This is a genomic window from Saccharothrix carnea, assembly GCF_003014735.1.
Classification (GTDB): domain Bacteria; phylum Actinomycetota; class Actinomycetes; order Mycobacteriales; family Pseudonocardiaceae; genus Actinosynnema; species Actinosynnema carneum.
In genome coordinates, this window is the sequence record NZ_PYAX01000004.1 from 57,672 (window position 1) to 115,342 (window position 57,671).

At 71.2% G+C, this 57,671-nt stretch carries 44 protein-coding genes (2 of these 44 cut by a window edge); 27 read left to right on the forward strand and 17 right to left on the reverse strand.

Features of this window, described 5'->3' with window-relative positions:
• Positions 1–2,321 carry the 3' portion of an AAA family ATPase gene (locus B0I31_RS12215; protein WP_181320129.1) on the forward strand. 1,846 nt of this gene lie to the left of the window's left edge, so only the last 2,321 of its 4,167 coding nucleotides appear in the window; its start codon lies off the left edge, out of view; the stop codon is at positions 2,319–2,321.
• A 68-nt stretch (positions 2,322–2,389) separates the two neighbouring features.
• On the opposite strand, the gene B0I31_RS12220 is transcribed toward B0I31_RS12215, so the two are convergent.
• Positions 2,390–2,956: a hypothetical protein gene (locus B0I31_RS12220; protein ID WP_146173826.1), complete on the reverse strand. Its 567-nt coding sequence runs from the start codon at positions 2,954–2,956 to the stop codon at positions 2,390–2,392.
• A 309-nt stretch (positions 2,957–3,265) separates the two neighbouring features.
• Between B0I31_RS12220 and B0I31_RS12225 the strand changes: the two genes are divergently transcribed.
• The 4 genes from B0I31_RS12225 (at position 3,266) to B0I31_RS12235 (ending at position 6,439) form a co-directional block, all read left to right on the forward strand.
• Entirely contained in the window at positions 3,266–3,805 is a 540-nt protein-coding gene (locus tag B0I31_RS12225) for a pyridoxamine 5'-phosphate oxidase family protein (RefSeq protein WP_106615490.1), read from the forward strand.
• 122 nt (positions 3,806–3,927) lie between these two features.
• Positions 3,928–4,095: a hypothetical protein gene (locus B0I31_RS40560; RefSeq protein ID WP_181320130.1), complete on the forward strand. Its 168-nt coding sequence runs from the start codon at positions 3,928–3,930 to the stop codon at positions 4,093–4,095.
• 104 nt (positions 4,096–4,199) lie between these two features.
• A complete protein-coding gene (locus B0I31_RS12230) occupies positions 4,200–5,126 on the forward strand; it encodes an epimerase (protein WP_106615896.1) in 927 nt (308 codons plus the stop codon).
• Between the two features lie 206 nt (positions 5,127–5,332).
• Positions 5,333–6,439, forward strand: coding sequence for a sugar ABC transporter substrate-binding protein (locus tag B0I31_RS12235; protein WP_106615491.1), 1,107 nt, complete (start codon positions 5,333–5,335; stop codon positions 6,437–6,439).
• A 39-nt stretch (positions 6,440–6,478) separates the two neighbouring features.
• On the opposite strand, the gene B0I31_RS12240 is transcribed toward B0I31_RS12235, so the two are convergent.
• On the reverse strand, positions 6,479–7,477 hold the full coding sequence (locus tag B0I31_RS12240) for a hypothetical protein (RefSeq protein ID WP_146173827.1): 999 nt from the start codon (positions 7,475–7,477) through the stop codon (positions 6,479–6,481).
• 243 nt (positions 7,478–7,720) lie between these two features.
• Here B0I31_RS12240 and B0I31_RS12245 point away from each other — a divergent pair, with 243 nt between their 5' ends.
• From B0I31_RS12245 to B0I31_RS12265, 5 genes are all read left to right on the forward strand, one after another.
• Entirely contained in the window at positions 7,721–8,674 is a 954-nt protein-coding gene (locus tag B0I31_RS12245; RefSeq protein ID WP_106615897.1) for an AraC family transcriptional regulator, read from the forward strand.
• Between the two features lie 56 nt (positions 8,675–8,730).
• Positions 8,731–9,774: a histidinol-phosphate transaminase gene (locus B0I31_RS12250; RefSeq protein ID WP_219910676.1), complete on the forward strand. Its 1,044-nt coding sequence runs from the start codon at positions 8,731–8,733 to the stop codon at positions 9,772–9,774.
• A 28-nt stretch (positions 9,775–9,802) separates the two neighbouring features.
• Positions 9,803–10,738, forward strand: a complete 936-nt coding sequence (locus tag B0I31_RS12255) for an SDR family oxidoreductase (RefSeq protein WP_106615493.1) — start codon at positions 9,803–9,805, stop codon at positions 10,736–10,738.
• 35 nt (positions 10,739–10,773) lie between these two features.
• Positions 10,774–11,277: an ester cyclase gene (locus B0I31_RS12260; protein WP_106615494.1), complete on the forward strand. Its 504-nt coding sequence runs from the start codon at positions 10,774–10,776 to the stop codon at positions 11,275–11,277.
• Positions 11,278–11,352: 75 nt separating this feature from the next.
• Entirely contained in the window at positions 11,353–12,063 is a 711-nt protein-coding gene (locus B0I31_RS12265) for a hypothetical protein (RefSeq protein ID WP_106615495.1), read from the forward strand.
• Between the two features lie 175 nt (positions 12,064–12,238).
• Here B0I31_RS12265 and B0I31_RS12270 read toward each other — a convergent pair whose 3' ends face one another.
• The 3 genes from B0I31_RS12270 to B0I31_RS12280 all read right to left on the reverse strand — a co-directional run bounded on the left by B0I31_RS12270 (position 12,239) and on the right by B0I31_RS12280 (position 16,039).
• Complete coding sequence (locus B0I31_RS12270; RefSeq protein WP_106615496.1) at positions 12,239–14,032, reverse strand: thiamine pyrophosphate-binding protein; 1,794 nt, start codon at positions 14,030–14,032, stop codon at positions 12,239–12,241.
• A 9-nt stretch (positions 14,033–14,041) separates the two neighbouring features.
• Positions 14,042–15,040, reverse strand: coding sequence for a 3-oxoacyl-ACP synthase III family protein (locus tag B0I31_RS12275; RefSeq protein ID WP_219910677.1), 999 nt, complete (start codon positions 15,038–15,040; stop codon positions 14,042–14,044).
• A 297-nt stretch (positions 15,041–15,337) separates the two neighbouring features.
• Positions 15,338–16,039: a MerR family transcriptional regulator gene (locus tag B0I31_RS12280; RefSeq protein WP_106615497.1), complete on the reverse strand. Its 702-nt coding sequence runs from the start codon at positions 16,037–16,039 to the stop codon at positions 15,338–15,340.
• Positions 16,040–16,154: 115 nt separating this feature from the next.
• Between B0I31_RS12280 and B0I31_RS12285 the strand changes: the two genes are divergently transcribed.
• Positions 16,155–17,372, forward strand: a complete 1,218-nt coding sequence (locus B0I31_RS12285; RefSeq protein WP_106615498.1) for an erythromycin esterase family protein — start codon at positions 16,155–16,157, stop codon at positions 17,370–17,372.
• Between the two features lie 97 nt (positions 17,373–17,469).
• Positions 17,470–19,401 (forward strand): tetratricopeptide repeat protein, encoded by a 1,932-nt coding sequence (locus tag B0I31_RS12290; protein WP_106615499.1) that lies wholly within the window; start codon positions 17,470–17,472, stop codon positions 19,399–19,401.
• Here B0I31_RS12290 and B0I31_RS12295 read toward each other — a convergent pair.
• Together B0I31_RS12295 and B0I31_RS12300 are read right to left on the reverse strand one after the other, a co-directional pair.
• Complete coding sequence (locus tag B0I31_RS12295; RefSeq protein ID WP_106615500.1) at positions 19,398–20,171, reverse strand: hypothetical protein; 774 nt, start codon at positions 20,169–20,171, stop codon at positions 19,398–19,400. The two genes, B0I31_RS12290 and B0I31_RS12295, sit on opposite strands and share 4 nt — an antisense overlap.
• Positions 20,172–20,259: 88 nt before the next feature.
• Positions 20,260–21,486 (reverse strand): cytochrome P450, encoded by a 1,227-nt coding sequence (locus B0I31_RS12300; RefSeq protein WP_106615501.1) that lies wholly within the window; start codon positions 21,484–21,486, stop codon positions 20,260–20,262.
• A gap of 226 nt (positions 21,487–21,712) precedes the next feature.
• Here B0I31_RS12300 and B0I31_RS12305 point away from each other — a divergent pair, with 226 nt between their 5' ends.
• Genes B0I31_RS12305 through B0I31_RS12325 form a run of 5 tightly spaced genes read left to right on the forward strand, consistent with a single transcriptional unit; the run spans position 21,713 to position 26,756 of the window.
• Positions 21,713–23,293, forward strand: coding sequence for an ABC transporter substrate-binding protein (locus B0I31_RS12305; RefSeq protein ID WP_106615502.1), 1,581 nt, complete (start codon positions 21,713–21,715; stop codon positions 23,291–23,293).
• Positions 23,257–24,285 carry an ABC transporter permease gene (locus B0I31_RS12310; RefSeq protein WP_245949837.1) on the forward strand — a complete coding sequence of 343 codons (1,029 nt, stop codon included), beginning with the start codon at positions 23,257–23,259 and terminating at the stop codon, positions 24,283–24,285. Before B0I31_RS12305 ends, B0I31_RS12310 begins: the two co-directional genes overlap by 37 nt.
• Positions 24,278–25,165 (forward strand): ABC transporter permease, encoded by an 888-nt coding sequence (locus B0I31_RS12315; RefSeq protein WP_106615503.1) that lies wholly within the window; start codon positions 24,278–24,280, stop codon positions 25,163–25,165. The genes B0I31_RS12310 and B0I31_RS12315 overlap by 8 nt, the downstream gene beginning before the upstream one ends.
• Positions 25,162–26,097, forward strand: coding sequence for an ABC transporter ATP-binding protein (locus B0I31_RS12320; protein WP_219910678.1), 936 nt, complete (start codon positions 25,162–25,164; stop codon positions 26,095–26,097). Before B0I31_RS12315 ends, B0I31_RS12320 begins: the two co-directional genes overlap by 4 nt.
• Positions 26,079–26,756, forward strand: a complete 678-nt coding sequence (locus B0I31_RS12325; RefSeq protein ID WP_245949838.1) for an ABC transporter ATP-binding protein — start codon at positions 26,079–26,081, stop codon at positions 26,754–26,756. The genes B0I31_RS12320 and B0I31_RS12325 overlap by 19 nt, the downstream gene beginning before the upstream one ends.
• Before the next feature lie 13 nt (positions 26,757–26,769).
• Here the strand turns inward: B0I31_RS12325 and B0I31_RS12330 are convergent, their stop codons facing one another.
• The 4 genes from B0I31_RS12330 to B0I31_RS12345 all read right to left on the reverse strand — a co-directional run bounded on the left by B0I31_RS12330 (position 26,770) and on the right by B0I31_RS12345 (position 31,861).
• Positions 26,770–28,749 carry an amino acid transporter gene (locus B0I31_RS12330; protein WP_106615505.1) on the reverse strand — a complete coding sequence of 660 codons (1,980 nt, stop codon included), beginning with the start codon at positions 28,747–28,749 and terminating at the stop codon, positions 26,770–26,772.
• A 245-nt stretch (positions 28,750–28,994) separates the two neighbouring features.
• Entirely contained in the window at positions 28,995–29,768 is a 774-nt protein-coding gene (locus B0I31_RS12335; RefSeq protein WP_106615506.1) for an ATP-binding cassette domain-containing protein, read from the reverse strand.
• Entirely contained in the window at positions 29,765–30,805 is a 1,041-nt protein-coding gene (locus tag B0I31_RS12340) for an ABC transporter permease (RefSeq protein ID WP_106615507.1), read from the reverse strand. The genes B0I31_RS12335 and B0I31_RS12340 overlap by 4 nt, the downstream gene beginning before the upstream one ends.
• Before the next feature lie 3 nt (positions 30,806–30,808).
• Positions 30,809–31,861 carry a substrate-binding domain-containing protein gene (locus B0I31_RS12345; protein WP_106615508.1) on the reverse strand — a complete coding sequence of 351 codons (1,053 nt, stop codon included), beginning with the start codon at positions 31,859–31,861 and terminating at the stop codon, positions 30,809–30,811.
• A 227-nt stretch (positions 31,862–32,088) separates the two neighbouring features.
• On the opposite strand from B0I31_RS12345, the gene B0I31_RS12350 reads away from it, so the two are divergent.
• The 6 genes from B0I31_RS12350 (at position 32,089) to B0I31_RS12375 (ending at position 38,980) form a co-directional block, all read left to right on the forward strand.
• Complete coding sequence (locus B0I31_RS12350) at positions 32,089–33,135, forward strand: LacI family DNA-binding transcriptional regulator (protein WP_219910679.1); 1,047 nt, start codon at positions 32,089–32,091, stop codon at positions 33,133–33,135.
• A gap of 74 nt (positions 33,136–33,209) precedes the next feature.
• Complete coding sequence (locus B0I31_RS12355) at positions 33,210–34,241, forward strand: LacI family DNA-binding transcriptional regulator (RefSeq protein WP_106615510.1); 1,032 nt, start codon at positions 33,210–33,212, stop codon at positions 34,239–34,241.
• An 85-nt stretch (positions 34,242–34,326) separates the two neighbouring features.
• The gene (locus B0I31_RS12360; RefSeq protein WP_106615511.1) at positions 34,327–35,628 is read left to right on the forward strand and encodes an ABC transporter substrate-binding protein; all 1,302 of its coding nucleotides are present in this window, start codon (positions 34,327–34,329) and stop codon (positions 35,626–35,628) included.
• A 184-nt stretch (positions 35,629–35,812) separates the two neighbouring features.
• Complete coding sequence (locus B0I31_RS12365) at positions 35,813–36,652, forward strand: carbohydrate ABC transporter permease (protein ID WP_181320131.1); 840 nt, start codon at positions 35,813–35,815, stop codon at positions 36,650–36,652.
• A 1-nt stretch (position 36,653) separates the two neighbouring features.
• On the forward strand, positions 36,654–37,541 hold the full coding sequence (locus B0I31_RS12370; RefSeq protein ID WP_106615513.1) for a carbohydrate ABC transporter permease: 888 nt from the start codon (positions 36,654–36,656) through the stop codon (positions 37,539–37,541).
• A gap of 23 nt (positions 37,542–37,564) precedes the next feature.
• On the forward strand, positions 37,565–38,980 hold the full coding sequence (locus B0I31_RS12375; protein WP_106615514.1) for a glycoside hydrolase family 32 protein: 1,416 nt from the start codon (positions 37,565–37,567) through the stop codon (positions 38,978–38,980).
• 41 nt (positions 38,981–39,021) lie between these two features.
• Here the strand turns inward: B0I31_RS12375 and B0I31_RS12380 are convergent, their stop codons facing one another.
• Both B0I31_RS12380 and B0I31_RS12385 read right to left on the reverse strand, forming a co-directional pair.
• A complete protein-coding gene (locus B0I31_RS12380) occupies positions 39,022–40,056 on the reverse strand; it encodes a LacI family DNA-binding transcriptional regulator (RefSeq protein WP_219910680.1) in 1,035 nt (344 codons plus the stop codon).
• A 121-nt stretch (positions 40,057–40,177) separates the two neighbouring features.
• A complete protein-coding gene (locus tag B0I31_RS12385; protein ID WP_181320132.1) occupies positions 40,178–43,501 on the reverse strand; it encodes a GH32 C-terminal domain-containing protein in 3,324 nt (1,107 codons plus the stop codon).
• A 269-nt stretch (positions 43,502–43,770) separates the two neighbouring features.
• On the opposite strand from B0I31_RS12385, the gene B0I31_RS42560 reads away from it, so the two are divergent.
• From B0I31_RS42560 to B0I31_RS12405, 4 genes are all read left to right on the forward strand, one after another.
• Complete coding sequence (locus B0I31_RS42560; RefSeq protein WP_281262293.1) at positions 43,771–46,260, forward strand: GH32 C-terminal domain-containing protein; 2,490 nt, start codon at positions 43,771–43,773, stop codon at positions 46,258–46,260.
• Positions 46,261–46,318: 58 nt separating this feature from the next.
• Complete coding sequence (locus B0I31_RS12395) at positions 46,319–47,263, forward strand: carbohydrate kinase family protein (protein ID WP_106615518.1); 945 nt, start codon at positions 46,319–46,321, stop codon at positions 47,261–47,263.
• 147 nt (positions 47,264–47,410) lie between these two features.
• Entirely contained in the window at positions 47,411–48,076 is a 666-nt protein-coding gene (locus B0I31_RS12400; RefSeq protein WP_106615519.1) for a DUF4097 family beta strand repeat-containing protein, read from the forward strand.
• A 47-nt stretch (positions 48,077–48,123) separates the two neighbouring features.
• On the forward strand, positions 48,124–49,362 hold the full coding sequence (locus tag B0I31_RS12405; protein WP_106615520.1) for a serine hydrolase domain-containing protein: 1,239 nt from the start codon (positions 48,124–48,126) through the stop codon (positions 49,360–49,362).
• 85 nt (positions 49,363–49,447) lie between these two features.
• Here B0I31_RS12405 and B0I31_RS12410 read toward each other — a convergent pair whose 3' ends face one another.
• The 4 genes from B0I31_RS12410 to B0I31_RS12425 form a co-directional block, all read right to left on the reverse strand.
• On the reverse strand, positions 49,448–50,173 hold the full coding sequence (locus B0I31_RS12410; RefSeq protein ID WP_219910681.1) for a thioesterase II family protein: 726 nt from the start codon (positions 50,171–50,173) through the stop codon (positions 49,448–49,450).
• 142 nt (positions 50,174–50,315) lie between these two features.
• Positions 50,316–51,044 carry an ABC transporter permease gene (locus B0I31_RS12415; protein WP_106615521.1) on the reverse strand — a complete coding sequence of 243 codons (729 nt, stop codon included), beginning with the start codon at positions 51,042–51,044 and terminating at the stop codon, positions 50,316–50,318.
• Positions 51,034–51,984: an ABC transporter ATP-binding protein gene (locus B0I31_RS12420; RefSeq protein WP_106615522.1), complete on the reverse strand. Its 951-nt coding sequence runs from the start codon at positions 51,982–51,984 to the stop codon at positions 51,034–51,036. The genes B0I31_RS12415 and B0I31_RS12420 overlap by 11 nt, the downstream gene beginning before the upstream one ends.
• 27 nt (positions 51,985–52,011) lie before the next feature.
• On the reverse strand, positions 52,012–57,671 hold the 3' portion of the coding sequence (locus tag B0I31_RS12425) for a type I polyketide synthase (protein WP_106615523.1). The gene runs 256 nt beyond the window's last position; 5,660 of the gene's 5,916 nt are visible here — the last part of the coding sequence; its start codon lies beyond the right edge, outside the window — the gene reads right to left on this strand; it ends in the stop codon at positions 52,012–52,014.

The window sequence follows — 57,671 nt, forward strand, 5'->3', positions numbered from 1 at the left end:
CCGACCCCGCGCTGCTGCTGGCGCTGCTCGCCGACGCCGAGCGGACGTGGCATCGCACGTCCACGCGGACGGAGGACTTCTTCAAGACCGGGCAAACCCATGCCGCGACGGCGGGTTACCTCGAAGTGCTGCAGGAGTGGACCCGAGGCGTCATCGGATCCCTGCCGGACGACGCGGTCTCACTGTTCACCGTGCTGTGTCTGCTTGAGGACGGCGACCAGCTCCACCCTGTGGTGGAGGGCGTCTGGGATCTCTTGGACGACACTGCGGGCAGGCCGTGGGACTCAGCGTTGAGTACGTTGCTGACCACCGCTTTGGTGACCATCTCCCTGACGGCCGAAGGCGATGTCCCGATCTATCGGGTGCACCCCGCGATCGCCGCGGTCGGGCGTGGCCTCGCCGAGCCCGGGTTCCGCTCGCGCGTGGACCGGGCGGCCGCCGACGTCTGGATGGCCGGCATGGCTCTTGCCAGTCGGCACGAGCACGAGGACAGGCTGGACTGGTGGGTCCGCAGCGGCTGGTTGGCGCGCCGGGCGGGCCGCAGCGCGGCGCCCTACCTCCTGCGTCTCGGCGACGGGCCGACCGCCGCGGCGATGCTGGCGCGGTCGTTGGTGCGCGACCGCTCTCCCGACAGCCTCCGTGCCGCGTTGCCCGTCCTCCGCGCAGTGGCGGACCTGACCGACGGCACCGACGTGGCGGGGTCGGTCGACGCGCTGCTCGCAACCGTGCTGCTCGACGTCGATCCTGCCGCCGGGGACCGGATGACCTCGGACCTGCTGGCCCGACCGCAGCCGCGGTCGTCGTCAGCTGTCGTCGCCGCGACCTATGGCCTCGGCCAGTCCTACTTGAAGCGCGGCCGGTTGACGGACGCGCTGGCGATCACCGAAGAGCTGTTGAGCCGCGAAGGCCGTCCCTGGACGCGGCTCAGCTACCTCGCCGACCGGGTGCTGCGCCGGGTGGAACTGCGGGAGGACGTGGATGCCGCAGGGGAAATGCGGCTCCTCCGGGAGCGCTTGGACGCCCTGTCGCACTCCGGCCGAGTCTCCGACGACTCCTACGACTCCGACGACGAGGCGTTCTTCCGCTGGCAGGTCCGTGAGCACATCTACCACGTGTCCTCGATCGTGGCGCTGCGCACCGGGGACTGGAGCGGGTCGCTCCACTTCAACGACGTGGTCAGCGAGTCGGAACGGCGCCGGGACGCGCCGGCGGGCCACCAGGCCGTCACCCAGCTCACCCGCTGCGGTCCGCTGTTGCAGCTCGGCCGGACCGCGGAAGCCCGCGACCTCCTGCTCGGCTGCCGCGACGTGTTCGAAGAACTCGGCGACGCAGTCCACCTCGGCAAGACCTACGGCACACTGGCCCAGATCGAGGACGACCGGGGGCACGGCGACGTCGCGATCGACCACGCGCGGACCGCGCTGCGGTACCTCTACACGGCAGGCCATCCGGCCGATGTCGCCGCAGGACACGACAACCTGGCCCAACTGCTGTGCGGGAGGAAAGTCCAGGACTTCGCCGGTGGCTACACCCACGGACTGGCCGGCGCACTGCTCGACATCCTGATCGGACGTGCACCGAGGTCCGGTTCGCTGCACCTGACCGCGCTCGCCCTCCGGTTCGTGGAGAGGGTGCCCGCAACGCTGGACTCGGCGCTGGAGGAGATGGACCGGGTCGACGGGCCTCGATTCGGCGAGTTGTTGTCCCTGTGGTCACCTCAGACCGTCCACCGGGCTTTCGACCAGGCGCTGGAGACGGTCCTCGCCGCCGCCACCGCGGCGGATCCCGACCTCTTCCGGTTTCTCGTGGCATGGGAGCCCGCCACCTCGGCGCTGGTCAGCGCGGCACACGGCGACGAACAGGCCGGTGCCGTGGTCGACGAGTACCTCCGGAACTCCCGGTCCATGACCGCGACTTGGCAAGTGCTCGTCGACGCCTTCAGCCGGCTCCGATCCGGTGACCGCGACCCGAACCTCGCCCAAGGCGACCGGTTCGACGTCGCGATCACCCGCCGGGCCCTCGCCGCACTGGGCGATCACAGCCTGGTGGCGCCGATGCTGTGGCCGCTGGTATCGGTCGGTCACTCGCTGGGACTGTTGGCCGGTGCACTCCGAGACGGCGACAGGAGTACGGCGAAGCCCCTCGCCGCAGCGATCGCCGGGATGGCGACGGTGCGTGAACTCGGCCTGTCCGACGTGCTTCGGCTCATCGCGGAGGTCGGTCCGGACAAGGTCCCGATCAACGGCGACGACCCGGTGGCGGAGTCGTTGGTCGCCACCTTCCGGCACTACCTGGCGCAGGTCGGCCCGACACCCGGCTGATCCACGACAAGGCGTCGGCACTCAAGCCGGCGACTACGGCCCGCTACCGGGCTCGTGCGTCGAGGGGTCTAGCAGTTCACGCCGACAGGAGGCGTCTCGGTCCTGAACGAGATCGAGGGCGGTGAGTACCCGGGCGGTGCGAAGAAGGTGTGCCGCCCGACTGCCACCCAGTACGCCAGACGACCCTGGCAGATGTCGTAGGCGGTCGACGGCATGGGGCCCGGGGTGTTGAAGCCGACTGCGAGCGAGCCGATGCCGGTTTGGACGTAGCCGTAGCCTTCCAGGTATCGCCACAGCTCGGCTTGCGCGCGGATCTGGGTGACGGGCGCGGTGCAGGAACTGCGGGACTTGCCCGTGACGGCGCTCGGGGTGCCGCTGGAGTTGTGCGGGTAGTCCGTGGCACCGGTGCAGGTGATGACGTCCATGGTGCCCAGGCCGTTGGGCTTGCTGAACACGATCGGGTCGTTGCCGTTCCCGACCCGGCCCGCGTCGGGCAGTCCCACGCGGGTGTTGGCGGCCTCCGCCAAGGTAGTGGGCGCGGCGGCTGCGGTCGGTGCCATCGTGAGCGTGGCGATGGCCACCGTGGTCAGCGCTGTCGCCAGTGCCGCCGCCAGTCGTCGGTGTCGAACCCTCATGTGGGATACCTCCGGTGGGATCGGTTGCGAACAGAGCGCACGCTCCCCCGGTCGACTGGACGCCGATTGGACGCCGACTGGAATCCAGCCGCGTCACCGGATCCGACCGTTGCCGCGGTCGATCGGCCCTGCCGGCACGGCTGTAACGTGGAGGGGCAATTGCGTGTCCTGAGGTGGCTACAACCCTGTGCCGCAGCGCACCGCCGCCGAACTCGCCGAGTTGCAGACCACCGCCGACCGGCATCAGACGCCCGGTCGGCGACTGCGCACTGAGCCGACACTGTCGGTGGGAGCTGATTGACTGGCCGGATGTTCGAAACTCCCGACGAGCTCCACAGCCTCCAAGTCCTGCTCGACACGTCTCTGGCCGGCTCCACCAGCCACCTCAAATCGATCATCCGGCCAGGTGAGAGCACCTTGGGCGCCGAGCAGGTCGTCCGAGTCTGCCAAGGCATGTGCACCCTGGCCATCGCCACGGTCACCCGGCGCGGTGAGCCACGCATCAGCGGCGCCGACGGGCACTTCCTGCACGGCCGCTGGATCGTCGGCACCCACCGCCAGGCCGCCAAAGCCCGCCATCTCGCGGCGCGCCCCGGCATCAGCGCGACCTACATGCGCGGCGAGCAGCTCGGCATCTTCACGCACGGACACGCCGTTCCGCTGAACCCCGAGGGGACGAGCAGCGACCCGACCTGGCCGGCGATCCGCGACTACCTCGTCAACCACTACCACGGCGACAGCGACGACCCGTTCTGGGACGAGAACATCTGGTATCGCATCGACCCCACCTGGATGGTCGCCTACAGCACCGACCCCACCGGGCTGCTCGACCGACAACCGCCAGTCTGAAGAGAGCTCGCGCGGGACCGGTCACCGGTCGATGACACGTTCCTGCCGGCCCGGCTATGTGACGGACAGTCCGCCGCAGCTCGGACGACGGCGACGGTGGTCCCGCCGCGGCCGGTGGACGGGTGCCGGAAGTGGCGTCGCTGGACGAGATGGTGGCCGGCGGCACGGTGGTGATCACCGCGATCCAGGGCACCGCCGGCATCGGCAAGACCGCGCTCGCCCTGAAGTGGGCGCGGCGGGTCCGCGGCGAGTTCCCGGACGGCCGCCCAGGCGCCGTCAGCAGCCGGTAGTGCGCACTCGGACCGGCTCGATCAGCATCACCCCGGCCAGGGTCGTGCTGCCGGACGCACCGCGTCAGGTAGTCGCGGGCTACGCTCGGGTTCTGGAGGGTGACATGAAGGTCGTGGTTCCGGGGGGAACCGGTCAGGTCGGTGGCGTGCTGCGGCGGGCGCTGACCGCGGCGGGTCACGACGTGGTGATCGTGAGCCGCAGCAGCGGCGTGCGCTGGGACGGCCGCACGCTCGGACCGTGGGCGGCGGAGGTGGACGGCTGCGACGCGGTCGTCAACCTGGCGGGCCGCAGCGTGAGCTGCCGTTACACGCGGGAGAACCTGGACGAGATGATGCGCTCGCGCGTCGACTCGACGCGGGTCGTCGGTGAGGCGATCGCCGCAGCGGCGAGGCCTCCGCGGGTCTGGTTGCAGATGAGCACCGCCACCGTCTACGCGCACCGGTTCGACGCGCCGAACGACGAGGCGACCGGCGTGATCGGTGGCGACGAGCCCGACGTGCCGGACTACTGGGCGTTCAGCGTGGACATCGCGAAGAACTGGGAGTCCGAGCTGTTCGCCGCGGACACCCCGCACACGCGCAAGGTCGCGTTGCGCAGCGCCATGGTGATGAGCCCCGACCGCGGCGGCGTGTTCGACGTGCTGTCGTGGCTGGCCAGGCTCGGGCTCGGCGGGCCGGTCGCGGGTGGTCGGCAGTACGTGTCGTGGATCCACGACGACGACTTCGTGCGCGCCGTCGAGCTGCTGCTGGACTCCGACCTGGCCGGCCCGGTCAACGTGGCCTCACCGAACCCGGTGCCGCACCGCGAGTTGATGCGCGTGCTGCGATCGGAGTGGCGGATGCCGGTCGGGCTCCCCGCGACCGGCTGGATGGCGGAGGTGGGCGCGTTCCTGTTCCGCAGCGATACCGAGCTGCTGCTGAAGAGCCGTCGCGTCGTGCCGGGTCGTCTGCTCGCCGCCGGATTCCGGTTCCACCACCCGGGCTGGGCCTCGGCGGCGAGCGACCTGGTGCAGCGTCGGAAGAAGAGTTGACGGCGGTCGGTTCCACCAGGCCGTCCACCGCGGACCGGGATTCCCGGTTTGGTACGGCAATTCACGTCGGTCACGAGACGACCGCGCATCCCGGGACCCCGTAACGTCACGCACCACTCGCCGCACGTGTTTTCCCTTGACGTCAGGCGGGCGGAAGGAATGTGATTTCGTCCATTCCGCTTTCGCCGCCACATCAGGGAGCTTTCATGCTCATTCGGAGAGCGCTCTCCGGACTGTTCGTCGTGCTGGTCGCCGCAGCGTGCGGTGACCACTCGGGAGGGGACGTCCGCACCACGGCCACGCCCAGACCCGTCGTCGGTGTCATCCTGCCCGACGACGAGACGTCCTCCCGCTGGACCGAGCAGGACAGCCCCAAGCTGGCCCAGGCCCTGCGCTTCGCCGGGGTGGAACCGCTGATCCAGGACGCCGACAACGACGAGGCCACGTTCACGCGCATCGCCGACGACATGATCGGCCGACAGGTCGACGTGCTGATGACCACTCCCCTGAGCCCGGCCGGCGGTGCCGCCGTCGAGGCGAAGGCCGAGGCCGCCGGCATCCCGGTCATCAACTACGACCGGCTGAGCCTGGGCGGCCACGCCGACTACCTCGTCACGTTCGACAACGTCGACGTCGGCGAACTGCAGGCCGAGGGTCTGCTCAACTGCCTCGGCGACGCCCCGGGCGCCCGGATCATCGAGCTCCAGGGCTCACCGACGGACAACAACGCGACCCTGTTCCGGGACGGCCAGCGCCGCCGGCTCGGTCCGCTGTACGACAACGGCACGTTGACTCTGGTGGAGAGCCACGCGGTCGCCGGGTGGGCCGTCGAGGAGGCGAAGGCCGCGTTCACCCGCATCCTGGACGCGCACGGCGGCCGGGTGGACGGCGTGGTCGCCGCCAACGACGGCTTGGCGGGCGCGGCGATCGAGGTGCTCCGGGACCGGGGCCTGGCCGGTGGGCGGGTTCCGGTCACCGGTCAGGACGCCACCCTCGACGGCCTGCGCGCGATCCTGCGCGGCGACCAGTGCATGACCGTGTTCAAGCCGATCCGCGACGAAGCCGAGGCGGCCGCCCGCCTCGCCGCCGCCCTGGCCAAGGGCGACGTCAGCGGCGCGGACGACCTCGCCACCGGCAACACCCACGACGTCGCGTCGGACCGGGACGTCAAGTCGGTGCTGCTGGGCGCCGACCTGGTCACCCGCGACACCGTGCGCCGGCTCGTCACGTCGGAGAACGCGGTCAAGGCCGAGGACCTGTGCACGGACGACATCGCGCCGGTGTGCGCCGAGCTGGGCATCCTGGTCAACTGACCACCGGGTCGGGCGGGCGGTGGCCGGGCAGCGGACGGATCAGCCGAGGTGGATGACGGTGACCTTGGTCCCGTCGGTCACGGCGAACCGCGAGCCCGCCTCGTCCACCGCGATCCGCGCCGGCCCGGAGAACGGTTCGCCCCACACGATGGAACTCGTCGCGGTGCCCGTCGACAGGTCTGGCCATTCCGCGAGGAGCTCACCGGAGGAGCCGTCGAACAATCGGGGGTGTTCGTACAGCGCGAGGAAATCACCGCCCAGGGAAACGAGATCGCCCGCGGTCCGGTCGAGCCGCCTGCGCCAGGTGAACGACTCGGTGGCGGTCGACCACCGGGCCACCGCGTTCGACGCGAGTTCCTCGGGGCCTTCCGGGTCGTGCTCCTCCGGTGACGTGCTCAGCACGACGTCGTCGTCGATGAAGCACGCGCCGCTGATCTCCGCACCCACCTGGTGGGGCATGTCGAACGTGCCGTGCCACGAGTCGAGCGTGGTGGCGTCGGCGAGCGCCCGGTGCAGGTCGTAGATCGCCACGCAGTCCCACGGGTGCCACACCCAGCCCGCGCTGAGCAGGTAGCGGCCACCGCGCGACACGGCGAGGCGGGAGTGGAAGACGTCGGTGGTGTCCCGGTCCGCCGCGGTGAGCCGCTCGCCGGTGGCCGCGACCTCGATCTCCAGCCGGTTGTACGCCTCGGGGCAGTGCGCCAGGCCGGTGCGGCCGTCCGGCAGCGTGAACAGCGCCAGCGGGTACCGGTAGGCCTGCGCCTTGTAGTAGCTGCGGTCGACCTCGCGGATCAGCTCGCCGTCCGAGGTGAAGAGCAGGGCTTTCGTGCCGGTGCTCGCCATCAGAGCCACGACGTCGCCGAGGGGCGACGTGGTGGCGGCGTCGAACTGCGGGCCGTAGGACCCGAAGCGCTGGGACGACGGTGCCCCGTCGAGGGGAACGGACCGCCAGCCGGCGGCGACGTCGAACAGCCGCCCGCCGACCCAGACCAGCGCCTCGGCTTCGGTGACGACCTGCTCTCGGTGGATCTCTCGCACCACACCAGTGTGCGGACCGGCGCCAGCGGTTTTCCGGTCCGCCGGTGGGTGGCCGGTCGATCATCGGACGTTTCCAGACCCGACAACGTTCACTCGAATTGATGAACAAGCCCTTTACTCGCGAGATGAAGTCATGTTTCAGAAAATGGACGATATTCGCCGGTCCTGTAGACTTCCCGGCGGGGACCACGGGGGTGCGCGGAGTCGTACCGCTCGTGGATTGTTTTGCACGGGGGGATGACCATGAACGGTGACAGTGATCTGATCAGCGAACTGCTCAGACCGGTCCGACTCACCGGTGTGTTCCAGAGCAGGTGGCAGGCCCGCGCGCCGTGGGCGGTCACGGGGGGCACGTCCGAGCAGTGCGCGGTCCTGCACTACGTGTGCGAGGGGTCGTGCTGGATCACCTCGCGGGACCGCGACGTCGACCCGATCCGGTTGTCCGCGGGTGACGTGGCGATGTTCCTGCCCAGCGCGCCGCACCAGCTCTCGGACGAACCGGGCCGCCAGGCGGTGCCGCTGCAGGGCGTGCTGCCGTCCCGGGACGCGGGCACCTCGCACACCGTCGAGCTGGGCGGCACGGGGCAGGTGACCCGCATCCTGTGCGCCGGGCTGCACTTCGACCCGCAGCCGTCGTCCGCGCTGTACCAGGTGCTGCCCTGGGTGCTGGTGCTCGACGCCGCGCGGGTGGACCGCGAGCCGCTGCTGCGGCAGACGCTGGAACTGCTCGCCGGCCCGGGCCAGGAGCACGCGCCGGGCGCCGAGCTGGTCACGCTGCGGGCGTTCGAGCTGGCGCTGGTGCTGACCCTGCGCCCGATGCTGCGCGAGCTGTCGGAGTCGCCGCACGCGCTCAAGGCCATGCGCCACCCCGGCATCAGCCGCGCCCTGGTGATCATCTACACCCGGTACCAGGAGCCGTGGACCATCGACACCCTGGCCCGTGAGGCGGGGATGTCGCGGTCGGCGTTCACGTCGGTGTTCGGCGACCTGGTGGGCGAGGGACCGGCCCGGCACCTGGCGGGCAGGCGGATGGCGGAGGCGGCGCGGCTGCTCACCGAGACCCGCATCCCGCAGAACGCCATCGCCGAGCGCGTCGGCTACCAGAGCGCGGTCGGCTTCCACCTGGCGTTCCGCCGCTGGCTGGGCATCACGCCGGGCACGTACCGGCAGAACGCGTGGGCCGTGGCGGGATCTTAAGCGACCCGCGCCGGAGCTTTAATGATCCCCGGGACAGCGGCGTGGATCGTGGCCGTGTGCACACCACCAGAGCCGACCTGGCGTCGGACGCGCCCGCGACGACGGTCCGGCTGGCCGGCAACGAGATGCCGTTCGGGCCGCTGCCCGGCGTGGTCGAGGCCATCGCCGGTGCGGCGGCCGACGCGCACCGGTACCCGGACCCGGCCTCGGTCGGGCTGCGCGAGGCGCTGGCCCGCAGGTGCGGCGTCACGGCGGACCGGATCGTGACCGGGTGCGGTTCGGCGGCGCTGTTCGCGCACCTGGTGGCGTCGGTGGGCGGCGAGGTCGTCCACTCGTGGCGCTCGTTCGAGGCGTACCCGATGCTCGCCGCGGCGGCGGGCGGGACGAGCGTGCCGGTGCCGGTCACGCCGGAGCACCGGCACGACCTGCCCGCGATGGCGGCCGCCATCGGCCCGCGCACCCGCCTGGTCGTGGTGTGCAACCCGGACAACCCGACCGGCACCGCGTCCGGCCGGGCCGAGCTGGACCGGTTCGTCGCCCGGGTGCCTTCGGACGTCCTGGTCGTCGTCGACGAGGCGTACCGCGAGTTCGTCACCGACCCGGACGTGCCCGACGCGCTCGCCGCCTACGGTGACCGGCCCAACGTGGTGGTGCTGCGCACCCTGTCCAAGGCGTGGGGCCTGGCCGGGCTGCGCCTGGGCTACCTGATCGCGCACCCGGAGGTCGCGGCGGCGGTCGGGAAGGTCGTCATCCCGTTCTCCACCAACGCGGTCGCGCAGGCCGCCGGGCTGGCCGCGCTCGACGCCGAGGTCGAGATGGCCCGCCGGGTCGCGGTCGTGGTCGCCGAACGCGAGCGCGTCGCCGGCGAACTGGCCGACCTGGTCCCCGACGTGCCGCCCAGCCAGGGCAACTTCCTGTGGCTGCCGGTGGGCGAGGCCGCCGAGCACGTCGGCCGCGCGTGCGCGGCGGAGGGCGTGCTGGTGCGCGCGTACGCCGGGGAGGGCGTGCGGATGACCATCGGCACCCCGGCGCAGAACGACCGCTTCCTGGCGGCCCTCCGGCACGCGCTGCGCACCGGTCGCCGACCTCTTCCAGCTTGAACCGTGTAGTGAGAAAGGGCAGATCAGCGTGACGCAGAACGACGCGCGCAAGTTCCTCGTGTTCGGTGCCACCGGTTTCCAGGGCGGTGCGATCGCGCGGCGGCTGCTGGCGGAGGGCCGTCCGGTTCGGGGTTTCTCGCGGACCGCGGGCGGCTCACCGGCGAGCCCGCCGCCGGTCGAAGGGCTGGAGCACGTCTTCGGCGACCTGGGTGACCGCGATGCCGTCAAGCGGGCCTTCGAGGGCGTCACCCACGCGGCGGTGGTGCTGCCGCAGGTGTACGACCACGAAACCGTGCTGGCGCACGCGACCAACGTCGCCGAGGCGGCTCGCGAGGCCGGGGTGACCAGGCTCGTGTTCAACGGCAACACCCGCATCCCGGCCGCGAAGACGACGTTCTCCGGGTTCGAGACCCGGCGCGCCGCCGAAGCCGTGCTCGCCGAGTCGGGCGTGCCCACGGTGTTCGTCCGGCCGCCGGTCTACCTGGACAACCTGTTCAGCCCGTTCAGCGGGCCCGCGCTGGTGCGTGACGGCGTGCTGGCCTTCCCGCTGCCGCCGCACGTCCGGGTGGCGTGGCTGCCGCACGTCGACCTGGCCGACGCCACCGCGGCGGCGCTGACCACCGGGGCCGACGTGGCGGGCCGGGTGTTCGACCTGGGCGGCAAGGAGGTCGTCACCGGTCCCGAACTCGCCGAGGCGTTCGGCGCGGCGTTCGGCCGGCCGGTCCAGTACGTGCCGCTGGAGCCCGCGCAGTTCGAGGGCGGGCTGGCGCAGGTGTTCGGGCCGGAGACGGCGGCGGGCATCGCCGGCACCTACAAGTGGGCCGCGACCGAGGAGGGCGCCGACTCGCTGGTCGGCGACCCGGACGGGCTCGAACGGGCGCTCGGGGTGTCGCTCACCCCGCTCGCCGAGTGGATTTCCGCGCAGCCGTGGCACATCTGGGCGGAGGCCCCGGCACGGACCTGAGCGCGGTCACCAGGGGGAAGGGATCAACGAGAACCATGAGGATCTTCAAGGGGGTGCTGGCGGCGGTGGTGGCGGGTGTCCTCGTCACCACCGCGGCGCCGGCGGCGACCGCCGACACCGCACCCGCGGCGGTCGACCAGTACGTGCCCGGCGCGGTGGCGATCGGCCTGTTCTACGGGGCGTTCAACACCGGGCGGGACGAGTTGATGTACGGGGCGGTCACCGAGGACTGGGTGGACGACCCGGCCTGGCCCGGGCTCGGCACCGGGTACGAGGCGGCCCGTCAGGTGGTCCGCCAGGTGCGCACCGTCTTCCCGGACCTGCGCACCGACATCCTCGACTACCACGTCGAGGGCGACCGGGTCACGTTGTCCGTGCGGCACTCCGGGACGCACTCGGCCGAGTTCGCGGGCGTGCCCGCGACCTACCGGTACGTGTCGTTCGGGGCGGTGGAGACGCACCGGATCCGCGACCACCGGATCGCCTACACGTGGCACTGGGAGGACATCGACGAGTTCCTGGCACAGGTCCGGGGATAACGAACACGCACGCGGGCCGGCACACCGGTGGTACCGGTGCGCCGGCCCGCGTCACCACTGGGTGCGGAGGAATGCATGACGGCAACGCTGTTCACCGGCGGCTCGCGACGGGCCGACGACTCCGGTGACCTGAAGAACTTCCTGCTCGACAGCTCGGACCTGCCGAAGGTCGACGGCCTGGTGCGCAGCGAGACGGTGAGCCAGGAGGAGTGCCACCGGCTCATGGTCGAGGGGACCAAGGAGACGTACAGCCACGAGGAGATCTTCGGGCAGTACTGCTCGCTCGGCGAGTACATCGACGTGCCGTACGACGTCGTGTTCGAGTACGCGGCGAACGTGCACTCGATGGAGGAGTGGACGTTCAGCGTGCGCGACCTGCGGCACGTCGGCGGCGGGCTCTACCGCGGCACGGAGGCGATCCAGCCCAACACGGAGATCTTCATCCGGGCCGACGTGATGAAGGGACCCGAGCACGGGCTCGTGTTCTACCCGTGCGCCTGGGACCAGGGGCACGACCTGTGGATGCGGTACTACTTCACGTTCATCGACGCCCGCAAGACCCTGGGCAGGCCGGGGACGGTGGTGCTGTGGACCAACTGCAAGCACCCGTACTACGACCGGTCGGTGACCAACGTGCCGGACTACATCGCCGAGGGGCGCGACCGCACCGACCGCTACTGGGTCGGTGACATCTGGCCGAACTTCGACGCGATCCACAAGATCGAGATCGGCAACCTGAAGCGCATCCTGGAGCACCGCTTCGCCTCGGGCCACAGCCCCGGCTGACCCGCGGCCCAAGGGGGGTCCGCAGCGTGAACCGCTCCCCGGAGGTCGGACTGGACATCCAGTTCCGACTCTCCGGGGAGCGGTTCGGTGCGTCCGGGCAGTTCGCGCGAACGGGGACACCGCGCCAGGCTGGAGGCCCGGCGCGGTGTCGTGAGGCCAGGAGACGCAGGCCCGCCTAGGAGGCCGCGCCTGCCCACTCGGTCGTCGTCGCCTCGTCCGCCGGCAGGAACGGCGTGAACGGCGGCACCTCCTCGGCCGGGAGCCGCAGTTCCAGCAGACCGGGCCGGTCACCGTGCCGCTCGTGGTAGTCGGCCAGCCGGTCGCGCAGCTCGGCCAGGGTGCCGGCGGACCCGACCCACAGCCGTTCCGGCTCGCCGAGACCGCGGGCGACCGCCGCGATGTCGACCGGCGTGTAGCTCACGCACTCGATCCGGCCGTCGAAGAACGTCTGCTGCCGCGTCACGCACATGCCGTGCATGCCGTTGTTGAAGATCACGTACAGCGTGGGCAGGCCGAGGTCGACCGCGGTGTGCACCTCCAGCCCGTTCATCAGGAACGCGCCGTCGCCGCAGAACACCACCGTCCGGGCGCCCTCGGGCGAGCCGAGCTGCGCGCCGACCGCCGCACCGAGGCTGTAGCCCATGCCGCCCGCACCGAGCGCGATCGTCGACGACGTACCCGGCGGCACGTCGCTGAGGTGGATGACCGCCGACGCGCAGTTGCCCGCGTCCAGCACGATGTGCCCGTTGGTCGGCAGCCACGCGGACAGCGCGGTGATCGCCTCGCTCTGGGTCAGGTCGTCGCCGTCGTCACGCGGGTGCGGCGCGCGGTCGACCGGATCGGCGGGCCGCGGCACGAACCGGCTCAGCTCGTAGCGCGGGAACGGGCTCTTCGCGAACGGCTCCGCGGCCAGGTGCTCCAGCAGCAGCCGGGCCACCGCACCGACGTCACCGGCCACCACGATCGCGGGGTCCACCGCGCGCCGCGGGTCGTCCGGGTCGATGTTGACCACCGCCACCCGCGCCGGGTCGAGCGCGCCCAACGGGCCGCGGGTCATCACGTTGAGCCCCGCGCCCGCCACCACGACCAGGTCGGCGTCACCGATGACGGCGTGCGCCGACGGGTGGCCGGTGACACCGACGACGCCGAGGAACAGCGGGTCGTCGTTGGGGAACTCGGCACGGGCCGACATGGTCGTGGCGACCGGGACACCGGCCCTCCGGGCGAAGTCGACCACCGACGCGCCGTCCGGGCTGCGCCGCACGCCGTGCCCGAGCACCAGCACGGGCTTGCTCGCCGCACGCACGGCGTCGAACAGCTGCCGCACCGCCACCGGGTCCGGCGGCGCGCTGACCACCACGTCGGCCAGGTCTTCGGGCCAGTCCGCCGGGCGCGGCCCCACCGGCTGGTCGTAGACGTCACGCGGCAGCAGCAGCGCGACCGGTCCGGGCCGGCCGGACAGCGCGGTGTCGACCGCGTCGCGCAGCTGCTCCCAGAACCGCGCCGGGTCGACCTTGACGGTCTTCTTGGTGATCGCCGCCAGCATCGCCCGCGCGTCCACCGCCCGGCCGATGCCCGAGCCGTCCTGGAACGCGCCGCGCCCCTCCAGCGCGGCCGGCGGCTGCCCGACCAGGGCCAGCACCGGCACCGACTCGGCATAGGACTCGGCGAGCCCCACGGCGAGGTTCATCATGCCGCCACCGGACGTGGCGCAGCAGACGCCGAGGGTGCGGTGCACCCGGGCCCGGCCGTCCGCCATGAACGCGGCGCCGTCCTCACGGCGGGCCATGACCGAGGTCAGCCTGCCGTCGCCGAGCCGGTGCACGGCGTCGTGGACGTGCTCGACGTTCGCCCCGCTGACGCCGAAGACGTACCGCACGTCCCAGTCGCGCAGTGCACCCACCAGTGCGTCGGCCAGCGTTGACGTCAACCGGTCGTCGTCCTTCATGTTCTCCCCCATGGTTGTCATGTCCCCCGGTCAGCCGCCCTGCCGGAAGCGCGAGTGCGTGCCCGACCAGCGCAGCGCCATCGCGCTCACCAGGTCCCCACCGTTGGCGAACGTGCCGAGCGCCAGCACGTCACCGGGCTTCACCAGGCCCTCGTCCAGCGCGTCGGCCACCGTGACCGGGATCGAGCCGGCGAACAGGTTGCCGTACTTGGCGAGCGTGTCGTGGGCGCGCGGTTCCCCTATCCCGGTGCGCTCACGCCACTCCCGCAGGTAGGACTCGTTCGGTTGGTGGGTGACCAGCAACGCCACCTCGTCGGCGGTCAGCCCGGCCCGCGACAGGGCCTCGGCGACCGCGTCGGGGACCAGCGACATCGCGTTGTCGCGAATGCGCTCCAGCCGGTCCTGGGTGAAGTTGACCGTGATCGGCCCGCAGCCGCGTTCCCAGTAGTTCTTGAAAACACCCTCGACGACGTCGGGCTCGAAGCGCAGCAGCCCGTAGTTCTCGCCGTGCGAGACCTCGTAGGCCGACAGCACGCTGCGCTCGCCCGGTGCCACCAGAGTCGCGGTCGCGCCGTCGCCGAGCACCCAGGAACGCCGGGACTTCTGGAACTCCGGCAACCGCGAGACGAAGTTGGTCACCGTGAGCACCACGACGTTGCGGTGGATGCCGGACTCGATGAACGCGCGCGCGGTCTGCAGGCCCGACAGCCAGGAGCAGCAGCTCGTGTCCACCTGCAGCACGGCCGCCTGCGACGCGCCGATCGCCGACTGCACGGCCGGGCCGATCCCCGGCCAGAACGTGTCGTTGAACATGCAGTGGTAAATGATGAGATCGATGTCCTCGGCCGCGACACCGGTGCGGTCGAACAACTTCCGGCACGCCTCGGCACCGAGTTCGGCCGAGGTGAAGTCGGGCGAGGCGAAGCGCCTTTCAGCCACGCCGCGGAAGAATGAATTCCCACTTAGTTCGTCATCCGAACCGGCGGCGTCGGCGTTCGACACCACGCGGTCCGGCATGAAGTTGACCACGTCGACTACCTGCGCATCAGGCACTACGGTCCCCCCAGGGAAATTACTGAAAACTTTTACACGTTCGCCGGGCAGCGGTCATCGCTGCGATCGATGCTCTGGCACGGTCTACGCCCCCTTCAATCGAGTGTGTGTCAGGTCACAGCACCGAAGGGGATTACTGGATGATTGTTAAACGGAACGGACGAACATTTAACACCGGCCGCTGATCCACGGCCCACCGGCGGCCGGACGGCAACCTTCCCACCGCGGCCGATCCCCTGTCCATTCCGCGCCGATCCATCCGGGCGTCCGGGATCAGGGCTTCACCCGGTCGAGCAGGGAGAGGTAGGCGTCGAGCCGGGCGGCGCCGGCGAGCAGGTGGCGGCTGCGCGTGGTCAGCCGGTCCTGCCACGAGTCGAGGAAGGCGCTCAACGCGTCCGCGCCGCCCGCCTCGCGCAGCGCGTCGAGGAACCGCGCGACCTGGTGCAGCCGGTAGCCACCGTGGCGCAGCTGACGGGCGATCCCGGCGTCACGCACGGCCTCCGGCCCGTACTCGCGGTAACCCGTCGCCCGGTCGCGCTCGGGGCGCAGGATGCCGGTGGCCTCCCAGGTGCGCAGCGTCGCCGGGTGCACGCCGAGCCGACGTGCGAGTTCGCCCACGGTCAGCGGTCGTCCCCGCAGTTGGGCCGGTGCCGCGGTGGACAGTGCGCCGAGAGCCGCCGCGACCTCGGTGCGGGTGTCGCGTTCGGCGACCAGCGCGACGTGCGCGGCGTCGATGAGCCGGTAGGCGGACTCGGTGTCGCCCCGGTTGGTCGCCCGCATGATCTCGACCGCCCGCTGGTGCCCGTGCCCCGCGCGCAACGCCAGGAAGGCGTGCAGCGCCTGCGCGTGCAGGGGCGTGTAGCGCCGGTAGCCGGTCTCGCTGCGCTCGCTCGGCGGGAGGATGCCGGCGTCGTCGTAGTTGCGGACCGCCTGGGCGGACAACCCGTGCTCCCGGGCGAGGTCGATGGGTCGCAGGGTGCACCTCCGATTGAGGCTTGAGCATCAAAAGCCCAGGTGAATCTCGTGGAAGTCTCACGCGAACCTTCAACGATACGGTCAAGTGCAGTGTTCTCCTCCGAAGGGGTTGTCCATGTCCACTGCCGCCGCACCGCGTGCCCTCGGCCGCCCGCTCGACCACCCGGCCGACCTGGGCCGTGCCCTCGACGAGCTGCTCGCCACGCGGGCCGAGCCGCCGACCGTGTTCGCCCTCGGCGAGCCCACCCACGGGATCGAGGCGTTCCCGTTGCTGCGCAACGACGTCCTCGGCCACCTGGTCGAGCGCGGGTACCGGTCGATCGTGCTGGAGACCGACGTGTTCGCCGCGTCCGTGGTGGACGACTACGTGGCGGGCGGGCCCGCGGAGATCGACACCGTGCTCGCGACCGGGTTCAGCCACGGGTTCGGCGCCGTGCCGGGCAACCGCGAACTGGTCGAGTGGCTCCGCGAGCACAACGCCGGGCGCCCGCCCTCGGACCGGGTTCGCTTCCACGGCTGCGACGCGCCCGTGGAGTACTCCGGTGCGCCGAGCCCGCGACGCGCGCTGACCTCGGTCGTCGACTACCTGCCGCCGGCGCTGCGGCCCTCGTCGGCCGGCGACCTCGACGGGCTGCTCGGCGAGGACGCGGACTGGACGGACGAGGCGGCCATGTACGACCCGGCGGCGTCCATCGGCGACTCCGACCGCGCCCGTGCCCTGCGCGTCGTCGCCGACGATCTCGCGAGCGCGCTGCGCCGGGCGGCACCCGTCCTGCGTCCCGCCGATCCGACCGGCTACGACCACGCCGTCACGCACGCCCGCACGGCCCTGGGCCTGCTGCGCTATCACGCGGCCATGGCCGGTCCCGCGCCTGATCGCATGGCGGCGCTGATGAGCGTGCGCGCCGAGATGATGGCCGACAACCTGCTCGCGATCGTGGCGCGGGAGCGGCGACGTGGGCCGACCCTGGTGTTCACGCACAACTCGCACCTCCAGCCCGCGCGCTCGCACGTGTCGGATGATCACGGTGAGCTGAGCTGGGCGAGCGCCGGTGCGCTCGTCGCGCTGACCCTCGGCGAGCGGTACCTGTTCGTGGCCACCGACGCGAACCCCGACAGCGTTGCGGGGACGTTGCAGGGTGTGTTGGCCGAGGCGACCACCCGGCGTGCGCTGTTCCCGGCACCGGCCCTGCGCGCCGCGCTACCCCCGTCGACCGGCGCGGGCGAACCGATCGTGCCCGGCCACATCCCGCTCACCCCGGCGGACCTGGAGGGCGCCGACGCGGTCGTCTTCGTCGCCGACACCGACGGGAAGCGGCACCGGTACTGGTAGCCGCACTCGCTGCGGTGGAAGCGGCCCGCGTGGGAGGATGGCGGGCCAGTGCGGGGAGCCGGTCAACGCCGTGGGGTCGCAGGAGGTAGTTCGCCGGATGGTGAACGAGTTCTCGGGTACCGCGCACGGTCCTGTCGTGCAGGCCGGGCGCATCGACCACCTCGAGGTGCACTACCGGCCGCCCGCCACCCACCTCCGGCAGCTGCCGCCCGTGGCCGAGCTGATCGGCCGCGACACCGAGCTCGCGCAACTGCGCTCGCTGGCCGACACCGCACCCGCCGCGATCGGTGTCGGCGGGCCGCGGTGGGCCGGCAAGAGCGCGCTGGCCGTCGCGTTCGCGCACGAGATCGCGGACCGCTACCCGGACGGCCAGCTCTACCTGGACCTCCGGGGCAACCGCCACAACCCCCTGTCGCAGGAGGAGGCGCTGCGGTGGGCGTTGCGCTCGTCGGGACTGGCCGCGGAGGACGTCCCGGACGATCCGTCGCACCTGGTGTCCGCCTACCGCAGCGCGCTCGCCGACCGGCGGGTGCTCGTCGTGCTCGACAACGTCGTCGACGAGACCACGGTCGACGTGTTCACCAGGCCCGCCGGGCTGGTGCTGGCCACCGGCCGGGGCGCGCCGCTGTTCCCGCGCGGTGTCGCCAAGCTGCACGTGCGACCGCTCGACCTGCCGGACGCGATCGCCCTGCTGCGCCGTGAGGCGGACTCCGACGTCCACTGGCACGGGGACGACGCCGAGCGGCTCGCCCGGTTGTGCGGCGGCCTGCCGCTGCCGCTGATCGCCGTGGCCGATCACCTCCGCCGCACCGCTTACTCGCCGCGCGGGCTCGCGGACCTGGTGGCGGACGGCCGCGTGCCGCTGTCGTCGTTGTCCGCCAACGGGACGGCGCTGGGCGACTCGCTGGCAGTGTCCTACCGCCGGTTGCCGGAGGAAGCACGGCAGGCGTTCCGGAGGCTCGGCGTCTTCCCCGGTGCGACGGTGAGCGACCGGGCCGTCCAAGCCGTCATCGGTACCGGAGCACCCGACGACGTCAAGCGGGCGATGATCGCCGAAGGCCTGCTGGTCGAGCACTGGCGCGGCGGCACCACCGAACTGCCGGCGCCGTTCCGGTCACCGGCGCGGGAGTGGCTCACCGACGTCGACGGCTCGGCCGATCAGGTCCTCGACCGGATCCTGGACCACTACGTCGACGCCGCCGAGTCGGCCCTGACGGCGTGGCTGGGCGCGCACCCACCGGGCACGGACGGCCGGGTGTCCGAGGTGGTCCGGCGGACCGGTCGCGGTTTCTTCCTCGGTGAAGCGGAGAACCTGCGGTCCCTGCTGGAGAGCGCGGCGACCCGTCGCCTGGACGCCGCCATGGGCCTGGCCCTGCCGCTGCTCGAGTACCTGACCAGGCAGGACGAGGACGACCTGCGGGCCGTGCACGAGCCGCTCTTACGTGCCGTCACCGATCTTTCGGGTGGCCACCGGGAGGCGTTCGCACTCCTGGTGACGCTGAACGAGACGTACGCGCGGATGTCCCGGCCGGCGGAAGCCGCGGACTGCCTGATCGAAGCACAGCGCCTCGCCCGGGCCGCTCACGACGACGAGCTCGCGACCCGGGCCACCCGACTGCTGCTGGCCGCGTTCGACCGCAAGCTCGCCCTGGCCCGGGAGTCCGGGGACCCGGAGCGGATCGCGAACAGCCTCGTGCTGGTCGCCGGCGAGCACCACGACCTGGGCAACCCGCGGTTCGCGCGTCGGTTGCTGTTGGAGGCCCTGGAGTTCTACCGGACGACCGACGACGTGCCGGAGATCGCCGATGTCCTGGCCGAGCTGGGCGAGGTGAGCCGCGAGGCAGGCCACCTCGCGGAGTCCGTGCAGTTCCTGCGGGAGAGCGTGCGCCTGTTCGAGCAGGTCGAGGACGCGGAAGGGCTGGCGCTCGCGCTGGCGAGCCTGTCCGACGCGTTGACCGACCTGGGCCTGCACGACGAGGCCGCCGCCGCGCTGGCACGCTCCGACGAGCTGATCGACCTCGACGACTAGTCGACCGCCGACCGCCGTTCCGGTGGTAGCGCCCGGAGCGTGACGCCTTGGCCACCGGCCAGCTTGATCTCCCACAGGGCCAGCGCGATCACCAGGGGCGGAGAGCCGAAGGTGAGCAGGACCGCCAGGGGACCGGGGATGCGGGCGCTCAGGTCGCCGCGGGCCAGCTGGTAGGTGTTGACACCCAGGATGCCGACGCTGAACACGATCGAGCACAGCGCCGGGAGCAACGGGTGGCCGTCCGCGGCGTTGAACCAGTAGCGGTAGCCCCAGTAGGCGGCCCAGAGGATCGACGGCATCACGTACAGCAGCAGGGCGAGGATGACGACGACGGCGAGGATGGTCGCCAACCCCGGCAGCCGCACGCTCTTGTAGGAGCCCAGCACGAAGTCGAACGCCAGCCCCACCGCCAGGCACGCCAGCACCGTGACCGCGGGACGGCGCACCGCCCGCAGCAGCCGCGACCGGTCCGCCGGGGCGATGGTGCCGAACAGGATGGCGATACCCACGACGACCGCCGGGAGGGCCACCGCGGCGTTGATCATCACGGTGCTCAGCGACCCCATGACCGAGTCGTAGCCGACCTGCTCGTAGGCCACCCAGACGGCGAGGGTGACCACGATGCCACCGACCGACCGCGCCAACTCCAACCGCTCTACGCGCACATCGCCCGAGCCGTACCTGAACCGCGGGGTCAGCCACTCCTTGATCCTGCCGAACAGGAAGCCGAGCGAGGCGAAGTACGTCTGCACCACGGAACCGAACCCCACCCCGCGCCCCACCACAACGCACAACTGCGGACAACATCGAGCCGGCGGCCACCATCGGGGTCGACGAGTTCCCGACCGACCGCCGGCCTCACTCGGCCGTCGAGGTCCAGGTGACCGGCAGTTCGTGGACGCCGTAGATGTTCATGTCGGACTTGAGCCGCACCTCGGCCGCCGGGATGGCGAGGGCCAGGGTCGGGAAGCGGCGCAGCAGGGCCCCGAAACCGGCGCGCATCTCGATCCGGGCCAGCTGCTGGCCGAGGCACTGGTGGATGCCGTGGCCGAAGGCCAGGTGACCGCGGGCCTTGCGGTGCAGGTCCAGGGTGTCCGGGTGCTCGAAGCGCCTGGGGTCGTGGTTGGCGGCCAGCAGGGAGACGACGACGGTCGACCCCTTGGTGATCGTCTCGCCGCCCAGCTCGATGTCCTCCGTGGCGTAGCGGTAGAAGATGTCGGCGATGGACAGGTAGCGCATCAGCTCCTCGACGGCGTCGGGCAGCAGGTCGGGGTCGGCACTCAGCTCGGCCCGCTGCTCGGGGTGCTCCAGGAGCGCGAACGTGCCCAGCGCCAGCATGTTCGCGGTGGTCTCGTGGCCCGCGAGCAGCAGCAGGAAGGCGATGCCGGTCAGCTCCTCGATGCTGAGCTCGTCGTGGCGGGCCAGGTCGGACAGCAGGTCCTCGCCCGGCTCGGCGCGCTTGCGGGTGACCAGCTCGCCCAGGAACGCGGCCATCGCGCCGAACGCGGCCATCTTGTCGTCCAGCGTCACGTCCTTCTCGAGGAACTTGGCCGAGTTGACCTGGAAGGTGTCCCGGTCCTCGTAGGGCACGCCGAGCAGCTCGCAGATCACCAGCGAGGGCACCGGCAGCGCGAACTCCTGGACCAGGTCGACCGGCGGGGTCAGCCGCGCCAGCTCGTCCAGCTGCCGTTCGACGACCTCGGTGATGTGCTCTTCGAGCAGCTTCATGCGCTTCACGGTGAAGGCGCCGGTGAGCATCCTGCGGAACCGGGTGTGGTCCGGCGGGTCCATGCTGATGAACAGGCCCGGCATCTGCGGCGACGGTTCGGTGGCGGGCGGCATGCCGGGGGTCTCGAACGGCACGTGCAGGACGCCGAGGTCCTGGCGCGAGCTGAACCGGGTGTCGGCCATGAGTCGGCGGACCTCGTCGTAGCCGGTGACGAGCCACCCCTCGTGACCGTCGGGGAAGACCAGGGGGCTGACCGGGCGGGCCTCGCGCAGCCGGCTGATCGCGCCGGGCGGGTCGAACGGGCTGACGTCGCGCTCCACGGGCAGGCCGTGCGGTACGGGAACCGGCTGGGTCATCGGAGTCTCCTCGTGGCGGTTGGTACGACCAAGATCGCCGACCGGACTGACACGGGCCTGTCACGGCCCTGACACCGACCGAGCCGCGGACGTGGTCGGCCGCGTCCTCAGGCCCAGCCCGCGGGTCCTGGGTGACGTGCGCCACGAAGATCGTCCTTGCTTGTTGCAAAAGACTTGCTGTTAGCTGCCACTGGCAATAGTGGACCTTCCCCGCAGAGGTGATCCGGTGCGTCGTCGTCGGCTGGTCAGCGTCGTGGTCGCGGTCGGGTTGGTGGCCGCGTGCACGTCACCCGGTGGTGACGTCACCGTCGACACCGGCACGTCGATCGTGATCGGCGCCGGGAGCGAGCCGGAGAACCTCAACCCGATCCTGGGTTACGCACCGGACGGGGCGGCGAAGGTCTTCGACGGGCTGGTGTCCCGGGACGCGTCCCTCGACCTCGTGCCGGCGCTGGCGGCGGAGGTGCCGACCGCGTCGGCGGACGGGCTCACGTGGACGGCGACGCTGCGCGACGGCGTCCGGTTCTCCGACGGCACGCCGCTGTCCGCGCAGGACGTCGTGTTCACCTACCGGTCCGTGCTGGACGACCGGACGAACACCACCATCGCGTCACGCTTCGACGCGGTGGCCGAGGTGACCGCGCCGGACGAGCGGACGGTGGAGTTCCGGCTGTCCTACCCGTACGCACCGTTCGCGCAGCAGCTGACGCTGGGCATCGTGCCGCGCAAGGCGTTCGACGGCGTGGACGTCAACAGCGCGCCCTTCAACACCGCCCCGGTCGGCACGGGCCCGTACACGGTGGCGGAGTGGCGCAAGGGCGACCGGCTGGTGCTCCGGGCCAACGAGGACCACTGGAACGACGCCCCCGCGATCAAGACCGTGACCGTCGTCTTCGTGCCCGACGACAACGCCCGCGCCACGCGGATGGCGGCCGGCGAGTTCGACGGCACCGTCCTGCCGCCGAAGCTCGCGCACTCCTACACCGGCAAGGCGGGCTACCGGATCGTGCGCAACCCGTCCGCCGACTACCGCGGCCTGGGCCTGCCGTCCGAGCTGCCGCTCACCTCCGACCCGAGGGTCCGGCGGGCGATCAACCTCGGGCTGAACCGCCAGGCCGTGATCGACGCGGTGCTGGCGGGCGCGGGCACCCCGGCCGCGACACCGATCTCACCGCACCTGGACGACTGGTACGACCCGAAGGCGTCCTTCGCCCACGACACCGCCGAAGCCGAACGGCTGCTGGACGAGGCGGGCTGGCGCGAGGGACCGGACGGGACGCGGTCGCGGGACGGGCAGCCCGCGCGGTTGCCGGTGCTCTACCCGGCGCCGGACGTGCTGCGCAAGGAACTCGCCCTGGCCGCGGCCAGCGACATCGCGAAGCTGGGCATCGACGCGCCGGTAGAGGCGACCACGTTCGACGTCATGCTGCAACGGCGCGACGAGGCCGCGAACGTCTGGGGCGGCGGCGACCCGTACGACCCGGACACCGCGGCCTACACGCTGCTGCACTCCCGCTACGCCGGTCAGCCCGGCTACGTCAACATGACGAACTACCGCAACGCGCGGGTCGACGCCGCGCTGGACACCGCCCGCCGCAGCCTCGACCCGGCCGCGCGCCGGCAGGCCTACGCCGACTTCCAGCAGGCCTACGTCGCCGACCCGGGCTGGGCGTTCCTGGTGTTCCTCGACCACACCTACGTGCTGCGGGACAAGTGGGACGGCCAGGTGCCGCAGGTCGAGCCGCACGACCACGGCCTGGTGCACGCGGTGTGGTGGAACATCGAGCGCTGGACGCCCAAGTCGTGACCGCGCCGACCCGCCGGCGCGGCCGGGCCCTCGGGCTGCTCGTGCTGCGCCGCCTGGCGTTCGCGGTCCCGGTGCTGCTGCTGGTCAGCTTCGCGCTGTTCGTGCTGGCCAAGGCCTCGCCCTTCGACCCCGTCGAACGCTACTTCGGGGCGCGCATCATCGGCGCCTCACCCGAGCGGGTGGCGCAGATCCGGGCGAACTGGGGCGTCGACGAACCCGTGGTCGGGCAGTACCTGGCGTGGCTGCGGCACGCGGTCGCAGGCGACTTCGGCGACTCGCTGTCCCTGCGCCAACCCGTGGCCCAGGTGATCGGCGAGCGGCTCGGCTGGTCGGTCCTGCTCGCCGCCACCGGGTTCGCCCTCGCCCTGCTGCTCGGGTTGGTGCTGGGCACCGCGGCGGCGTGGCGGCAGGGCGGCCGGCTGGACCGGACGATCACCACCGTCGCGTACGCGCTGGAGGCGGCACCGGTGTTCTGGCTCGGGCTGGCCGCGCTCTACGTGTTCGCGCTGGAACTGCGGTGGCTGCCCGGTGGCGGGCTCACCGACCCCGGCGCGGCGGTGGACGTCGGCCAGGTCGCCCGGCACCTGGCGCTGCCGGTGGCGGTGCTCGCGATCTCCCACGCGCCCTGGTACGTGCTGTTCGTCCGGCAGGGCCTGCTGGAGTCGTTCACCTCCGACCACGTGGTCGGCGCCCGGTCGCGCGGTCTGCCGGACCACCTCGTGGTGTCCGGGCACGCGCTGCGGACGTCGCTGCTGCCGTTCCTGTCGCTGCTCGGCGCACGCCTGCCGGAGCTGATCACGGGCGCGCTGCTGGTGGAGACGGTGTTCTCGTGGCCCGGTATCGCCAGGGCGACCGTCGACGCCGCGCTCAACGTCGACTTCGCGCTGCTGGGCGCGCTCACCGTGCTCGCCACCGCCGTGGTGCTGCTGGGCAACCTGCTCGCCGACGTGCTGTACGCGGCGGCCGATCCGAGGGTGGGTCTCGATGGTTGACGCTCCGGTGTGGCGGCCCGTGCCGAGGTCGCGGCTCGCCGCCGCGAGCCCGCGCCGGTCACCGCGGTGGCGGCTGGTCCCGGCCGCGGTCGTCCTGGGCGTGTTCGTCACCGCCGCCTTGGTCGTACCGCTGCTGGTGGACCTCAACCAGCAGCACGTCGACCTGCCCTCGGCCAACCGGCCGCCATCGGTGACGCACCCGTTCGGCACCGACGAACTCGGCCGCGACGTGCTGCTGCGCTGCGTCTACGCGTTGCGCGTCTCGCTGGCGGTCGGCTTGGTCGCCGCCCTGATCTCCGCCGTGGTGGGCACGGCGGTCGGCGCGCTCGCGGGCACCGTCGGCGGCTGGCTGGACCGCCTGTCGATGCGCCTGGTGGACGCGGTGGCGTCGGTGCCGCACCTGTTGCTGGGCATCGTGATCGTGGCGATCATGCGGCCCAGCCTGACCGCCGTGGTGGTCTCCATCGGCCTGACCCACTGGCTGACCTCGGCGCGGATCGTGCGGTCGGAGATCCTCGCGCTGCGCGAACGCCCGTTCGTCGACGCCGCGATCGTCGGCGGTTCGTCCCGCGCCCGGATCCTGGTGCGGCACCTGCTGCCCAACATCGCGCCCCAGGTGCTGCTCGCCACCACGCTGATGGTGCCGCACGCGGTGTGGCACGAGACCGCGCTGTCGTTCCTGGGCCTGGGCCTGCCGCCGCACGCCGCCAGCATCGGCAACATGATCAACGACGCCCAGCGGTCGCTGCTGACCGGCGGCTGGTGGATGTCCCTGGCACCCGGTGCCGTGCTGATCGCCGCCACGCTCGCCGTCTCCGGGCTCAGCGGCGTGTGGCGGGACCGGCTCAACCCCCGGCGGAGGTCGGAGCTGTCGTGGTGACCGAACTCGTGCTCGACCACGTCTCGGTGCGGTTCACCGTGCCGGGCGCCACCGTGTCGGCGGTCAACGACGTGTCCTTGCGGGTCCGGCCCGGCGAGTGCGTGGCGCTCGTCGGCGAGAGCGGCTGCGGCAAGAGCGTCCTGGCCCACGCGCTGCTCGGGTTCCTGCCCGGCAACGCCCAGACCTCCGGTACCGCGACCCTGACCGGCGACGGACCGCCCCTGGACCTGCTGAGCACGTCCGACCGGGTGCTCGCCACGACCGTCCGCGGTCGTCGCATCGGCCTGATCCCGCAGAGCCCGGCCGCGCACCTGACCCCCGTGCGCACCGCCCGCGCGCAGCTGGAGGAGGCCGTGCGCGTGCACCACCCCGCCGACAACGCACCCCGTGAGCACGCCTACCGCGTCGCCGCCCGTGCCGGGCTGTCCCCCGCCGACCTCGACCGCTACCCGCACGAGCTGTCCGGCGGCATGGCGCAGCGCGTCGCCAACGCGCTGGCCCTGGTCGGCGACCCGTGGCTGCTCATCGCCGACGAACCCACCACCGGCCTGGACCCGCACCTGGTCGACGGGCTGATCGAGGAGTTCCGCCGCATGGTCGACGACGACCGCGCCGTCCTGCTCATCACCCACGACCTGGCCGCCGCCCAGCGCGTCGCGGACCGGATCGCCGTCATGTACGCCGGTCGGGTCGTCGAGGTCGGCCCGGCGGGCCGGGTGCTCGACACCCCGCGCCACCACTACAGCCGAGGTCTGGTCGACGCCTTGCCCGACCGCGCGTTCACCCCGGTCCCCGGCCAACCGCCCCTGCTCACCGACCTGCCGCCCGGCTGCTCGTTCGCGCCGCGGTGCGGCCACGCGGCTGCCGTGTGCGCGGTGACCCCGGCCCTCACCGACGACACCCACGCCGTCGCGTGCCACGTGCCGTGCTGACCGGACTGCGCGCCGACGCGATCACCGCCGGCTACCACCCCCGCCACCCCGTGGTCACCGACTACAGCCTCACCGTCCACCCGGGACAGACCGCGGGTCTCGCCGGTCCCAGTGGCAGCGGCAAGTCCACAGTGGCCCGTGTGCTCGCCCTGCTGCACAAGCCTTTCGCGGGCACCGTCCACCTCGACGACGTGCCGGTGACCCGTTACCGCGGGCGTGCGCCACGCGAGCAGCGCACCCGCATCGGCATCCTCTTCCAGCAGCCACGCCTGTCGGTCGACCCGCGGATGACGCTGCGCACCGCGATCGCCGAACCCCTGCGCGCCAACGGCCGACCGGTCGACCGCGTGGACGAGCTGGCCGACCTGGTGATGCTCACCCCGGAACTGCTCGGCCGCAGGCCGCACGAGGTCAGCGACGGCCAGCTCCAACGCGCCTGCCTGGCCCGCGCCCTCGCGCTGCGCCCCGCCTACCTGATCTGCGACGAGATGACCACCATGCTCGACGCCTCCACCACCGCCGCCCTCGTCGCCGTCATCCGCGACTACCAGCGGCGGACCGGCGCGGGCGTGCTGGCCATCTCGCACGACACCGCGCTGCTCGACCGCTGGGCCGACCGGGTCGTGCGCCTCGACCACCGCGCGACCCGGCCCGGCTGACCAGCGCCGCGGTTCAGCCGACGTGGATGGCCGGGCGGCTCTCGCGGTCCGGCTCGTTGCTGCGGATGATCTCGCGGACGACCGGCGCGGTGTCGCCGCGGCCCAGCAGCAGGTAGCGGAACAGGTGGCCGAGCGGGTTGCCCTCGCTCCACTCGAAGTGGCAGTGCGGGCGCACCCCGGTGGCGTCGCGCAGCGCGAGCAGGATGGCCGCGATCGCGTTGGGCACCGCCGGGCTGTCGGCCCGCAGCACGCGGTGACCGCCCACGTCGACCCCGCGCACGCGCAGCACGTCGCTGAACCCGGAGGGGTCGACCACGTCGATCTCCAGGAACAGCACGTCGGCCGCGCCCGGCACCGGGTTCAGGCCGCGCTGCTCGACCTCCTTGGCCCGGTACTCGTCGGCGGTGCCGGCCTGGCGGCGGTTGGCGATCAGCGTCAGCGCGCCGTCGTGCGCGATGGACTCGGCGACGAACCGGCGCGCGTCGTCGTCGAACTCGATGTGCTCGACCCGCAGCTCCGTGGTCCGGGTGACCCGCGAGACCAGCGAGACGGCGATGATGCCGAGGATGAAGAAGAACGAGATGGTGATGCCGTCCGGCTTCTCGATCACGTTCTCCACCAGCGCGTAGAGCAGGATCGCGGTGAGCACCGTGAAACCGGTCGCCTGGCGGCGCTGCCGGCGGCGCACGGCGGACAGCGCCACCGCGACCGAGGCGGAGACCATCATGGCCAGGATGCCGGTGGCGTAGGCGCCCGCCTGGGCGTTGACGTCGGCGTTGAAGATGATCGTGACCAGCACGCAGACGGCGGTGTAGAGCAGCACGACCGGGCGCACGGCCCTGGTCCAGTCCGGCGCCATGCCGTAGGCGGGCAGGTAGCGCGGCACGATGTTGACCAGGCCCGCCATGGCCGAGGCGCCCGCGAACCACAGGATCAGGATGCTGCTGATGTCGTAGGCCGTGCCGACCCACTCCCCCAGCAGCCGGTGCGCCAGGTAGGCCAGCGCACGCCCGTTGGCCTCACCGCCCGGCTGGAACGCCTCGGCGGGCACCAGGACGGTGGTGACGAAGCTGGTGGCGACCAGGTAACCCGACATGATCACGGCCGCCGCGGTGAGCAGCTTGCGGGTGTTGCGGACGCGGTTCTCCAACCGCCGCTGCGCGGTCTCGCCGTCCGCGGCCACCAGGGGCATCATGCTGACCCCGGTCTCGAACCCGGACAGCCCGAGCACGAGCAGCGGGAACGCGAGGACCGCCGGGCCGATCGCGCCGAAGATGCCGCCGCCACCCGAGGTCAGCGCGTCCAGCCACCGGTCGAGCGCGGCGGGCTCGGCCAGCACCTCCACCACGCCGGCGCCCACGACCACGGCGTTGAGCAACAGGAACACCGCCACCAGCGGAACCGCCACACCGACCGCCTCGCTGAACCCGAGCAGGAACACCCCGCCCAGGACCAGCAGCAGCACGACCGTGACCAGCAGCTCGTGGCCGTGCAGGAAGTCCGGGCTGATCGGGTTCTCGATCAGGTGCACGGTCGCGTCCGCCGACGACAGGGTGATCGTGATGATCCACGAGGTGGCCACGAACCCGAGCAGGACCAGCACGAACAGCTTGCCCCGCCAGAACGGCAGCAGCTTCTCCAGCATCGCCACCGAGCCCTGCCCGTGCGGGCTCTCCCGCGCCACCCGCCGGTACATCGGCAGCATGCCGAGCAACGTCAACGCCACGATCAGCAACGTCGCCAGCGGCGAGATCGCACCGGCGGCCAGCGCGGCGATCCCGGGCAGGTAGGACAACGTGGAGAAGTAGTCCACGCCGGTCAGGCACATCACCTTCCACCACGCGTGCGGCTCGGCGTGGCTCTCGGCGCTGGCCGGCCCCTCCGGCGCGACCTGGTGGCGCAGCAACCACCGCCCCAGCCCGGTCGACGGCGCGGCCGGCCGCACCGGGCTCTCCATCCGCGCCGGGACAGCCGGTGGTGGCGTGCCGGTCATGCGTTCTCTCCCGTTCGATCGTGCCTGCCCTCAGCATGCGGGGTCGGTCCGTGTCGCGCGCCGCGACACCGATCGGGCGGTGGGTGGCGGGGTGACGTCCGCGGCAGGTCGATTCCGCGACACACTCGCACAGGCCGAGGCCTGATCGACTCCCTCCGGCGCCACTTTTACGCACCCTTAGCGCCTGGACGGGTGAACCGCGCCCACGGCGACGCCGCCGCGCGGACGCGGCGGCGTCGAGGACGTCACGCGAATTGTCCGGGCGGCTCCATGGCCCCGGTCATGATGGCGACGGCGTCGGACATGGAGACGGTCTTCGGGTCGACGACGGCCTTGCGGCGGCCGAGGCGTTGGATGTGGATGCGGTCGGCGACCTCGAACACGTGGGGCATGTTGTGACTGATCAGGATCACCGGCAGGCCCCGTTCCCGCACCTGGAGCACCAGGTCGAGCACGGCGCGCGATTCCCGCACGCCCAGGGCCGCGGTGGGTTCGTCCATGATCACGACGCGGCTGCCGAACGCGGCGGCGCGGGCCACCGCGACGGCCTGGCGCTGTCCGCCGGAGAGGGTCTCCACGGCCTGGCCGGGGTTCTGGATGGTCATGATGCCCAGGGCGTCGAGTTGGCGTCGTGCTTCGTCGCGCATGCCGTTGCGGTCGAGCATCCGGAACACCGAGCCCAGCACGCCCCTGCGCCGGCGTTCGCGGCCCAGGAACAGGTTGGCCGCGATGTCCAGCGACGGTGACACCGCCAGCGACTGGTGCACGGTCTCGATACCCGCGTCGCGGGCGTCGATCGGCGAGGAGAACGACACCGGACGGCCGTCGACCAGGATCTCCCCCTCGTCCGGCACCACGGCCCCGGACAACGCCTTGATCAGGCTGGACTTGCCCGCGCCGTTGTCACCGATCACGGCCAGGATCTCACCGGGCAGCAGCTCCAGGTCCGCGCCCGCGAGCGCGGTGACCCTCCCGTAGCGCTTGACCAGGCCGCGGGCCTGCAACACCGGGGTGGTCATGGCTTCACCTTCCTGATCCACTGGTCAAGCGACACCGCGACGATGATCAGCACGCCCACGGCCAGCGTCTGCCACAGCACGTCCACCCCGGCCAGCGCGAGGCCGTTGCGGAACACACCGACGATCAACGCCCCGATGAGCGAGCCGACGATCGCGCCCCGGCCGCCGAACAGGCTGGTGCCGCCGATGACCACGGCGGTGATGGAGTCGAGGTTGTCCATCTGCCCGGCCTGCGGGCTGGCCGAGGCGATCCGGCCGATCAGGACCCACGCCGCCAACGCGTACACCGCTCCGGCGGTGGCGTAGACGCTCAGCAGCACGCGGGCGGTGCGGATGCCGGACAGGCGCGAGGCTTCGAGGTCGTCACCGGTGGCGTAGACGTGCCGTCCCCAGGCGGTGTTCTTCAGCGCGAACGCCATCGCCGCGACCAGCACCACCATCATGATGGAGCCGTAGGTGACGCGGGTGCCGCCCAGGTTGATCGTCTGGCCGGTCCACAGCAGCAGCGACGGCATGTCGGTGCCGCGGATGGTCGCGCTCTCGGAGTACCAGAGGTTGAGCGCGAAGAACACGTTGAGCGTGCCGAGGGTGACGATGAACGGCGGCAACTTCAACCGCGTCACCAGCAACCCGTTGAGCAGCCCGCACAACGTGCCCACCAGGAAGCCGAGCAGCAGCGCGGGCAGGCCCGGCAGTCCGGTGTCCGCCGCGACCTTGGCCATCACGATCGAGGTGAGCACCATGATCGCGCCGCAGGACAGGTCGATGCCGGCGGTGAGGATCACGATCGTCTGGCCGACCGCCAGCGTGCCGATCACCGCGACCTGTTGCAGGATCAGCGAGATGTTGCCCGGCGTGAGGAAACGCGGCGACAGCACGGCGAACACGACGATCGCGACCAGCAACACCGCCGCCGGACCGATCGTGGCCTGCGAGTGCAGCAGGTGTTGGAGGCGGGCGAGGGGTGAGCGCTTCGTGTCGTCCCCGCCGAGAGGGTTACCGCCGGACGAGTGGCTCTGGGAGAGGGTGGTCGACATGGGTCAGCCCCAGCAGTTCTGCAGGCCCCAGGCGGAGTCCTTCGACTCCACGCCGGTCGCGGGCTGGTCGGTGACCAGCGTGACACCGGTGTCCACGAAGTCCTTGCCCGCCGTGTTCTGCGGCTTGGTGCCGTCCTCGGCGAACTTCGCGATCGCCTCCACGCCCAGCTGCGCCATCTTCAGGGGGTACTGCTGGGCGGTCGCGCCGATGATCCCGGACTTGACGTTCTCCACGCCGGGGCAGCCGCCGTCGACCGAGACGATGGTGACGTCCTTCTCCTTGCCCGCCGCCTTCAGCGCCTCGTACGCCCCCGCCGCCGCGGGCTCGTTGATCGTGTAGACGAGGTTGATGCCGGGGTCCTTCTGCAGCAGGTTCTCCATCGCGGTCCGGCCACCCTCCGGGGCGCCGTCGGTGACGTCGTGGCCGACGATGCGCGGGTCGCTCTCGTCCCCGATCTTCGCCTTGTCCTTCACGTCGACGCCGAAGCCCTCCAGGAAGCCCTGGTCACGCTGCACGTCCACGGACACCTGGTTCGGGTTGAGGTCCAGCAGCGCGATCTTGGCCTGCTTGCCCTCGGCCTCGAACTTCGCCTTGGCCCACTGCCCGATGAGCCGCCCGGCCTGGTAGTTGTCGGTGGCGAAGGTCGCGTCGGCGGCGTCGGCCGGCTCCAGCTGGGTGTCCAGGGCGATGACCAGCAGACCGGCCTGCCGCGCCTTGTCCACTGACGGCACGATCGCCTTGGAGTCGTTCGGGGTGATCAGGATGCCCTTCGCCCCGGCGCCGATGAGGTTCTCGATCGCGTCGACCTGGGACTGGTTGTCGCCGTCCTGCTTGCCCGCGAACGACTGCACCGTCGCACCGGTCGAACCCGCGGCGGCCTGCGCGCCCTCCTTCATCTTCACGAAGAACGGGTTCGTGTCGGTCTTGGTCACCAGCCCCACCAGCGTCCCACCGCCGCCCGCGTCGTCGCCGCTACCGCAGCCGGTGACCAACGCCAGCAGTGCCGCCGACACCAGGGCCGTGAGCCTGACGCCAGTCCGCGCCCGTCCGGTCATGTCTTCTCCTACGTCAACGTTGACGCAACCGGCCTTCGTGGGCGAACCCGGTCGAATCGGGCCTGGTCACGTGAGATTCGGAGGGAAAGATCCTGCACTTCCCACCTCGGTGGCGAGGTCGAGAAAAGCCAGGTCTTTCGTTAAAGTCATCGTTGACGCTAGCTTCGTGGTCCAGCTCACGACAAGTCGGCGTTACGCAAGCGTTACTCGGGATGGAGCAAGGGGTCATGGACTCACGGGGTGCACGGCGGGAACCGACCATGCGGGACGTCGCCGCACTGGCGAAGGTCAGCACGAAGACGGTGTCGAGGGTGATCAACGACCTGCCCGGCGCCGGCCCGGAGGTCGTCGAACGGGTCCGCGCCGCCGCGCGCAGCCTGGGCTACCGACCCAACCTGACCGCCAGCAGCCTGCGCCGCTCCGACCGGCGCAGCGCCACCATCGGCGTGCTGTTCGAGGACCTGTCCAACCCCTTCGACGCCGCACTGCTGCGCGCCGTCGAGGACCGGGCGCGGCAGAACGGCGTGCTGGTGCTGGCCGGCAGCAGCGAGGACGACCCCGACCTCCAGCGCGAGCTGCTCACCTCCCTGGCCACCCGCCGCGTGGACGGCATGGTCGTCATGGCCGTCGGCGGCCACCAGGACGCGCTCCAGCAGGAACGCGAACGCGGCACGCCCATGGTGCTGGTCGACCGACCACCCACCTTCGACGGCACGGACAGCGTCACCACCACCAACCGCGACAGCTCACGCGAAGCCGTCGTCCAACTCGCCGCCCTCGGCCACCGCCGCATCGCCTTCCTCGGCGACCGCCAGACCCTCTGGACCAGCCGCGAGCGCTACACCGGCTACCTCGAAGGGCTCGCCCACACCGGCCTCACCCTGCACCACGAGCTCGTCCACACCGACCTGCACGGCCCCGACGCCGCCGAAACCGCCACCGCCACCCTGCTCGACCTCGACCAGCCGCCCACCGCGATGTTCACCGCGCAGAACCTGGTCACGGTCGGCGCCATGAGAGCCCTGCGCGACCGCGGCCTGCACCACCGCGTCGCCCTCATCGGCTTCGACGACTTCCCCCTCGCCGACATGCTCGAACCGGGCGTCACCGTCCTGCGCCAGGACGTGCCCGCCCTCGGCCGCAAGGCCGCCGAGCTCATCTTCAACCGCATCGGCGGCGACCAGTCACCGCCCACGCACGCCGTCGTCCCGGCCACGCTCGTCCAGCGCGGTTCGGGCGAGATCCCGCCACCGGTGACGGACACGGGTCCGTAACGGGTCGTTGACACCCGCTTCATCCTGATGAATCCTTCACCGCACCAAGTGCCCAAACGATTTGGCAGGTCACGGTGAAGCGCATCGGGATCAAGGACGTGGCCGCGGCGGCCGGTGTCTCCGCGACCACGGTCTCCCACATCCTCAACGAAGTCGCGGGCAAGCGGATCAACCCCGAGACCCGGGCGACCGTGCTCCGCGTGGCCCGTGAGCTGGGCTACCGCCCGAACAACCTCGCCCGCGGCCTGCGGACCAGCCGCACCAACACGGTCGGCTTCATCAGCGACGAGATCGCCACCACGCCGCATGCCGGGCAGATCATCCAGGGCGCCCAGGACGCGGGTGCCGAGCGGGGTCTGCTGCTGCTCATGCTCAACACCGGCGGCGACCCGGAGCTGGAGCGCAAGGCGATCACCCTGCTGGTCCAGCACGGCGTCGACGGCGTCCTGTACGCGTCGATGTACCACCGGGTCGTCCAGGTGCCGCCCCAGCTGCGGTCGGTGCCCACCGTGCTGGTGGACGCGAGTTCGGACGACCCGGCGGTCCCCTCGGTCGTGCCCGACGAGGAGCAGGGCGGGCTGACGGCCACCCGGGAGCTCCTGGCGCACGGCCACCGCCGGATCGGGTTCGTCACCAACACCGACGACATACCGGCGTCCCGGGGCAGGCTCGCCGGGTACCGGGCCGCGCTGGCGGAACGGGGCGTCGGGTTCGACCCGGCGCTGGTCGTCGCCGACCGCTCCGACGCGCCGGGCGGCTACCGCGCGGCACGGGCACTGCTGGGGTCGGCGCACCGGCCGACCGCCCTGTTCTGCTTCAACGACCGCATGGCGATGGGCGCCTACCGCGCGGCGGGCGAACTCGGCCTGGCGATCCCGGCGGACGTGTCCGTGATCGGCTTCGACAACCAGGAACTGATCAGCGAGAACCTCCACCCCGCGCTGAGCACCGTCGCCCTGCCGCACTACGAGATGGGCGCGCGGGCGATCGCGCGCCTGCAAGCCGTGATCGACCCGCCGGACACCACCACCGGCCCCGCGCCCCGGGAGGTACTGCACTGCCCCCTGGTCGCGAGGGACTCGGTCGCCCCGCCGCCCCGGTCTTGACCACCGGCACGGCGGAGCGACACCAAGAGGGCGACCGCTCGCACCGGTCGCCCGACGAGAACCAGCCCAGCACGATGGAGGAACCATGAATGCGAAGACCAGGCGTCTCGTCGCCGCGAGTCTAGTGGCCGTCACCGCGACGGCCGTGCTCGCGGGTTGCGGCAGCGCCGACCGCGGCGGATCGGGCGCCCAGGGCGGCGTCCTGAAGCTGTGGACCCACAACGCGGGCAACGCCGCCGAGTACGACGTCGTGGAGAAGGTCGTCAACGACTTCAACGCGAGCCAGACCACGTACAAGGTCGAGATCGAGGCGTTCCCCCAGGGCGCCTACAACGACGCGGTCGTGGCCTCGTCGTCGTCGAAGAAGCTGCCCTGCATCCTGGACGTGGACGGACCCAACGTGCCCAACTGGGCGTGGGGCGGCTACCTGGCCCCGCTGGAGCTCAAGGGTGGCGAGGTGCCGTTGGACGACCAGCTGCCCAGCACCGTGGGCAAGTACCGGGACGAGGTCTACGCCTTCGGCTTCTACGACGTGGCGCTGACGATGTTCGCCCGCAAGTCCGTGCTGGACGAGCACGGCATCCGCGTCCCCACCCCCGACCGGCCGTGGACCCGCGCGGAGTTCTCGGCGGCGCTGGCCGACCTCAAGGCGGGCGGCAAGTTCGAGTACCCGCTGGAGATGGGCACCGGTGGCAGCGGCGAGTGGTGGCCCTACGCGTACTCGCCGCAGTTGCAGAGCTTCGGCGGCGACCTGGTCGACCGCTCCTCCTACAAGACCGCGGAAGGCGCGCTCAACGGTCCCACCGCGCGCGACTGGGCGAAGTGGTTCCGCTCGCTGGTCACCGACGGGTACATGGCCCAGAAGTCCGGCTCCAGCCCCAACGACGACTTCCTCAACGGCAAGTCCGCCATCGAGTGGGACGGCAGCTGGGACGCGGCCAAGAACGTCGAGAAGCTGGGTGACGACCTGCTGATCCTGCCGCCGGTGGACTTCGGGCAGGGCCCGAAGATCGGCGGCGCGTCCTGGCAGTGGGCGATGAGCTCCAACTGCGCGCAGCCGGAGGGCGCCCGCGCGTTCCTGGAGTTCACCCGCAAGACCGCGTACTTCCTGGAGTTCGCCAAGGCGACCGGCACCATCCCGGCGACCGACGCCGCCGCGGCCAAGATCCCCGGCTACGAGCCCGGCGGGCGGTACGAGCCGCTGGTCCGCGCCGCCCGGGACTTCGCGGTCGTGCGTCCCGTGACACCCGCGTACCCCTACATCGCGTCGGTGTTCGAGAAGACCGCCAAGGACATCGTGGCGGGCGCCGATCCCGACGCCGCCCTGGACGAGGCGGTCAAGCAGATCGACGCCAACCTGAAGCTGAACGACTTCTACGCCGACTGACGGCTCCGCCCCGCCCGCCTGGTGGAGACCCGGCCGCACCTGATCCGACCGTCTCCACCGGGCGCGCCCGTTCCGCCCGGAGGTCTCGTTGACCGCCGCTGTTCCCCTTCGCACGCGCTCACGCCGCACCCGTGGCGGCACGCTGAGCACCGCCCGCCGCCGGGAGGGCCTCACCGCTCTCGGCATGGCCAGTCCGGCGGTCCTGCTGTTGCTCGTCTTCTTCGTCATCCCGGTGGTGCTGGCGTTCGGGCTGGCCTTCACCAGCGCCCGCCTGATCTCGCCGACACCGGCCCGCTTCGTGGGGCTGCGCAACTTCGCCATGCTGGCGGAGGACCCGGTCTTCCTGCGCTCGGTGCTCAACACGTTCGCCTTCGCGGCCGTCGTGGTGCCCGTGCAGGCCGGGCTCGCCCTCGGCCTGGCCCTGCTGGTCAACGGCCGGTTCCGGGGCACGAACTTCTTCCGGACCGTCTACTTCATCCCGGTGGTCACCTCCATGGTGGTGGTGTCGATCGTGTGGACGTTCCTGTACCAGAAGAACGGACTGCTCAACCGGATCATCGACGGTGTCACGCTCGGGCTGGTCCGGGGACCCGACTGGTTGAACGACCCGTCGACGTCGCTGGCGGCGATCATCTTCATGTCGGTCTGGCAGGGCGCGGGCTTCCACATGATCATCTGGCTGGCCGGGCTGCAGACCATCCCGGCCGAGCTGCACGAGGCCGCTTCCATCGACGGCGTCAGCCGGTGGACGCGGTTCCGGTTCGTCACCTGGCCGGGGCTGCGGGCGACCCGCACGTTCGTGCTGATCACCATCACGATCTCGGCGTTCAGCCTGTTCACGCAGGTCAACGTGATGACGCAGGGCGGGCCGCTGGACTCGACCAGCACGTTGGTCTACCAGGCCGTGCGCAGCGGCTACCAGCAGCAGCAGACCGCGTACGCCTCGGCGATCTCGCTGGTGTTCTTCGTGCTGGTGCTGATCGTCTCGCTCGTCCAACGCCGGCTCACCAGGGAGAAGGACTGACATGTCGGCCAAGTCGTCCCCGGCGGTGGCGCGCAGGGTACCGGTGTACGCCCTGCGGGTCGTGCTCGCGTTGTTCTTCGCGTTCCCCGTGGTGTTCATGCTGGTCTCGTCGTTGAAGCCGGACGAGCAGATCTTCGGCGACCTGGGCAGCCCGCGGGCGTTCCTGCCGGTCGGCAGCCTGTCGCTGGAGAACTACGCGGCGGTGTTCGACCGCGTGCCCGCGATCCGGTTCCTGCTCAACTCGCTGGGCATCTCGGCGATCACGATCGTGCTGGGCATCCTGGTGAACAGCCTGGCGGCCTTCGCGCTGTCCAGGATGCGCTGGCCCGGCCGCAAGCTCCTGCTCACGGTCATCATCGCCACCCTGATCGTGCCGTTCGAGACGTTCGCGCTGCCGCTGGTCTGGTGGGTCAACGAACTGCCGTGGCTGGAGGTGAACGGGTTCAGCGTCACCCTCACGGAGGGGTGGCTGGACACCTACCGGGTGCAGGTGCTGCCGTTCGTCGCGAACGCGTTCTCGATCTTCCTGTTCCACCAGTACTTCCAGAGCATCCCCAAGGAGCTGGACGAGGCCGCGCTGATCGACGGCGCGGGGTGGTTCGGCATCTACCGGCGGATCGTCCTGCCGCTGTCCGGCCCGGCGATCGCGACCGTGGCGATCCTGACGTTCCTGCCCGCCTGGAACTCCTACCTGTGGCCGCTCATGGTCGTGCAGGACGAGGAACTCCGGCCGGTCATGGTCGGCATCCAGTACTTCTTCCAGCTCAACGTCTCCTGGGGACAGGTCATGGCGTACGCGTCGATGATCACCGTGCCCGTGCTCGCGCTGTTCCTGGCCTTCCAGCGGTCCTTCATCAACAGCATCGCCTCCAGCGGCGTCAAGGGCTGACCGCTCCGACCTCGAGGACTCCGTTGTCGACTCCCGACCCCCACCTGCCCACGATCCACCTCAGGCCACCGCGGAACTGGATCAACGACCCCAACGGGCTCACCTTCCACGACGGCCACTACCACGTGTTCTTCCAGCACAACCCGCACGGCCCGGACCACACCGGCATCCACTGGGGACACCACCGCAGCGCGGACCTCGTCACGTGGGAGGAGCTGCCGGTGGCGCTGGCGCCCACGCCCGGTGGCGACGACGCGGACGGCTGCTTCTCCGGCAACGCGGTCTCCGCGGGTGACCGGATGCTCGCGTTCTACTCCGCCTACCGCACCGACCGCTGGTGGCAGCCGATCGCCACGGCGGAATCCCGGGACAGCGGGCTCACCTGGCACAAGCACCCCGGGCTGGTCATCCCGACACCTCCCGAGGGCACGTCGATGTACCGCGACCCGTACGTCTGGCGGCAGGGCGACCGGTGGCGGATGCTCGTCGGCGCGAGCCTCACCGGCGAGCGCGGCGCGGCGCTGCTGTACGAGTCGCCGGACCTCGCGGACTGGTGGTACCGCGGGCCGTTCTTCGCCGACGTACCCCACGCGGGCGGTTGGACCGGGTGGGAGTGCCCCCAGTACGCCACCTTCGGCGACCGCGGCGTGCTGGTCGTCAGCCTCTGGGACGCGGTCGCGGGTCCCCGCAGCACGCGGGTCTACGTGGGCGGCGAGCAGGACGGCCGGTTCACGCCCGCAGGCCACCGGCCCCTCGACCACGGCCCGGACTTCTACGCGCCCGCGCTGCTGCACGCGCCCGATGGCCGGTGGCTGCTGTGGGGCTGGTCGTGGGAGGCCCGCGACCGGCAGTGGTCGCGGGAGGCGGGCTGGGCGGGCGTGCTCACCGTTCCGCGTGAGCTCTCGCTGGCCGAGGACGGGACGGTGCACCAGGCCCCGGCCGCCGAGGTCCTCGGGTACCGCGGGCGCAAGGTGGTGCACGCCACCGACTGGTCGACCGCGGCCGACCTCGGCCCGGTCGGCACCGCGTTCGACCTCACCGCCCGGGTGCGGCCGCGCTCGGACGCGCCGTGCGGCGTGCGGCTGGAGACCGGCGACGGCGAGCACCTCGACATCGTCGTGGACCCGGTCGCGGGCGAGCTGGTCGTGGACCGCGACCACGCCTCGCTCGACCCCCGTGCCCGCCCGGGGCGCTACCGCGTTCCGCTGTCCGCGCGGTCGGACTCGGTGGACTTCCGGGTGATCGTGGACGGTTCGATCGTGGAGCTGTTCCTCGACAGCGGCGAGGCGTTGACGCTGCGCTGCTACCCGACCGGTCCCGCGCCGTGGCGGTTGCGGACCTTCGGCGGGCCGGACCACATCGTGGACGTCTGGGAGCTCGACGCCGGTGGGCGGCGGACCGCCGTCGACCACGACGAGCTGCACACGAAGGCGAGCTGACCGCGAGGGGTCCGGCCGGGTCACCGGCCGGACCCCTGCACTCACGGACGCGGCGGCGCCACCGAGCCGCGTTCACGCAACGGCATCGTCACCCGGTGCACCGCGGAGACCTGCGCCTCGGCGTCGAACACCAGCTCCACCGCGCGCCGTCCCATCTCGTGGTGCGGCAGCGCCAGCGTGGTCAGCGCGGGACGCAGCCACGAGGCGATGTCCTGGTCGTCGAACGACACGATCGAGACGTCCTCGGGCACCGACCGCCCCGCTTCCGCCAGCGCCTGGTAGGCACCGAACGAGACGCGGTCGGTCGAGCACACCAACGCCCGCAACGGGACGCCCGCGGTGAGCAGCGCCCGGACCTCGCGGTAGCCGTCCTCGGCGTTCCACTCGCACTCCACCACCCCGTCGAGCATCGCCCGCTCAGCCCGCAGTGCCTCCTGCAGGCCGCGCATGCGCTCGTTGCCGGCGAAGATGCCCTCCGGTGTCGCGGGCACGGCCTGGTGGCCGCCGATGGCCCAGATGCCCGAGCGGTGACCGGCCGCGAGCAGCACCCGACCGGCGGTGCGGCCGGCCTCGATCTCGTCCGGCACCACCGAGGGCGCGTCGAACCCCGGCGCCAGGCAGTTGAGCAGGACCACCCGGCGGCCGTGCAGCTCCTTCGGCGGCACGACGTAGCGGGTGTACATGGTCGCCAGGATCACCGCGTCGGTCTGCCGGTCGAGCAGCGCGTTGACCACCGCGGTCTCCGCGGGCCCCGCGCCGTCCGTCTCGGTGATGATCAGCAGGTGGTCGCGCTCCGCCGCCGCTTCCAGCGCGCCGCGGACCACGTCACCGGCGAACGGGGTGGTGGTGATCCCGTCGGAGACGACGCCGATGGTCTTGGTGGTCTTGGTGCGCAGGCTGCGGGCGGTGGCGTTGGGGCGGTAGCCCAGCGCCTCGGCCGCCGCGCGGACCCTGGCCCGGGACGCCTCGGAGATCCGCACGCCCTCCCGCCCGGACAGCACGAACGACGCCGTAGTCGGCGACACCCCCGCGCTGCGGGCGACGTCGGCCATGGTCACCCGTCGTCCACTCGTCATCGTCACCTCTCGTCCACTCGCGGCGGGCCGGTTGCGGCGCCCGCCGCCACCACAGTATGGGCTGGCCGCACGGGTCCGGCACCGCACGGCGGTGTGCCGCGCGGTGCCGGACGACCGGGTCTCAGCCCGTCATGGTGCCCATGCGCCACACCGTCATGGACTCGATCACCGCCCCTTCGCCGAACAGCTGGATGCCCAGCGAATCGCCGCGGTGCGGGTACGCCCGCGTCGTGATCGACTTGTGCGAGTTGGCGTAGGCCTCGACCATCGACCGGTCGACGAAGACGTCGAGCGTGAGCGCGCCGTTCCGCAGCGACAGCGGTCCACTGTGGACACCGAGGTCGGCGTCCACGCTGGACCGGTTGCCCGCCCGCGTCCGGTCGACGCCGAACTGGCCGCCCGCGACGTCGTAGAACAGCCGGGTACGCTCCTCCTCGCCCGGGCTGCGCAGCACGTCCAGGCCGAAGCGCTGGGCCGTGCCCGGTTTCGCGGTCAGCCGCACGTGCAGCAGGTCGCCCTGGACCGCGGCCAACCGGCTGTTGACCGCGCCGACGCCCATCGGGGTCCGCACGTCGACCAGCGGCGCACCGGCGTGCAGCGCCGACACCTCGCGGACCGGGTCGATCCCCAGGTCGCCGTCCGGCCGCAGGCTCAGCTCCAGCGGCAGGCCCGCGTTGTGCGCCCAGCCCGCGTCGTGGTGCGCCTGCTCGGTCCGCCGGTCCTGCGCGATGCTGAACAGCAGGGACCGGCCGTCCGGGCCCACCGTGCCGCTGGGCCCGGTGAAGTGCTCGCCGTAGTCGAGCAGCTTCGGCGTGGTGGTGTCCGGGGTCCAGCGGCGGGCGGCGGCGTCCCAGGTGCCGACCCAGTAGAAGGTGTTCTTGCTGCTGTGCGGGCTCGCGCTGGTGAACGCGGGGTTGACCAGGAACGCGTGCTTGCGCTTCCCGGCGGCGTCGGTGATGGGCAGCAGCACCGGCAGCTCCCACACCTGGCCCGTCTTGGGGTGGGCGCCGACGTCGCCGGTCATGAGCGGACCGGCGTAGGTCCAGTCGGTGAGGTTCGTCGACGTGTAGAGCAGCGCGGTGCCGCCGACGTCCGCGCCGCCGGTGGTCTGCACGCCCGACCCGACCAGCTGGAACCAGGTGCCGCCCTCCTGCCACACGTACGGGTCGCGGAACTCGCCGAACCGGACCTTGCGCCCGGCGCCGACGTCGAGGTCGGCCCGCTGCTCGGTCACCAGGCGCGGCTCCATCCGCCACTCCACGAGATCGGGGTCGTCCGGGTTCACCGGGCGGGCGATGCCGGTGGCCTGGTTGGGGCGCTTGGAATCGTCGCCCGCGGTGATGAGCAGCACCGGGTCGCCGTTCTGGTCGAGCGTGGCGCCGCCGGACCACACGCCATCGGGGGCGACGCTGCCCGCCGTGGGTGCCAACGCGACCGGCAGGTCCCGCCAGTGCACGAGGTCCTTGCTGACCGCGTGGCCCCAGCTGATGTTGTGCCAGTACGGGCCGTGCACGTTGTGCTGGTAGAACAGGTGGTACCGGCCGTTGGCGAAGATCGGCGAGTGCGGCTCGTTCATCCAGTGGTTGGGCGCGGTGAAGTGGTAGCCCGGCCGGTACTTGTCGCCGTCGTAGCGCGACCGGTCCTGCACCATGTCGGCGGCCGGGATCGTCCCGCCCGCGAAGCCCGCCAGGGCCGCGGCGTGGTCGGCGGCGACCTCGGTGGGGCTCAACGCCTTGCGGTGCAGCTTCACCTCGTCGATGAGGCCGCTGAACATGTTCACCGCGAACGTGCCGTTGATGATCACCGGCTGGTTGTGCTTGCCGATCAGCAGCGGCACCCCGGCCTGCTGGAGCCGGGCGCCGGTCGGGATCGCGGTCTCGGCCACCTGCGCGCCGTCGAGGTAGAGCCGCATCCGTCCCTGCGCCGGGTCGAACGTGGCCACCAGGTGCGCCCACGCGCCGGTGCGCAGCGCGGCCGACGCGGGAGCCGTCACCTCGCGCCAGCCGTCTCCCGTGCCGATGCCGAGCTTCCACACGCCGTGCCGTCCCACGCCGAGGGAGAAGCCCCGGTTCGCGGTCTGCTCCTGCTGGTTGACGATCGCGGAGACCTTGCGCTCGTCACCCCACTCGAACCCCTGCGGCGCGACCCACGCCTCGACGGTGAGGGCGTTCTGGTCCAGCGGCACGGACCCGGCGCTGCGGCTGACCCAGGTCGAGTAGCCGTCGAACAGCAGCGCCTTGGACAGCACGCCCTTGCCGTCGTTCGCGGGCTGCCACAGCGGGTCGCTCACGGGCTTGTAGACGGCCTGGTTGAACACGTAGCTGATCGGGTCGGCCTGGCCGCTGACCCGTTCGACGGTCGAGGCGCCGGAACCCTCCTGGAAGTCCCAGTGCGCGGCGGTGGAGCCGACCGGCTGGTCCAGCCCGACGCGGAGGTCGTCGAAGTTCAGGTGGCCGAAGCCCGCGGTGGACTGGTCGACCAGCTTCACCCGCACCTGCTGGCCCATGCGATCACGCACGTCCCAGGTCACGCGGTGGTACCCCTCGCTGTCGGCGCCGGTCGCCTTGTGGATCACGGTCCCGTCGACGGTCGTCAGCGCCGCGTACAGGTTCGCCTCGTCCCGGCCACCGCCGACCAGCACGCTGACGACACCGGTGCCCGTCACCGTGAACGGGTTCGAGGTGAGCGTGCCGGTGGCCGCGTCACCGCCGCTCTTGAAACCCCACAGGTGGTAGCTCCCCTGCTGGTTGAAGCAACAGCCCCAACCCCACGCCGTGTCGGTGGTCAGCGCGTCGGTGAACGCCTGCCCCTGCGCCGTCCAGCCGGACAGGTTCCCGGACTCGAACCCCGGGTTGGTGGCACCGGTGCCCACCGGCTGGTCGAGCCCGACGCGGACGTCGTCCAGGTTCAGGTGGCCCCAGCCGCCGGTGGCCTGGTCGACCAGCTTGATGCGGAGCTGCTGGCCGAGGCGGTCGCGGACGTCCCAGCTGACCCGGCGATAGGCCTCGTCGTCGGCGCCGGTCGCCTTGTGGATCACGGTCCCGTCGACGGTCGTCAGCGCCGCGTACAGGTTCGCCTCGTCCCGACCGCCACCGATCAGGACGCTCACCACGCCGGTACCCGACACGGTGAACGCGTCCGAGGTGAGCGTGCCGGTGGCCGCGTCACCCCCGCTCTTGAAACCCCACAGGTGGTAGCTCCCCTGCTGGTTGAAGCAACAGCCCCAGCCCCACCCGGGCTCCGAGGTCACGGCGTTCGCGAACGCCGGCCCCTGGGCCGTCCACCCGGTCAGGTTCCCGGACTCGAACCCGGGATCGGTCAGGACGCCGGCATCCGCGGCGACCGCCTGGGTCGCCAGTGGTGGACCGAGCGACGCGCACGCGATCAGGGCGACCAGCAGGAGCCTGGCGCGGCGCACCAGGCCGCTAGCGGCAGGTCGTGCCATGTAACGCCTCCTCGACGTTGAGGTGCTAAATCGAAACTTCGTGAGCGCCGATGCTGCGCGCAGGCGTTCGAGGTAAACAAGGTGGTAAAGAGCCAACTTGACCGTTTCGTTACATCCAGATGACTCTTGTTCACCCGTGATAACTCGATTTACCATGTTGCCGCGCTGCGGCCCGCACACCCGAGCCTCACGGCCCGCCTCCGCCCGCACCGCTTCACCGCATCGCTCCCCCGAGCAGAAACGCAGGGCAGCCCATGACAAGACGGTTGATGACAGCTGTGCTGACCGCGGCGGCGCTCGTCGTGTCCACGAGCCCCGCTCCGGCGGCGCCGGCGATCGAGACCTACCGGCCGCAGTTCCACTTCACCCCGGAGCGGAACTGGATGAACGACCCGAACGGGCTCGTCCACCACAAGGGCGAGTACCACCTCTTCTACCAGCACAACCCCAACGGCAACTCGTGGGGCGACATGTCGTGGGGCCACGCGGTCAGCCGCGATCTCGTGCACTGGGAGGAACTCCCGGTCGCGATCTCCCACGACGACGAGGAGATGGTGTTCTCCGGCAGCGCGGTCGTCGACCACGCCAACACCTCCGGCTTCGGCACCGCGGACGAGCCGGCGATGGTCGCCGTCTACACCAGCTCGCTCAAGATCGGCGGCAGGCAGGCACAATCGCTCGCCTACAGCACCGACCGCGGTCGCACGTGGACGAAGTACGCCGACAACCCCGTGCTGGACATCGGTTCCACCGAGTTCCGCGACCCCGAAGTGCAGTGGTACGAACCCACTCGGAGCTGGCTCATGGCCGTGGCCCTGGCCACCGAGCGCAAGATCCGGTTCTACTCCTCCAAGGACCTCAAGTCGTGGGAGCCGCTCAGCGACTTCGGTCCGGCGGGCGCGACCGGTGGCGTGTGGGAGTGCCCGGACCTGTTCCCGCTGCCCGTGGACGGTGATCCGGGCAAGACCAAGTGGGTGCTGGTGGTCAGCATCAACCCCGGTGGCATCGCGGGCGGTTCGGCGGCGCAGTACTTCGTGGGCGATTTCGACGGCACCCGCTTCACCGCCGACGACGACGGCAGCTACACCCCACCGGACGGCGTGGTGGTCGAGGACTTCGAGTCGTCCTACGGTGGGTGGACCACCACCGGGAGCGCGTTCGGCGCCGCACCGGCCACCGGACCGCTGGAGGGGCAACTGCCCGTGGGCGGCGTCGAGGGAACCGGCTACGCCAGCAGCTTCCACGGCGGCGACGGCTCGACCGGCACCCTCACCTCACCGCCGTTCACCGTGGACCGGCGTTACCTGAACTTCAAGGTCGGCGGCGGCAGGCACCCGCACGACCCGCAGGCCTCGACCGGCGGCACGCCGCCCGCGCGTGAAGTCCTGGCCGACTTCGAGAACGGCTACGGTGCCTGGACCGCGACCGGTGAGGCGTTCGGCACCGCGCCCGCGACCGGCACGCTGCCCGGCCAGATGGCGGTGTCCGGTTGGGAAGGCGGCGGTCTGGTCAACACGTTCCTGCGGGGTGACGCCACGGTCGGCACGCTCACGTCACCCGAGTTCGAGATCTCCGCGCCGTACCTGAACTTCCTCATCGGCGGCGGCAACCACCCGGTCACCTCCGAAGCGCCCACCGCGGTGCGGCTCGTCGTGGACGGCGAGGTCGTGCGCAGCGCCACCGGCAAGGACTCCGAGGCGTTGAACTGGGCCTCGTGGGACCTGCGCGACCTGGCCGGCCGCAAGGCCCGCTTCGAGGTGGTGGACGACAACACCGGCGGCTGGGGCCACGTCCTGGTCGACCACGTGGTGCCGGCCGACGCACCCGCCCGGCCTCGTTCCACCGAGACCTCGGTCAACCTCCTGGTCGACGGGGAGGTGGTGCGGACCGCCACCGGAGCGGACAGCGAGACCCTCGACTGGGCCTCGTTCGACCTGGCGGAGTTCGTCGGCAAGCAGGCGCGGATCGCCGTGGTGGACCGGAACACGGCGGGCTGGGGCCACGTGATGGTCGACCGGTTCACGCTCGCCGACGCACCCGCGAGGTCCACCGTCGAGCGGGCGGACTGGGTGGACTTCGGCAAGGACTACTACGCCCCGGTGTCCTGGGAGGACGCTCCGGGCGGCAAGCGGTACATGATCGGCTGGATGAACAACTGGCAGTACGCCGGGAACACGCCGACCTCGCCGTGGCGCAGCGCGCAGAGCGTGGCCAGGCAGGTGGGGCTGCGCACCGTCGACGGTGAGGTCGAGCTCGTGCAGGAACCGGTGCGCGCGCTGGACCGCCTCCACCGGGGAGCGCCGTTCATCGTGCGCGGCAGCACCGTCCGCGAGGGCTCGCGGTCGTTGGGCGAGCGTGCCGCGGGCCGGGCGCTGGACATCCGGGCGACGTTCGCCCTGCGTGACGCCGACCGCGTCGGGCTCAAGGTGCGCGGCGGTGCCGGGCAGGAGACGGTGATCGGCTACGACACCACGACCGGTGAGCTGTACGTGGACCGCACGCGGTCCGGGCGCGTCGACTTCAGCCCCGACTTCCCCGCCGTGCAACGCGCGCCGCTGGCCGCCGTGGACGGGAAGGTGACGCTGCGGGCGTTGGTGGACCGGTCGTCGGTCGAGGTCTTCGGCGGCGCGGGGCAGGCCGTGATCACCGGCCTGGTGTTCCCCGACCCGACCAGCGACGGGGTGGAGGTCTTCGCGGAGGGCGGCAGCGCCCGGATCGACCGCCTCACCGTGTGGGACATGGGCACCTACCGACGTTGACCGCTCGTGGTGGTGGGGCTCCGGTTCCACCACCACTCGCCCCGACAAGGAACCGCACATGATCATCGTTGGCGGCGAGGCCCTCGTGGACCTCGTGCCCGACCACGTCGGCGGCTACCGGCCCCTGCCCGGTGGCAGCCCGGCGAACACCGCCGTCGGCATCGGCAGGCTCGGCACCCGGACCGCGCTCCTGGCACGCTTGGCCGAGGATCGCCTGGGCGCGGTGCTGCGCCACCACCTGGAGACCTCCAACGTCGAACTCGACCTCGCCGTCACCTCCTGCGCACCGACCACGCTCGCCGTGGTGGACCTCGACGCGGACGGCGTGGCCGACTACTCGTTCTACATCGACGGCTGCGCGGACGGTGGTTGGCGGGTGGCCGACCTGCCGGCGTCCCTCCCACCCGGAGCGGCACTGCACGTCGGCGGTTCCTTCGCCCTCGCCGTCGAGCCGATGGCCGCAGCCTTCGAGACCCTGCTCCACCGCGAACACCCGCACCGCGTCATCACGTTCGACCCCAACATCCGCCCCGTGCTCGTCCGTGACGACACCGCCGTCCGGGCCCGCCTGCGGCGCTGGCTCGGGCTGACCGACGTGCTCAAGGTCAGCGCCGACGATTTGCGGTGGATCGCACCGGACCGCCCCCTGGCCGACGTCGTCGCCGAGTGGCACGAGCTGGGACCGGCGCTCGTCGTCGTCACCCGGGGTGGCGACGGCGTCTACGCCTCCGGCCCGAACGGCGCCGTCGACCTCCCCGCCGTCCGCGTCGACGTCGCCGACACCGTGGGCGCGGGCGACGCCTTCATGGCCGGACTGCTGGCCGCCCTCGACCGCGACGACCTGCTCACCCGACCCGGGTTGGCGACGGTGGACCCGGCCAGGCTGGCTGTTGTCCTCGCCTACGCCCAGCGCATCGCCGCCATCACCTGCACCCGCCCCGGCGCCGATCCGCCGTGGTTCGACGAGCTGCTCCCCACCGACCCCCGTCCCGCGATCTTCTGACCGTGGCCGTGTCAGTGGCCGTGTCAGCCCCGTGGCCGTCCTGTGTCAGGACGGCGGGTCATCGTGGTTCCCGTGATCAGGTCACCGATCACACCGACCACCCGCGGCCCTCACCACCGGGGACGCACGAAGCCTCAGGAGAACACGATGCACACGTTCGACACCCCCGCCCCGATCTCCGCCCTGCTGGACATCCCCGCCGGCCGCGTCCGGTTCATCGCCGACGACCGGACCGACACCGCGGTCGAGGTCCGGCCCGCCGACCCCGCGAAGAGCCGCGACGTGAAGGTCGCCGAGCAGACCGCGGTCGAGTACGCCGATGGCGTGCTGCGGATCAAGGCCTCGGCGAAGAACCAGCTCCTCGGCCCCTCCGGGTTCATCGACGTGACGGTCCGGCTGCCCGCCGGTTCCCGCGTCGAGGCCAAGGCCGCCAGCGCCGAGGTCCGGGGCGTCGGACGGCTCGGCGACGTCACGTTCGAGGGCGCGCACGGGTCGGTCGAGCTCGACCGGGCCACCGGCGTCCACCTCACCACCCACGGCGGTGACGTCACGGTCGGCCGCCTCGACGGTGCCGCGGAGATCAGCACCGGCAAGGGCGACATCCGGATCACCGAGGCCGTGAGCGGCACGGTCGTGCTGCGCACCCGGGCCGGGCAGGTGTCGGTCGGCGCCGCCGCCGGTGTCTCCGCCTCGCTGGACGCCGGCACCGGCTACGGCCGGATCCACAACGCGCTCAGGAACGCCGACGGCGCCGCCGCGCTGACCATCCACGCCACCACCGACTACGGCGACATCGTCGCCCGCAGCCTCTGACCGGCGACTTCCCCCACTCTTCGCGTTCGACCAAGGAGCACACCACCATGTCCGCAACCCTGACCGACCAGCACCGAGGCTTCTCCGCGGCGGGGCTGCGCCGACTGCACGACGTGCTGGCGCGGCACGTGGACTCCGGGCAGATCCCCGGGCTGGTCGCCCTCGTCAGCCGCGGCGACGAGACGCACGTCGAGGCGATGGGGACGATGCGCCACGACGGCGGCGCCCCGATGAGCCGGGACACGATCTTCCGGATGGCTTCCACGTCCAAGCCGGTCGGCGCGGCGGCGGCGATGGTCCTGGTGGACGAGTGCCGGCTGCGGCTGGACGACCTGGTGCAGGAGTGGCTGCCCGAACTCGCCGACCGGCGCGTGCTCAAGCGCCTCGACGGCCCGCTCGACGACACCGTGCCCGCCCGGCGGCCGATCACCGTGCGGGACGTGCTGACCTCCACGTTCGGGCTCGGCATGGACATGACGGCGCTGGGCGCGCCGATCATGGACGCGATCTTCGCGCAGGGGCTCACGCCCAACCTGCCGGAACCGATGCCGGCACCCGACGAGTGGCTGCGCCGCCTCGGCGAGCTGCCGCTGATGCACCAGCCCGGTGAGCACTGGCAGTACCACATCAGCAACGATTTGCTCGGCGTGCTCGTCGCCAGGGTCACCGGCCAGTCGTTCGAGGAGTTCCTCCGCGAACGCCTCTTCGACCCCCTGGGCATGACAGACACCGGTTTCCACGTGCCCGCCGACAAGATCGACCGACTGCCGACCCTCTACGCCCCCGACCCGCACACCGGCGAGTTCACCGTGTGGGACGAAGCCGAGGGCGGGCGCTGGAGCCGACCGCCGGCGTTCCAGGGCGGCGGCGGTGGCCTGGTCTCCACCGCCGACGACTACCACGCCTACTTCCGGATGCTGCTCGACGGCGGGATGCACGGCACCGAGCGAATCCTGTCCCGGGCCGCCGTCGAGCTGATGACCACCAACCGCCTCACCCCGGAGCAGACCGCCGCCCGGACCACCCTGGCCCGCGACAACGTGCACATCTCGTTCGGCCAGGGCCAGCACGGCGGCTGGGGTTTCGGGATGGCGGTGCGCACCTACCGCGGCGACTACGCGCCGGTCGGCCAGTTCGGCTGGGACGGCGGCAGCGGCACCTCCACCTACGCCGACCCGGACAACCAGGTCACCGGCATCCTGCTCACCCAGGTCGGCGCCTCGGTCCCGGCCCCGATGCGCGCCATGCACGACTTCTGGACCACGCTCTACCAGGCGATCGACTGAAACCCGCGGTCCGCGGGGTCCGACCGGTGGGAGACCCGGTCGGATCCCCGGCACGCCGGGCACGGCCGGGGCGCGAGCACCGCCATCACCTGGTCGAGGCGGCCTTCCGCTGCCACAGCAGCTGGATCTTCGACTCCATGAGCGCGGCCATCTCCGGTCGGCGCTCCTCGACGAAGAAGTGACCGCCGTCGAACTCGGTGGTCTCCACCGGGTGCTCGGTGTAGCGCTGCCACCGGTCCGTGACGACCCGGTCGTCGCGGCCCTCCATCAGCACGACCGGGCAGCGCAGCTGCTCGAACGTCGACTCCTCGTACCCGCCCAGCAGCCTCAGGTCAGCCGCGATGATCGGGGCGAAGTAGCTCATGAAGTCGGCGTCGGCCAGGTTCTCCTCGCTGAGCCCGCCGTAGTCGCGCAGCACCTGCTTGAGGCCTTCGGGCGTGTCGAGGTCGGCCACCGCCTTGAACCGGCTGTCGCACGGCGCGGCCGACCCGGAGCTGAAGAACACCAGCGGCGGGTTGTCCAGGCGTTCCTGGCACAGCTTGGCGACCTCGTAGGCGATGTTGCTGCCCATGCTGTGGCCCCAGATGGCGAACGTCCCGCGGAACGAGTCGACCATCTCGGTGAAGATGTCCCTGGCCAGCAGCGGCAGCGACGCGGGCATCGGCGTGTTCGTCCGCTGCTCGCGCAGCGGGTACCGGGCGATCCGGACGTCGATGCCGTCGCCGAACGCGAACTTCCACTTGCTGTAGTACAGCATCCCCGCGCCCGCGTGCGGGAAGCACACGAGCGGGAGCTTTTCCACGACGCTCACAAGCACCCTTCCCTGTCCAGCTGTCCCCCAGGCGACCGCGTCACCCGGACCACCCTGACGACGACACGGCCACGTCCGCCGCTGGTGCGTCCCAGCTTCGGGTGGGCCGTGCCGCCGACCAACGCCCGGTCCGGGCGCGGCCTCAAGCCCTTTCCAGGAACCGCACGGCGCCGAAGAACCCGACCACCGTCCACGCGGCGAGGATGATGTAGCTGATCGGCTGCGCCTCGAACGTCGTGTGCGCCAACGACGCCCTCATCACCTCCGCCATGTGGTAGATCGGCAACACCTCGTGCACGGCCTGGACCCAGCCGGGGAGCCGCTCGATCGGGAAGTTGATCGGCGAGAACATCAGCGAGATGAACGCGATCAGCTGCGACAGCGCCATCGCGGGCTCGGCCGGGATGACGAACGAGTAGCCGTACCCGATGGCGAAGCAGGACAGCACCATGAGCACGAACGCCGGGATGATCGTCCACGAGATCGCGTAGCCGGGCTCGAAGATCAGGTGCGCGACGAAGACCGAGACGGCGATCGCCGGGACGGTGACCATGGCCCAGATGCCGACGTCGGCGATCAGGAACAGCTTGCGGCTCACCGGCAGCGACTTCACGAAGTCCATGTAGCCGGTCATCTTCGCGCCCGCGTTCTGCATGGGCACGGTCACCAGCGCGGTCATGATCAGCACGATCGTCGGCGCACCGGTCGCGAGGTACAGCATGCCGCCGCCCTCCGGCGACGACATCAGGTACGAGAAGCCGATCGCGACGCCCAGGGCGATCACGATCATGATGATCGAGAAGACGACCAGGTAGCTGCCCTGCTTGCGGGCCTGGAGTTCGATCACGTACTTGAGCTTGCTACCGGACACCTTCGACCGCTCCCCTGTTGCCGACGAGTTCGATGTACATGTCTTCGAGGGTGATCTCGGTGAGGGAGTACTCCGCGAGCAGGCCGCGGTCGCGCTGCTCGGCCGCCCACTTCAGGGCCTCGGTGGCGAGTTCGCGCTCGAACGTCAGCGTCAGCTCCGCCTCGGCGACCTTCAGGCTCTCACCCCAGGAGGGCACCTCGAACCGGTCCTCGGTCGCCTTGGCCACGGCCTCCAGCTTCATCCGGTTGCCGGCCGCCTCGCCGCGGATCTGCCGTGCGTTGCCCTGCTTGAGCACCTTGCCCTCGTTGAGCACGGCCATCGTGTCGACCGTGTTCTCGGCCTCCCGGATGCTGTGCGTCACCACCACGACGGCCGTGCCGTCCTTGGCCAGGTCGCGGATCGCGCTCCACAGGAAGCGCCGCCGGACCGGGTCGACGTCGTTGGTCGGCTCGTCCAGGATCACCGCGCGACCGGGCGCGACGGCGGCCATGCAGAACCCGGTCAGGCGCAGCACGCCGCCGGAGAGCTTGGTGCCCTGCACGTCCGCCCACTGCATGATGTCGAGCTTCTCGAACAGCTCCGTCGTGCGCCGGTCCACCTCCTCGGGGCTGATCCCGCGCAGCTGGCCCATGACGCGGGTGACCGACCGGGGGGTCAGCTCACCGAGCGGCGTCTTGGACTGGGGCTGCACCGAGCACAGGTAGCGCCCCAGGTTCCGGTTCTTCACGATGTCCTGGCCGGCCACGACGATCGAACCCGAGTCGGGCTTGAGCAGCCCCAGCAGCTGGTTCACGATCGTCGTCTTGCCCGCGCCGTTGTGGCCGAACAAGCCGAAGATCTCGCCCTCGTCGACGTGCAGGCTCACGTCGTCGTTGGCCAGTGTCGTGCGACCTCTGGATTTATACGATTTCGTGACGTGGTCCAGCTCGATCACAGCCATGGTCAACCTCCTCCGGTAATCAACGTATCACTCGGCGCCGACGCGCCCGGTCAGATGTTCGACTTCGTCATCGAGAATTCGGACGAGGTCGTCCGGGTCTTCGACCCACTTGCTCAGGACGAGCAGGTCGAGTCGCCCGTTGCCCACTTTCGACACACCGTAGCAGTCCGCGTAGTCCAGTTTGGACTGATCATCGGTCAGTTGGGCGAGCGTCATGTCCCAGATTGCGTCGTATTCGTCCTCGACATTTCCGACGAAGTTCAACAGGCACGTCGGCCGGAGCGTCTTGCCCATCACCGACAACACTTTCCGGTGTTTCACGATCGACCGGAGGTTCTGGATCAGGTTCAGGAAGCTGACGTTGTTCTTGTTCATCATGCGGACCTTGTCGGTGATGATCCCGTCGAGGTCGCGCATCGTGTCGCGTTCGCCGGGCACCAGCACCGGCAGGCTGCCGAGGACCATGCCCATGACCTCGGAGTAGTCCTTGTCCTCGAACACCCGTGACTGGAACAGCATGATCAGCGCGACCTTGTCGATGCCGAGCAGGCGGGCGACGACGCGCGCGTAGAGGTGCACGACCACGTAGAACAGGTCGACCTCCGTACCGTCGGCGGCCCGGAGCCGGTCCAGGTCGACGGAGTAGCGGACGTCCCGGATGCGGCTGTCCGCGAACCGCGCGGACTTCTCCTGGATGATCTTCGCATACCGGACGTACTCGACCAGGTCGAACTTCTCGATCAGCTCGTCCGAGGTGATGTCGACCGGCCCCTTGGCGATCTGGTCCTGCAGGTGCCGGTAGCTCTTGGCGATCGGCATCGCCCGGCTCGTGCCCGCCGCCAGCTCCTCGTAGCGCTTGAGCAGGTCGCCCCGGAACAGCTGGCCGGACGCGTGGTCGAAGATCGAGTGGTCGAACTGGAACAGCAGGTCGTGCGAGCGGTCGTTGTACTTGATCAGGACGACCTGGTACATCGGCTTGTCGACGACCTTGAAGTCCATGTTCCACTCGCGCTTGACCAGCTCGGTCCGCAGCTCCTCCTGCTCGTGCGGCTCCAGGCCGGACAGGTCCAGCGTCGGCAGGGCGATGGTCTCCGGCGCCTCGAACTCCTTCCACCGGAACCGCCCCGTCGACCGGGTCAGGAAGCTGCGCATGAGCCCGTGCCGCCCGATCACGTCGCACAGGGCCCGCTGCAGGACGTCGAGGTCGACCAGCTCGCGGAACTGGATCAAGTACAGCTGCAGGCGCGACTCGGTGGCGAAGTGCTGCTTCTGCATCGCGCTGATCGGGTAGGTCCACTTCACCGGCCGGGAGCCGATGGAGCGGCGCAGCTCCTCCTGCTTGCGGTCGATCTCGTCGAAGACCGCCGAATAGCCGCCGGCGTAGGACGGCAGGCCCGCGCTCGCCTTGAGCGCGGCGAAGTCCAACGCCATCCCGAGTTCCTCCCCACCGCCCGGGACAACGTAGTGGGGCAGGTATTCCGCGGGCACCCGCAGTTCGCTGAACTCCCGGACAACTTTCTTCTTCAGCGCGTCGTCCAGGCCCGTCACGAAAAGCACGACCAGGGTGTCCTCGTCCCGGCCCGACTTCACCTCGCGGAACGCGCACGGCGTGCCGAGGCGTTGTTCCAGCACGGTCGCGAGGCTCTCGAACGACATCTCCTCCGAGCCGCCGCGGCGGACCGTCCGCTCGATGTACGCGGCGAGCCCGGCGACCGTCGGGTGGTTGTAGACCTCGTTGGCCAGGACCTTGTAGCCGTTCTTCTCCAGCGCGTTGGTGAACTGCACCAGCCGCACCGAGTCCAGGCCGATGTCGAAGATGTCGGCGCGGTCGTCGATCTCGCTGAAGCCGAGCAGCGCGCGGATCTCGCGTTCGATCACCGCCGCGATGGCCTGCCGCTCGTCACCGCGGTCGGTCTCGACCTCGACGTCGACCACCTTGGCCTCCGCCTGCGCGCGCAGCAGGTCCAGCCCGTGGAACGCCGTGCCGATGCCCGCTTCGCGCAGCCGCGGCAGCAGGTCCAGCACCGACCGGTCGTCCTCCCGGACGTTCCCGAACGCGTAGAGCCGGGTGAGGCCCGCCGCGTCGGCGCGCTCGTTGTCGGCGAACCAGGTGGTGACCTCGCGGTCCCACCCGCCGCGGTCCAGCCCGGGCCGCGACAGCACGTGACATGGGATCCGCCGCTCGCGGCCCAGCTCCGCCAGCAGGCCCAGCAGCGCGCGCCGGTCCAGCCCGGCGTCGTCGCCCTCCCGCACCGGCGTGTCCCACAACACGACCTCGTCGACCCCCTGCAGGATGCGCAACCCGGTCGGTAGCTTGGCGGACAACGCCTCCCACGTCGAGCCCACGACCGCGGGCAGCACGGAAATCCGCTCGTCCACCGCGCCGACCCGCGTCTGCGGACCGCCCGTACCCAGGTCGAACGGCAGGATGTCGACCGTCCGGGTGAGGCTCGCGCCCGCCAGGTCTCGCACCACGTCCTCGACGTCGCGCCGGCGGCTCAGCACCACCGTGCGCACGGCACCGCCCGCCGCCGTGCCGCCGCCGTCCAGCGGCACCATCCTGGGCACGAGCCGCTGACCGCGTTCGTAGCGGACCGCGACGTCGTCGGGCCGGTGCGCCTCCAGCTCCCGGCGCAGGGACTCGCGCCACGCCTCCCGCCCGCCGCCGTCGGCGAGCGCCGCGTCGCACCGCACGGCCCTGACCCGGAACTCCGGGTGCTCGTGGTTGACGCCGATGAGCAGCGGCAGGAAGTCGCCGCGGGTGCCCAGGAAGTCGCCGGTGTCGAGCACCACGACGTCCTTCACGCACCGTTCCCGCATGTCGGGGATGACCGCGCACAGCCCTCGAACGGTCGCCACCGCCGACGCGTAGTCCGCGCGGTCGACCACGAACGTGTCACCCGCCAGCGCGTGGTCCTCCAAGTCGGCCACGAGCCGGCGGAGGTCGTCGGCGTCGCCGGGGCGGACCACCGCGCCGGACAGCCGATCGAACCGGTACCGCGGACCGGACGTGACGTAGAGCGCCCGCCAGTGCGGCACCTCGTCCAGCACCCGCTTGACCCGGCGGCGGTCGTCGGTGAGCACGACCAGGACCTTCGGCTGCTCCTTCCCGGTCGAGGCCGGGTGCACGGACCGCGCCCAGGTCAGTCGCGACGCCGCCGCGGGCGCCGCGGTGACGGTCCCCGTGACGGTCTGCCGCGCGGGCCGGGCGGTCACGACTCGCGTGCTGCCGTCACCCGGGCCGTCCAGCATCCGCTGGAACTCCTCGATGTCGACCGGGAACTCGACCTTCTCGAACGGGTACAGCGGCAGCTTCACCTTGCGCGGCTCGCGGCCCTTGTGGAACGCCTTCCAGTCCAGCGAGACGCCGTTCTCCCACAGCTTCTTGACCGCGCGCGCCAGGTGCTCGTCGTCGCCGATCTCCTCCATGCGGTGACGCAGCACGTTGACCGTGGTGACGTCGGCGTCGCGGCCGATGGCCCGCACGAACGACGACAGCGACTTGCCCGGGCCGACCTCGACGAACAGGGTGCCGCCCCGCTCCAGGATCGCCTCCACGCCGTCCTTGAACCGGACCGTCTCACGCGCGTGCTTGCAGTAGTAGTCGCGGTCGGTGGACTGCGCGGCGGTGATCCACGTCCCGGTCACGTTCGACAGGTACGGGATCTTCGGCTGGTGCAGGGTCACGCCGTCCAGCACCTCGCGGAACCGGCCGAGCATGGAGTCCATGTACTGCGAGTGGTAGGCGTGGTCGGCCTCGATGTGCGCGAACTTGATCTCCCGCTCGGTGCACTGCCGCTCCAGCTCGGCGATGGCCGCCGGCATGCCGGACACCGTGCAGTCCTCCGGGCCGTTCACCGCGGCGATGGCCAGCTCGTCGGTCAGCATGGTCCGGACGACGTCCTCGGGCGCCCGCACGGAGGTCAGAGCGCCCTCGACCGTGGTGTCCATCAGGCTGCCCCGCGCCTGGACCAGGCGGATGCCGTCCTCCAGCGAGAACACCCCGGACACGCACGCCGCGGCCAGCTCGCCGGTGCTGTGCCCGACCATGCCCTTCGGCTTGAGGCCCCACCCGATCAGCGTGCGCGCCATCGAGGTCTCCAGCATGAACAGCAGGACCTGCGTGATCTCGATGTTGTTCAGCTGCTTCTCGGCCTCCGGCGAGTCGCCGAAGAAGACCTCGCGGGGCACCTCGCTGCCCAGGGCCGTGCTGATCGCGAAGCACTCGTCCAGGTGAGCCCGGAACGCCGCTTCCTTCTCGTACAGGTCACGGGCCATCCGCAGGTGCTGTGCGCCCAGGCCGCTGAACAGGAAGTAGACGTCGCCGCGCGCGTTCTTGTGCACCTGTGCGGGCGGCTCGTCGTCGTCCAGCGACTCCTGGAGCCGCTCGCGCAGCTGTTCGGCGTCCTTGAACTCCACCGCGTAGCGGTAGGCGAGGCGGCGCTGGCGGTTCTGCAGCGTCCACGCCAGGTCCGAGCCGTCGACGTCGGGGTGCGCCGTCAGGTGGTCCACGAAGTGCTGCTTGATCCGCCGGATCGCGTCCGCGGACGTCGCCGACACCAGGAACGTGTTGTGCGCCCGGCCCTTGGTCGAGGCCGGTGGCCCCGCGGGCGCTTCCTCCAGGACCACGTGCGCGTTGCTGCCGCCGATGCCGAACGAGCTGACGCCCGCGCGCAGCGGCAGCACCTCGTCGGCCGCCGACCGCTTCGGCCGCAGTTCCTGGTTCTCCGCGACCACGTAGAACGGGCTGCCGTCGAGGTCGATGTTCGGGTTGAGCTCGGTGAAGTGCAGGCTGCGCGGCACGGTCCGGTGTTCGAGGATCTTGCAGGTCTTGATCAGGGAGGCGACACCCGCGCCGGTGTCGAGGTGGCCGATGCTCGCCTTGAGCGAGCCGAGGCCGGTCCCGCCCGGCTCACCCGCGCCGAACGCCTTGCGCAGCGCCTCGACCTCGATCGGGTCGCCGAGCGAGGTGCCGGTGCCGTGGGTCTCGACGTAGGACACCTCGGCGGTGGGTACACCGGCGACGCGGTAGGCCTTGCGGATGACCTCGGCCTGGCCCTCGATGCTCGGCGCGGTGTAGCCGACCTTGCGGTTGCCGTCGTTGTTGACCGCCGAACCCTTGATCACGGCGTAGACGCGGTCGCCGTCCCGCAGCGCGGTCTCCAGGCGCTTGAGCACGACGATGCCGACGCCGTTGCCCTCGACGGTGCCGCCGGAGTCCTTGTCGAACGGCCGGGTGTGGCCGTCCGGGGAGTGGATCATGTTCTCCTGGTAGCGGTACCCGTTCTTGTGCGGCAGCGTCAGCCCGCTCCCGCCCGCCAGCGCGATCTGGCACGACCCGGTCCACAGGTTGCGGCACGCCATGTCGATGGCGACCAGCGAGGTCGAGCACGCGCTGTGCATGGTGAACGCGGGGCCCTTGAGGTCCAGCGCGTAGGCGATCCGGGTGGCGGCGAAGTCCTTGTCGTTGAGCTGCAAACCGGTGAACGTCATCCCGGATTCCAGGATGTGCCTGGTCAGGGTGTGCGTCTCCCAGGCGAGGTTGTTCGTCGCGCCGAGGAAGAGGCCGATGGCCTCCGACCGGCCCTCCGCGGAGTAGCCCGCGTCCTCCAGGGCGTGGAACACCTCTTCGTGCAGGGCGCGGACCTGCGGGTCGAGCAGCGTCGCGTCGGCCGGGGTGTAGTTGA

What these genes read in the sequence shown, in the direction of transcription:
- B0I31_RS12350 (WP_219910679.1), top strand. Translation starts at nt 32,089, where the DNA reads ATGGACTCACGGGGTGCACGGCGGGAACCGACCATGCGGGACGTCGCC.
- B0I31_RS12335 (WP_106615506.1), bottom strand. Translation starts at nt 29,768, where the DNA reads ATGACCACCCCGGTGTTGCAGGCCCGCGGCCTGGTCAAGCGCTACGGG.
- B0I31_RS12220 (WP_146173826.1), bottom strand. Translation starts at nt 2,956, where the DNA reads ATGAGGGTTCGACACCGACGACTGGCGGCGGCACTGGCGACAGCGCTG.
- B0I31_RS12270 (WP_106615496.1), bottom strand. Translation starts at nt 14,032, where the DNA reads ATGACAACCATGGGGGAGAACATGAAGGACGACGACCGGTTGACGTCA.
- B0I31_RS12260 (WP_106615494.1), top strand. Translation starts at nt 10,774, where the DNA reads ATGAGGATCTTCAAGGGGGTGCTGGCGGCGGTGGTGGCGGGTGTCCTC.
- B0I31_RS12340 (WP_106615507.1), bottom strand. Translation starts at nt 30,805, where the DNA reads ATGTCGACCACCCTCTCCCAGAGCCACTCGTCCGGCGGTAACCCTCTC.
- B0I31_RS12290 (WP_106615499.1), top strand. Translation starts at nt 17,470, where the DNA reads ATGGTGAACGAGTTCTCGGGTACCGCGCACGGTCCTGTCGTGCAGGCC.
- B0I31_RS42560 (WP_281262293.1), top strand. Translation starts at nt 43,771, where the DNA reads ATGACAGCTGTGCTGACCGCGGCGGCGCTCGTCGTGTCCACGAGCCCC.
- B0I31_RS12235 (WP_106615491.1), top strand. Translation starts at nt 5,333, where the DNA reads ATGCTCATTCGGAGAGCGCTCTCCGGACTGTTCGTCGTGCTGGTCGCC.
- B0I31_RS12265 (WP_106615495.1), top strand. Translation starts at nt 11,353, where the DNA reads ATGACGGCAACGCTGTTCACCGGCGGCTCGCGACGGGCCGACGACTCC.
- B0I31_RS12365 (WP_181320131.1), top strand. Translation starts at nt 35,813, where the DNA reads ATGGCCAGTCCGGCGGTCCTGCTGTTGCTCGTCTTCTTCGTCATCCCG.
- B0I31_RS12395 (WP_106615518.1), top strand. Translation starts at nt 46,319, where the DNA reads ATGATCATCGTTGGCGGCGAGGCCCTCGTGGACCTCGTGCCCGACCAC.
- B0I31_RS12230 (WP_106615896.1), top strand. Translation starts at nt 4,200, where the DNA reads ATGAAGGTCGTGGTTCCGGGGGGAACCGGTCAGGTCGGTGGCGTGCTG.
- B0I31_RS12225 (WP_106615490.1), top strand. Translation starts at nt 3,266, where the DNA reads ATGTTCGAAACTCCCGACGAGCTCCACAGCCTCCAAGTCCTGCTCGAC.
- B0I31_RS12245 (WP_106615897.1), top strand. Translation starts at nt 7,721, where the DNA reads ATGAACGGTGACAGTGATCTGATCAGCGAACTGCTCAGACCGGTCCGA.
- B0I31_RS12300 (WP_106615501.1), bottom strand. Translation starts at nt 21,486, where the DNA reads ATGACCCAGCCGGTTCCCGTACCGCACGGCCTGCCCGTGGAGCGCGAC.
- B0I31_RS12385 (WP_181320132.1), bottom strand. Translation starts at nt 43,501, where the DNA reads ATGGCACGACCTGCCGCTAGCGGCCTGGTGCGCCGCGCCAGGCTCCTG.
- B0I31_RS12370 (WP_106615513.1), top strand. Translation starts at nt 36,654, where the DNA reads ATGTCGGCCAAGTCGTCCCCGGCGGTGGCGCGCAGGGTACCGGTGTAC.
- B0I31_RS12405 (WP_106615520.1), top strand. Translation starts at nt 48,124, where the DNA reads ATGTCCGCAACCCTGACCGACCAGCACCGAGGCTTCTCCGCGGCGGGG.
- B0I31_RS12360 (WP_106615511.1), top strand. Translation starts at nt 34,327, where the DNA reads ATGAATGCGAAGACCAGGCGTCTCGTCGCCGCGAGTCTAGTGGCCGTC.
- B0I31_RS12420 (WP_106615522.1), bottom strand. Translation starts at nt 51,984, where the DNA reads ATGGCTGTGATCGAGCTGGACCACGTCACGAAATCGTATAAATCCAGA.
- B0I31_RS12345 (WP_106615508.1), bottom strand. Translation starts at nt 31,861, where the DNA reads ATGACCGGACGGGCGCGGACTGGCGTCAGGCTCACGGCCCTGGTGTCG.
- B0I31_RS12400 (WP_106615519.1), top strand. Translation starts at nt 47,411, where the DNA reads ATGCACACGTTCGACACCCCCGCCCCGATCTCCGCCCTGCTGGACATC.
- B0I31_RS12330 (WP_106615505.1), bottom strand. Translation starts at nt 28,749, where the DNA reads ATGACCGGCACGCCACCACCGGCTGTCCCGGCGCGGATGGAGAGCCCG.
- B0I31_RS12380 (WP_219910680.1), bottom strand. Translation starts at nt 40,056, where the DNA reads ATGACGAGTGGACGACGGGTGACCATGGCCGACGTCGCCCGCAGCGCG.
- B0I31_RS12315 (WP_106615503.1), top strand. Translation starts at nt 24,278, where the DNA reads ATGGTTGACGCTCCGGTGTGGCGGCCCGTGCCGAGGTCGCGGCTCGCC.
- B0I31_RS12285 (WP_106615498.1), top strand. Translation starts at nt 16,155, where the DNA reads ATGTCCACTGCCGCCGCACCGCGTGCCCTCGGCCGCCCGCTCGACCAC.